Raw genomic sequence first — 57,671 nt, 5'->3', positions numbered from 1 at the left:
CGGGCTGCTCTCCTTCGGGCATGCGCTCTACTTCGCCGCGGGCAGCTACGCCACCAACATGTTCCTGCTGGAGGCGGGCCTCCCGTTCGCCGTGTCCGCACTGCTCGGCCTCTGCTTCGGGATCGCGCTCGCGCTGGTCCTGGGGTCGGTGAGCCTGCGGGTCACCGGCATCGGCTTCTCCATGGTGACGCTGGCCTTCGCCCAGGCGGGCTCGATCCTGGTCTCCCGCAACCCCGGTGGTCTCACCGGCGGCGAGGAGGGCCGGGCCGCCCCCGCGGATCTGCTGCCGTCCGGGCTCGTGGGCATCGAGCACACCGCGAACCTCTACTGGGTGGCGCTCGCCTATCTGGTCCTCACCCTCGCCGTCGTCCACTGGGCGATCGGCTCCCCCACCGGACGGGTCTGGGAGGGCATCAAGGAGAACGAACGCCGGGTGGAGGTACTGGGGTTGAAGCCGTACGGCTTCAAGCTGACGGCCTTCGTCCTGGCGGGCGCGCTGGCCGCGCTGGGCGGTCTGGTGCACCTGCTGCTCACCGGCGGCTCGACACCGCAGACAACCACCTCGGACTTCACCCTCTCGCTGCTGGTGATGGTGGTGGTGCTGGGCGGATCGGGCACCCGCTGGGGCCCGATGGTCGGCGGCATCCTCTACACCTGGGCCGATCACCGGCTCGGCGATCTGGCCGGGTCGGGCGCGGTCGCCGATCTGCCCGCGGTGCTGCGGGTGCCGCTCTCCCAGCCGCTGTTCCTGCTGGGTGTGCTGTTCGTGGCCGTGGTACACCTGCTGCCGGGCGGCCTGGCCCGGCTGCCGTCCCGGCTGGCCGCGGTACGACGCGGTCCCGCCGCCCCCGAAACGCTCCCGGCCGGGAAGGCCCGGAAGGAGAACGGACGCCCGTGATTCCGTACGAAGAGGTACAGGTCCCCGTGGCCGGGGGCGAGTTGGCGGTACTGAGGTGGCCGGCCCGTGAGCCCGACGCCCCGGTCGTCGTCGCCTTGCACGGCATCACGGCCAACGCGCTGTCCTGGGGCCCGGTGGCGAGGCTGCTGGACGGCCGCATCACCCTGATCGCCCCGGATCTGCGTGGCCGGGCCGGGAGTTCGGCCCTGCCGGGGCCGTACGGGATCGCCGCGCACACCGATGACATCGCCGCCCTGACCGAGGCCCTGGGCCTGGACCGGGTGGTGCTGGCCGGCCATTCGATGGGCGCGTTCGTGACGGCGCTGGCCGCCGTACGGCACCCGGAACGGTTCGGGCCGCTGCTGCTGGTCGACGGCGGCATCGGCTTCCCCGCCCCCACGCATCTCTCCCCGGACGAGCTGATGACCGCCGTGATCGGCCCGGCCATGGACCGGCTGTCGATGACCTTCCCCGACCGGGCCGCCTACCGCTCCTTCTGGCAGGCACACCCGGCGTTCGCGGGTGCGTGGTCGGCCGAGGTGGATGCGTACATCCAGCGCGACCTGACCGGGGACGCACCCGCCATGCACTCCACCTGCCGGATCGAGGCGGTACGCACCGACGGCATCGGCCTCTTCGACGAGGAGGTGCTGACGGCGGTACGGAAGCTGCCGGCTCCAGCGACTCTGCTGTGGGCGCAGCGGGGCCTGATGAACGAGGAGCAGGGCCTGTACGACGAGACACGCCTGGCAGCGGCCGGCCTCGGGGGTACGGAGGTGACACCGGTGCCGGTACGGGACGTCAACCACTACACGCTGCTGACGGGAGAAGCGGGCGCCGGAGAGATCGCACACCACTTGCTGACCATGTCCGGCGCCCCCGGCCCGTCCGGCGCTTGAGGACAGAGACACCGGAACGCACCCCGGGCGGCCGGACGGCCTCTACCGCTCCCGGCCGCCCGCCAACAGATGCAACCTCAAGGCGAGTTGCAGCTCCAGCGCCCGCCCGGGCTCGTTCCAGTCCCGCCCCAGCAGCACCTGCACCCGGTCCAGCCGCTGCACCACCGTGTTGACGTGCACGTGAAGTTCGTCCTTGGCGCGGATGAGACTGCCCCCGGACCCGAAATAGGCACCGAGGGTACGCACGAGATGCGTGCCGCGCTGCGCGTCGTACTCCAGCAGCGGCCCCAGTGTCGCCGTGACGAAGCCGTCGACGTCCTGGGCGTTTCCCAACACCACGCCCAGGAAGCCGAGTTCGTCGACGCACGCGCCTTCCCCCGCACGCCCGAGGACCCGCATGGCGCGCAGGCAGCGGGCTGCCTCCCCGTATGCGGAGGCCAGCTCCCGGGCGCCACGGGCCGGCCCGGTGGCGGCAACGGTGACAGGGGCCTGGATCAGCTGGCCGAGCTGGGCCGCCGCCGCGCGTGCCGCGTCACCGACAGCCGGGCCGGGGTCGTCGGCCTCTATCAACAGCACCACGTTCCCCGCGTGTTCGGCGCTCACCCCGTGGATGTCCCCGCCGAACAGATAGCGCATCGCGGCAGGGGCCAGCCGCTCCCGGGCTCCGCCCTCGGCCACCAGCAGCAGATGTGGGCGGTCGAGGTCGATGCCGAGGCGTCGGCCGCGTTCGGCGAGTCCGGCCGGGTCGCGGTCCGCGTCGGTCAGCAGGTCGGTGATCAGCTCTCCGCGGACCCGGTTCTCGGTCTCGGCGACCGTGCGCCGCAGCAGCAGAAGGAGTCCGGTGACCACCGAGGCCCGCTCGAACAGCCGCCGGTCGGAGTCGTCGAGCTGTTCACGCCGGTGCAGGACCAGACCGGCCAGGAGTTCCCGTCCGGCGAGGACCGCGCAGATCCACCGGCCGTCGCGGTGCACGGCGCGGGCACCCGTACGGGACTCCTCGGCGGTCTCGGCCAGCCACCCGGCGTCCATGCTGTCGGCGGCGAAGTCCGCACCGTCGGGCCGGACCGCCGCCAGGGGCCGCCCGCCCGGGTCGTGGATGGTGAGCGGGGAGTCCAGCAGCCCCGCGACCGCCGCGGCGACGTCCTTGACGTCGCGGCCGCGCAGGACCAGATCGGTCAGCCGGTCGTGGGACTCCTCGGCGCGCCGCATCGCCGCCGAGTGGGCCCGTACGGCCGCGTTGGCCTCGGCCAGTTCGGCGTTGGTCTCGGCCAGTTCGTCCAGCGCGGACCGGGTGTCGGCGAGTGCGCGGGCGGTGTCGATGGCGATCGCGGCATGTGCGGCGAGCGAGCACAGCAGGGCGACCTCGTCGGGGCTGAAGACGCGGGGGGCACGGTCGGCCGCGAAGAGGACGCCGATGACCTTTCCCGTGCCGCCGCGGCTGGAGCCGAGAAGCAGGGGCACGCCGAGGATGGCCACGAGCCCCTCGTCCAGCACCCCGGCGTTGATGTTGCGGGTGTGGTGGAAGCGGTCGTCGGTGCGGTAGTCGGGGGTCGCGTACGGGCTCGCGGTCTGCGCCACCAGACCGCCGAGCCCATGGCCGAGCTCCAGCCGCAGTCGCTGGAAAAGCACCGACACCGACCCGTCGGTGACCCGCATATAGGTGTCCCCCGCCTCCTCGTCGGGGAGCGTGAGATACGCCGTGTCCGTGCCGAGCAGCATCCTGGCTCGGCGGACGATCGCCTTCAGCACGTCGTCCAGGTCGCGGGATGCGGCCAGGTCGCCCGCGGTGTCGAAGAGCGCGGTGAGCTGGAGCTCCCGGCGCCGGTGCTGCCGCAGGACGCCCCTGATCCGCAGGGCGGTGGCGGTGGCCCGCTCCACCTCCGCCAGATCACCCGCGGGCACACCGGCGGCCCGCGCCTGCGAGGAGACGGCGCCCACCGCCTCGGCGGGGGCGTCGTCGACCAGCAGGTCGAGGAGGCGCCGCAGATGGGGCGCGGCGGAGGCGGACGGTTCAGACATGGGCGGCCATCGTTCGTAGGGGGCGGGGGATCAGTTGGCGGTCCAGCCGCCGTCCATGGAGAGCGAGGTGCCGGTGATGTGCCCGGTACGCGGTCCGCAGAGCCACAGCACGGCCTCGGCGACGTCGTCGGGTTCGATCAGGCGCTTGATCGCGCTGCGTTCCAGCATGACCCGGCCCACCACCTCTTCCTCGGAGATGCCGTGCGTACGGGCCTGGTCCGCGATCTGGTTCTCGACCAGGGGGGTGCGTACGTACCCGGGGCTGACGCAGTTGCTCGTCACCCCGTGTACCGCCGCTTCGAGCGCGACCACCTTACTGAGCCCCTCCAGTGCGTGCTTTGCCATCACGTAGGCCGATTTGTAGGGGCTGGCCCGCAGGCCGTGCACGGACGAGATGTTGACCACGCGCCCCCAGCCGCGTTCGTACATGCCCGGCAGGGTCCGGCGCAAGATGCGGAACGGGGCCTCCACCATGACGCGCTGGATCAGCGCGAAGCGGTCCGGTGGGAATTCGTGCACCGGGGCGACGTGCTGGAGCCCTGCGTTGTTGACCACGACGTCCACGTCGGCGGGCAGCGTGTCCACCGCGTCGGGGACGGAGAGATCGACCACCCACGCCGTCCCGCCGATCGCCTCCGCCAGGCTCTTCGCGGCGTCTGCGGCCTTGTCCACCACATGGACATGGGCGCCCGCGGCGGCCAGGGCCTGTGCGCAGGCCCGCCCGATACCGCTCGCGGCACCGGTCACCAGGGCGGTGCGCCCGGCGAGGAGCCGGTCCGCGGGCGACGGCGAGGGACCTGCGGCGGGCGGCGGAACGGTGGGCGGGGCGGCCTGCTGGGCGGGCCCGTGGTCCGGGCTCTGAGGAGTCTCCATGGTCGTCACCGTAAGGAGGCCGAAGCCCACGTCACACGGGGTCGGTGCACACACCGTCGCACGCCGGCATGGTGGCGGCGTACATGGTGCGGGTCCGGTCCCGGGCCGTCAGCGGGCCACGTCCAACGCCGCCCGCTGCTCCGTGGTCGGCTCCAGGTCCACCGCGGCCGGGCTCTCGTCCGGCTGCGCGACCGAGGAGCACGGTGCCGGGGCCCCTGCCGAGACGGGGCAGGGCGAGTCCGTCGGGTACCGCCGGCTCGTGCCCCGGTCCGAGGTCAGCCCGCCGCCTCCACCGCCCGTCGTGCCTCGGCCACCACTTCGGGATCGGTGACGAAGTGGGTGTCCTGCTCGGCCGACGCGCCCCCGGCGCCGAGCGGTATCCACTTTCCGCCGCGCCGGGGCAGCGCCCTGGCCTTGGCGGAGAGGTGGACAGCGGCGACGCCGGCTGAGGTCAGGGCCGGGATGTCGGTGGGGCGCACGCCGCCGCCGGCCATCACCTGCACCCCGGGTGCGGCGGCGGCCATCGCGGCGATCACCGCCAGCCCCTCGGCCGCGGCGGGAGCGCCGCCCGAGGTGAGGACCCGGGTGAGACCGAGTGAAGGCAGCAGTGCGGCGGTGGCCACCGGGTCGGCGGACTGGTCGATGGCGCGGTGCAGGGTGATGTCCACCGGGCGGCCCGGGGCGCGGGCCGCTTCGGCGAGCCGGGCGACCGCCACGGTGTCCAGGGCGCCGTCGGCGGTCAGCGCGCCGATCACCACGCCGGAGGCACCGGAGGCGATGACGGACCGCACCTCGGCGGCCATGAGCGCGATCTCCTCCTCGTCATGCACGAAGTCGCCGGGCCGGCACCTGACCAGCACCTGCACCGGCAACCCCTCCCCGGCGACCGCCTCCACCAGGGCTGCCGACGGGGTCAGGCCGCCCAGCTCCAGGGCGGCGCAGAGCTCGACCCGGTCGGCGCCGTTCTCCCGGGCGGTCCGGGCGCCGGCCGGTGAGGTGACGGCGATCTCCAGGGCGGTACGTGCGGTCACTCGTCGTCCCCGGTCAGCGGCTGGTCGGAGGCGGAGATGATGCGGGCCGACAGATCCGGGTCGGCCATCTCGCGGTCGAAGGGGAACATCGGGCGGCGGATGCGGTGGTGGCCAAGCCGTACCAGGTCCTGGTCCACACCGCCGGGCGTGAGCGCCATCTTCCACCCGACCGACATGTCGAAGAGCTCGGGCTCCAGGTAGCCGATCTTCACGATCACGATGTCGGCGCGGCGCGGGTCGAGGTCCAGGTCGGTGAAGTCGTGCTCGTGGTGGTAGGGCTTGCGGAGCTTGGTGAGGATCGCGTACACGCTGCCGACCCGGACGACAACCTCGGTCTCGGCGTCGCGGTCGCCGTGCCGGATGGCGTGCACCGTGCCGGTCAGGGTGACCGGGCCCGCGTGCCGGTCGTCCACCTCGGCGCCGGCGGTGACCGTGACGGTGGCGCCGACACCCGCGGCGACGGCGGCCTCGACCGCGGCCGGTCCCGGCACCGAGGCGTAGATGACGGTCGGACCGTCGTCCTTCTGGAACTCCGGGCGGGCCAGCAGCCGGGTCAGGCCCCAGGTCATGTCGCCGGCGCCCCCGGCGGTCGGGTTGTCCCCGGTGTCGCTGATGAAGTACGGGCGCCGGTCGGAGTCCAGGGCCTCGTCCAGGATGCCGTCGAAGGTGCCGGTCGGGGCGACGAAGTCGAAGTCGTCGCGGGCCTTCCAGAAGCCCTGGGCCAGGCGCTCGGCACCGGCCGAGACGGCGGCCCGGTCGGTGCCGGTGACCACGACCACGGCGCGGTTGCGCGGTTCGTCGGCCCAGGCGTAGCCGACCCATATCGCGGCGTCGATCACGCCGTCCATGGCCTCGACCTCGTCCACGGCCGCGTACACGCTCCTGGCCGGCTCGATCCGGGTGGAGGTCTGCTCGCCGGCCAGCAGCACCGGCACCGGCACCCAGGCCTTGACCGGGCGGGGCGCGCCGGAGGCCAGCAGGTCCACCAGGTTGCGGACGGCCCGCTCCTTGGTCTCCATGTGGTCCTCGTGCGGGGCCATCCGGTAGCAGGTGATCAGGTCGCTGCCGTGGGCGAGTTCGCGGGAGACGTTGCCGTGCAGGTCCATCGAGGTGGAGATGATCACGTCGGGGCCGACGGTGGCGCGGATGCGCTCCAGCAGCACCGCCTCGGCGTCGTCGATGCCCTCCACGGTCATCGCGCCGTGGATGTCGTACCAGAGGCCGTCCGGCCGGGGCAGCGCGGCGAGCCGTTCGATCAGCTCGTCGGTCAGCTCGGCCCAGGCGGCGGCGGTGACGGTGCCGCCCGGCAGCGACTTGCCGACCAGGGCGCCGTGCCAGTCGGCCGCCTCGCGCAGTTCCTCACCGGGGGCCAGGAAGGGGTAGCGGCCCAGCACCTCGGCGCCGCGCGAGGGGTGGAAGGCGGCGGCCCGGGTGCGGGCGGGAGAGAAGGTGGACGACTCGATGCCGAGTCCGGCGATGGCTATGACCGGGCGGGCTGCGGCGGTGCGGGATTGCGACATGGCTCCTCGTAGGGGTGGGGCGTCAGACGTGACGGGGCGCGGGGGCGCGGAATTGGTCGGCGGCGCCGGCCTCGCTCAGGGCGCGGGCCAGGGAGCGCTGCAGGGCGAACTGCCCGGCGCCGACCAGTCCGGCGTCGGCGCCGAGGCTGGCCCGCTCGATGGCGAGGTGTTCGGTGACGAGCGGGTGGCAGCTCTCGTAGAGCTGGCTGCGCACGGCGGCGACGAACGGTTCCAGGGTGGAGAGGATGCCGCCGAGGTAGACGGCGTCCGGATTGAAGAAGTTGACGTTGGCGGCGAGCACTTGGCCGAGGTAGTCGCCGGCCCTGCGGACCGCGCGGGTGGCCTCCGGGTCGGCGTCCATGGCCAGCCGGGCCACGTCCTCGGGGCTGCTGACGTCGGCCCCGCGCTCGCGCAGGATGCGGACCAGGGCGGCGCCGGACGCCACGGTTTCCAGGCAGCCGGTGTTGCCGCAGGAGCAGGGGATGTCGGCGCCGGCGTCGATCCGCATGTGGGTGATGTCGCCGGCCGCGCCGGTGGCGCCCCGGTAGAGGCGTCCGTCGACGATGACGCCGGCGCCGATCGCCGAGCCGATCTTCACCATGATCGTCTGCCGGCGCTGGGCGGGCCGTACGGTGTGCTCGCCGACCGCCATGCAGTTGGCGTCGTTGTCCACGGCGGCCGGGACGCCGAAGCGTTCCTCCAGCCAGGCGGTGACCGGGAAACGGTTCCAGCCCGGCATCCGCGACGGCAGGACGACCGACCCCGACGCGATGTCCACCGGCCCGGGCAGCGAGAGCCCGACCCCGCGCAGCCGGCCACGTCCACGCTGCTCGGCCAGCGCCTCCAGGGTCTCGGCGAGCCGGGGCAGAGCCGCCTCGGGGCCGTCGGCGATCACGAAGGGGACGGTCGAGACATCGGTCAGACCGCCGCCGGGCAGCACCACACCGATCCGGGCGTGCCGGCCGCCGAGATCGGCGGCGACCGCGAACTCGTCGTTGCTTCCCGGTCTCAGCACTTTGCGGGGGCGCCCGCCGGTGGAGGACTGGGTGCCCTCCTCGGCGATCAGCCCGCGCTCCACCAGATGGGCCACGGTGAGAGAGATGGTGGAGGCTGCGGCCCCCAGCAGTCCGGCGAGTTCGGCGCGTGACGAGGCCTGGCCCGATGCGACGAGTTCCAGGACCCGCGCGGCGAGGGCCGGCGTGCCCTTTGCGGCCCTGCGGTCCCATGCACTTATTTCAGTCATGTACGAAGTAACTTCCGCAACTGTGGGTGTGGCGAAGACAATACGCCCGCGCCCGGCACGGGGGAACAGCTTCGCGAAGGAAGTAGGTCCGACCTGAAACCCATTCAATCCACCCAAATACCCCCAACGGAGAGAGGCGATCGAGGCGAGAGGGCTTTTTTCGGAGGCGTAGTAACTTACTTTTTACTAATTCTTGTTTGTTTCTTCGGTGTGTCCGGCGTTAGCTGTCGTGAACGCAGTGCCGGTCCCGGGCATACGGGTCCTTTCACTCTGAGGAGAGTCATGTTCCTTGCTCACACGGCGAACAGCCGCCGCTGGGCCCTTGTCGCGGGCGCCGCTGTCACCGCGGGTGCTCTGCTGACCGGTTGTTCCGGGGGCGGCACCTCGTCGTCCGCCTCCGGCTCGTCGGACACCATCAACTACGCGCTGCCGGCCAACTTCACGCCGAACTGGATCCTCCCGGTCGGCACCGCCGCGCACCTGAACACCAACAACTCCTCCATATCCCAGTCCCTCTGGGAGCCGCTGATCGCGTACGACGGCTCCACCGGCAAGGTCGGCTGGAACAAGGACAACTCGCTCGCCACCGCCGCCGACTTCGCCAAGGACAGCAAGAGCGTCACGATCACGCTCGGCGACCGGCACTGGAGCGACGGCAAGCAGATCACCTCCCGCGACGTGGAGTTCTGGTTCAACCTGGTCAAGGCCAACAAGGCCGACTGGGCCAGCTACAGCCCGGGCAAGGCGCCGGACAACTGGACCTCGCTGAAGGTCGTCGACGACACGCACTTCACCATCACCTTCGACCAGGCGTACAACCAGCAGTGGATGCTCGCCAACGAGTTGAGCATGATCCGCCCGATGCCGCAGCACGTCTGGGACAAGACCAGCGACTCGGGCACGGTGTCGGACCTCGACCGCACCGCCGCGGGTGCCAAGAAGGTCTGGACGTACCTGAACGACGCCGCCAAGAAGATCTCCGGTTACGCCACCGACCCGCTCTGGAAGACGGTCAGCGGCCCGTACACCATCAAGTCGTTCTCCACGGCCGGCAAGGTCCAGCTGACGGCCAACGCCAAGTACGACGGCGGCGGCAAGGCCAACATCAAGACCGTGAACCTGCTGCCGTTCACCACCACGGACGCCGAGGAGAACGCGCTGCGGGCAGGCACGGTCGACTACGGCTACATCAACGCCACCAACCTCAGCCAGGAGTCGTCCTTCACCGCCAAGGGCTACACGGTGAAGCCGTGGTCCGGCTGGGCCATCACGTACATGCCCTACAACTTCAACAACCCCGCCATGGGCGCGGTGTTCAAGCAGCTCTACGCCCGCCAGGCGATCCAGATGTCGGTGGATCAGACCACCCTCTCCAAGGTCGTCTTCAACGGCACCGCGGTCTCCACCTACGGCCCGATCCCGCAGGGCCAGAGCTCGTCCTTCGTCTCGTCGGAGCAGAAGAACAACCCGTACCCGTTCTCCACCGCCAAGGCGAAGCAGCTGCTGACCGGCCACGGCTGGACCGAGCAGAACGGCACCATGGTGTGCACCACGCCGGGCACCGGCGACAACCAGTGCGGCGCCGGCGTGGACAAGGGCACCAAGTTCCGGATGCAGGTGCTCTCGCAGTCCGGTTCGACCGTGACCGACAACATGATGAGCGCCCTGCAGTCGTCGTTCGCCAAGACAGGCATCGACTTCACCATCAAGACCGCCCCGGTCAACTCGGTCCTCTCGCAGGCCGGCCAGTGCAAGGCCGACCAGCCCGGCTGCAAGTGGCAGCTGTCGTTCTTCGGCACCGCGGGCAGCTGGTACTTCCCCGCCTACCCGAGCGGTGACTCGCTCTTCGCCACCGGCGGCGGCTCCAACTTCGGCAGCTACTCCAACCCCGCCGTGGACAAGCTGATCACCCAGACCACCACCTCCTCCTCCGACGAGGCGGTGCAGAAGTACAGCGCGGCCCTGGCCAAGGACCTCCCGGTCGTCTGGCTGCCGGAGCCGGACTACCAGGTCTCCGTGGTCAAGAAGGGCCTGGACGGCTTCGCCCAGGACTCGCTCGCCAACTTCCACCCCGCCATGTGGAAGTGGACGACCAAGTGAGCCCGGCCGGTGACCCCGCGTACCACTGAGCCGAAGCGACCGGAAAACACATGAGCACTTCCTCGTACCTGATCAGGCGGGTCCTCCAAGCCGTCGTGGTGATCGTCATCGTGACGATCGTGGTCTTCGGTCTGCTGCACGCCCTGCCCGGGGGTCCCGCTCGCGGGATCCTCGGTCCGCAGGCCACAGCGCAGCAGATCGCGTCCTTCAACCACGAGCAGGGCCTCGACAAGCCACTTCCCGTGCAGTACTTCTACTACCTGAACCAGCTGCTGCACGGCGACCTCGGAACCTCGTACACCCTCAATGAGCCGGTCTCCCAGCTCATCACCGAGCGGCTGGCCAAGACCCTGCTCCTCACCGCCCTGTCGGCGTTTCTCGGCCTCGCGCTGGCCATCCCGCTGGGCATGTGGCAGGCCGTCCGGCGCAACAAGCCGGTCGACTACGTCATCACCACGCTGAGCTTCATCGCCTACTCCACGCCCGTGTACTTCCTCGGGCTGATCCTGGTGCTGGTGTTCAGCCAGGTGCTGCCGTGGTTCCCGTCCCAGGCCCCGCAGGGGGACACGCTCGCCCAGGTGTTCTCCGAACCGCAGGCGCTGGTGCTGCCGGTCGTCGCCGGTGCCGCCTCGATGATCGCGGTGTTCAGCCGCTACATGCGGGCGGCCACCCTGGAGAACCTCTCCGAGGACTACGTCAGGACGGCGCGGGCCGGCGGTTCCCGCTCCCGCGCCATCCTGTGGCGGCATGTGTTCCGCAACTCGCTGACGCCGGTGGTCGCCATGCTGGGCTACTACGTGCCGGTGCTGTTCGGCGGCGCCCTGGTGGTGGAGCAGCTCTTCAACTACCCCGGTATGGGGCTGCTCTTCTGGACCGCCGCGCAGTCCTCCGACTACCCGGTGCTGCTGGGCTGCGTGCTGGTCATCGCGGCCGCCACGGTGGTCGGCACGCTGCTCGCCGACATCGTCCAGCGGATCATCGACCCCCGAGTGAAGGCAGGCCGGGCATGAGCGCCGTCATCCAGCCGGGCCAGGCGCCCGGCACGGCCACCGCCGCCGCCACGGCGTCCGGCGCCCGGCTCGCCGTCCGGCGCTTCCTGCGCAACCGGCTCGCCGTGGTCGGGCTCGGCGTCGTGGTCCTCTTCTTCCTGCTCTGCTTCGCCGGTCCGCTGGTGTACTCCACCGACCAGACCCACACGATGCTCCAGCAGGTCAACCTCGCCCCCAGCGGCTCGCACTGGCTCGGCACCGACGCGGTCGGCCACGACGAGCTGGGCCGGCTGATGTACGGCGGCAAGGTGTCGCTGATCGTCGGTCTCGCCGCAGGCATCCTGGCCACCGTGATCGGCACCCTGTGGGGCGCCGTCGCCGGCTACGCGGGCGGCTGGGTCGACGCGGTCATGATGCGGATCGTGGACGCGGGGATCGCCATCCCGGCGCTCTTCATCCTGCTGGTGGTCTCCGCCATCACCACCCCGGGCCTGACCGGACTGATCGTCCTCCTGGGCTTCGTCTCCTGGCTGGTGCCGTCCCGGCTGATCAGGGCCGAGACGCTCTCCCTGAAGAACCGCGACTACGTCCTGACCCTGCGGGCCATCGGGGGGACGCACGCCCGGGCGATCACCCGGCACATCCTGCCGAACTCGGTCTCGACCATCATCGTCGCGGCCACCTTCCAGATCGCCGACGCCATCCTGCTGGTCGCCTACGTCTCCTACCTGGGCCTGGGCGTCCAGCCGCCGGCCACCGACTGGGGCGGCATGCTCTCGGCCGGTCTCACCGCCGCCTACTCCGGCTACTGGTGGCTCATCCTGCCGCCGGGCCTGGCCATCATCCTGGTGGTGTGGGCGTTCAACGCGATCGGGGACGGACTCCGCGACGCATTCGACGTGAGGGGACGCGGATGACCGCCACCCAGGGCTCCGCCGCCCCGCAGGCCGGGCCGATTCTCGAACTCGACGACCTCGGTGTCGTCTTCACCACCGAGACCGGCGAGGTGCCGGCCGTCCGGGGTGTCTCCCTGCACGTCCGCCCCGGCGAGACGCTCGCCCTGGTCGGCGAGTCGGGTTCCGGCAAGTCCACCATCGCGCTGGCCGCGATGGGCCTGCTGGCCGGCAACGCCCGTGCCACCGGCAGCGCCACCATCGCCGGCCACCAGGTGGTCGGTGCCCGCGAGACCGACCTGGCGGCGCTGCGCGGCCGGACCGTCTCCATGGTGTTCCAGGAGCCGGCCACCGCGCTCGACCCGCTGACCCGGATCGGCAGGCAGATCGCCGAGGTGATCCGCAACCACCGCAAGGTGTCCGCCAAGGAGGCCGCCGCCGAAGCCGTCGAACTCCTCCGCAAGGTCGGCATCCCGGAGCCGGAGAGGCGGGCCACCGCCTACCCCTTCCAGCTCTCCGGCGGACAGCGCCAGCGGGTGGTCATCGCCATGGCCATCGCCAACGAACCGGCCCTGCTGATCGCCGACGAGCCGACCACCGCGCTGGACGTCACGGTGCAGGCCGAGATCCTCGACCTGCTGCGCCGGCTCGCCGTCGAGACCGGCACCGGCGTCCTGCTGGTCACCCACAACATGGGCGTGGTCGCGGACTTCGCCGACCGGGTCGCCGTGATGTACCACGGCGAGATCGTGGAGACCGGACCGGTCGAGGACGTACTGCTGCGCCCGTCCCACGAGTACACCGAGCGGCTGCTGGCCGCGGTGCCCCGGCTGTCGGTCGCCGAGGAAGGCCGGCCGGCCGCGCCGGCCGCCGCCGCCCGCCCGGACACCGACCCGGTGGTCGAACTCCGCGACATCACCGTGGTGTTCGGCCGCGGCAAGGGCGCCGTGCGCGCCCTGGACGGGGTCTCGCTCGCCGTACACGCCGGGGAGACCCTGGGCCTGGTGGGCGAGTCGGGCTCCGGCAAGTCGACCGCGTCCCGGGTCGCGCTCGGTCTGATCCCGCCGAGTTCCGGCACCGTCTCGCTGTTCGGCACCGACCTGGGCCGTACCCGGTCCCGGGCCCGCCGGGCGCTGCGGGCCGGTATCGGTGTGGTCCTCCAGGACCCGGTGGCTTCGCTGGACGCCCGGATGACGGTCGGCGAATGCGTCGCCGAGCCGCTCAGGGTGCACCGCCGCGAGCTCTCCGCCAAGGACCGCCGGAGCAAGGTCGCCGACGTCCTCGACCGGGTCCGGCTGCCGCGTGAACTCGCCCGGCGCGCACCCCGGGAGCTGTCCGGCGGTCAGCGCCAGCGGGTCAGCCTGGCCCGCGCCCTGGTCCTGGAGCCCCGGCTGCTGGTCGCCGACGAGCCCACCAGCGCGCTCGACGTGAGCGTGCAGGAGGCGGTGCTCGAAGTGATCTCCGAGCTCCAGCACGAGCTGGGCTTCGCCTGTCTCTTCGTCTCCCACGACCTGGCCGTCGTACAGCACTTCGCGCAGCGCGTCGTGGTGATGCGGGCCGGCCGGATCGAGGAGCAGGGCCCCACCGGGGCAACCCTGCTGCACCCGGAGACCGACTACACCCGCCGGTTGCTGGCCGCCGTGCCGGTGCCCGACCCGGTGATCCAGCGCGGCCGCAGAGCCGAACGTCTGGCCACCCTCGCAGCCGGCCGGACGGAGGCGCAGGTATGAGCTTTTGTGACCGTACGCTCTTCGCCGGAGTGGACATCGGCGGCACCACGACCCAGGTGGTGGTCTGCGCCGAGGACCTGACCGTACTGGACCGCGCGGAGGTGGCGACCCCGGCGGCCGACGGCGGCCGGGCCATGATCGGCGCGGCCCTCGCCGCGCTGGCCCCGCTGCTGGAACGCACCCCCGGCCGGCTCGCCGGTTGCGGGGTCGGCGCGGCCGGTGTGGTGGACTCCGCCACCGGCCGCATCCTGGTGGCCAGCGACTCCTTCACCGGCTGGGCCGGCTTCGCGGTGACGGACGCCGTCGAGGAGGCGCTGGGCGTCCCGGCGTTCCTGGACAACGACGTCAACGCCTTCCTCTACGGGGAGGTGTCCGGCGGCGCCGTGCGCGGCGAGTCGGACGTCCTCGGGATGACGCTGGGCACCGGGGTCGGCGGCGCGCTGTGGACCGGCGGCGCGCTGTTCGCCGGGCCGCACGGCGCGGCCGGCGAGATCGGGCACATCCCCGGCTTCGGTGATCTGCTCTGCTCGTGCGGCGGCCGGGGCCATCTGGAGACCCTGGCCTCCGGCCGTTCCATCGGCGCCCGTTACGCGGACCGCACCGGCCGGCGGCTGACCGCCCGCGAGGTCGCACAGGCCGCCGGCCACGGTGACCAGGACGCCCTCGCGGTGTACCGGGCCGCCGGTGCCGGGATCGCCCGGGCGATCGTGATGACAGCGGGCGTCGTGGACATCACCACGGTGGTGGTCGGCGGCGGGGTCAGCCACGCCTGGCCCCTGCTGAACCCCCTCATCCTGGCGTCGCTGGCCGCCGACCCGCCGGTCAGCGGCCACCCTGTCCGGCTGGTCAGGGCCGCCCTGGGGGCCGACGCCGTACCGGTCGGCGCCGCGGCACGGGTGCGACAGGAACTCGCGACGGGGGTCGAGGTCTGAGGAGGCCGGTCGCGGGTCCAGCGTCTACGCTCCGATGGCGGACAGCCCACGCGTACGGGCCTGCGGCATGGAGCGGGCGGAGCCGGTGACGCCCCGCACGATGCCGTAGCGCGCCTCGTTCAGGCAGGTGAGTGGGGCGGCCGACGCGGCGCGCGAGCGGGAGCCGGACCGAGTCGGACAACCGGACGCGGTCCAAGAGAGCACACTCGCCTCGCGGCGGGTCTTCGGGTCCGTGCCGATCGTGCGGTAGCGCATACCTGCTTCCCTCCCGACAGCCCTTCTCGGGTGCGGGCGTTGCCGGCCGGGAGCACGCATCTTCGAGCGCACTCGATGTCAGCGCCCGCTCCCCGCCGGTGCTCGCGGCGCAAGGGCGGCGCCGCACACAGCGGGGCCCGAGGGATGTCAGCCCGCCCCATGGGCCGGGGCGGCCCGGACTCGTAGGTTCCGGCAACAGTCCGCACGCCCGCACGTTCCGAACAGGGAGGCCCCCGTGCGCCCATCGATCCTGCGACGCCTGCTCCGGCGCGTCGCGTCCACGGCTGTCCTCGCCCTCGTCGCGGCGACGCTGAGCACCGTGGGCGCCGCCCGGCCCGCCGCTGCCGCCGGCGGCCTGCAGCAGGTCACCGGCTTCGGCACGAACCCCGGCAACCTGCAGATGTACGAGTACGCCCCCGCCGATCTGCCCGCGGGCGCACCCCTGGTGATCGCCCTGCACGGCTGTACGCAGACGGCCAACGACTACTACACCAACTCGGGCTGGCCGAAATACGCCGACCTGTGGAAGTTCGCCGTGGTCTTCCCGCAGACCACGTCCGCCAACAACTCGCTCTCCTGCTTCGGCTGGTTCGATCCGGCCGAGGACACCAGGGGCAAGGGCGAGGCCGCCTCCATCGTGCAGATGGTGGAGCACGCGAAGCAGCGTCACGGCTCGGACGGCCGCCGCGTGTACGTCACCGGCCTCTCGGCGGGCGGCGGCATGACCGCCGACCTGCTGGCCGCGTACCCGGACGTGTTCGCGGGCGGCTCCGTGGCCTCGGGTCTGCCCGCCCAGTGCGCGACGAGCCAGGCGGCCGCGTCCGGCTGCCAGACGGGCCCGCAGAAGCTGACGCCCGCGCAGTGGGGCGACAAGGTACGCGGCTCCTACCCGGGCTACTCGGGCCCCTGGCCCCGCGTGGCGATCTGGCAGGGCACGTCCGACTTCACGGTGTACCCCGCCAACGCCACGGCCCTGCGCGACCAGTGGACGGATGTCTGGGGCATCGGCCAGACCCCGTCGTCCACGGACGCCCTCCCCGGCAACACGACCCGCAGCACATACAACGACGCCTCCGGGAAGCCCGCCGTCCAGACGTACTCGGTCTCCGGCATGGGCCACGGCCTGGCGGTGAACCCCGGCTCGGGCACCGACCAGTGCGGGAGCACGGCGGCGTACTTCCTGAACGCCATCTGCTCGACGTACTACACGGGCGTCTTCTGGGGCCTGGACCGGGGCACACCCGGTGGCGGCGGCCAACTCCCCGCCCCGTCCGGCCTGCAGGTCACAGGCGTCACGGCAAACAGCGCCTCACTGTCCTGGAACACGGTCCCGGACGCAGCCTCGTACGCGCTCTACCGCAACGGCACAAAGGTCGCCTCCCCCACCTCCACGACGTACACGGACTCGGGCCTCACCGCCGGAACCGCCACGCCAACGGCTCGAACGAGAACATGGGCCTGTACAACGTCTTCGTCACGCACACGCTGAAGGAGTCACCGGCGGGGTACTTCGTGATCGCCGACACGGGGTGTACGGCGCAGCTCAAGTCCTGAAAAGAGACCGCGACTGTGTGGCGGCATCGTTGGCCTCAGCGTCGTGTCCGAGGCTTCCTCGGTCGCGCGTTTCTACGATGAACTCGCTTCACGTCCCCGGCCTCATCGACCACCAGCACCGCATCCTCGTCGCGCAGGTGCTCCAGTACGTACTCACGCCCGTCGTCGCGCACGGCGTCGGCATCCCACCTGGCCCGGCCGAGCAGGTGCTGCATGCCGTCCGGGGTGGCCTCCCCGGCCCACTCGGCGATGCTCCAGCAATTCTTGTGCGGCAGGTCCGACAGCGGGCCCAGCACCAAGCCCCGCACCCGGCGCCGGGGTTCGACCCGCGAACCGGCCCGCTATCCGGGGCCTCAGGACCTCGAAGCCCTCCTGCCAGCGGGCAGGGTCTACACTGTCCCTCTCGGCCGCCGCGGGTTCTTCTGTCTTCACACACCGATGGTCACAGATGGCCGCAGTTGACAGTCGTGGGTGCACCCCTGGATAGGCTCCCGTGCCCATGAGCGCCATACAACTCTGGAGACGAGTACGCCGGGCAGACAAGCCGGTCGCTGTCATCGTCGGCGTGGGGAACCTGCTGCTCTGTGGCGTGCTCTTCTTGATGATGATCGGCGGGGTACTGAACTTCGAGGCCGCTACCCGGGAGCAGGAGACCGCCGCTCAGACTCTCGCGGGCCAGATCTTTGGGTGCTGGCTCGCGGGCGGGCTGATGCTGTTCTCCGTGCTGGGAATGACGCGGGCCTTGTTCAGCCACCTGGCCACGATGCTATGTATGCCCGCCGTGCTGATCCTGATCTTGACACTCTTGTGGTGACGTGCAGCACGCGATCCAGCAGGCACTGAAGGCCCCGAGCTACGCCGGCGCCCGGCTTCGGACAGGCGACTCTGAGTGCCGGAGCGGCCAACTGCGCCAATCGGCTGACTGGGGCGCCCAGTCACATCACCAGCAAGATCACGATCTACGGCTGGAGTATTAGTACTCCAGCCGGACTTCTTCATTCGTGCTGGTCAACGGCTTGGGCGTGGGGAGTGTAGCGGGTTGGAATCGGGGGTGGGGCTGTCTTTGCCGGGTGGTCCCACGAAGGTGTGACCGCGCCGTGTGTAGTGGCAGCGGCGGGCGCGTGCTTGGTGGCGGCGACGCCAGTGGGACCACGTCATCGCGTGGTCGCGGTCCGGAGCGCGGCGGTGGGGTCCAACTGCCAGCAGACGTCGAATCTCGGCCGGTGTGAGGTCCACGAGGTCGGGTGTGTCCCGCTCACTGCCCCCTTTTCGGGACGGCCACGACGGTGATGTCGACCTGATTGTGTCAGCTGGTCAGGGCCGGGCCGGTGCCTATGAGACAGCCGTCGATGAGGTGGGGGGCGGTATTGGGCTTTCTTGAGGCTGCGCTTCACGGCGGTGGCGAGTTGGTCGAGGTTGGCGGCGGCGAGGTTGCCGATGGTCCGCTTCACCAGTGACCAGATGCCCTCTTGCGGGTTGAGGTCAGGTGCGTAAGAGGGGAAGTGGAAGACGGTGCCTCGTCCTCGCAGACGATCCAGGCTCCGCGGACCGCCGCCGTGCCTTTACCTGCGGCCACACCTGCCTCTTCCACAACTCCACCGCGCTGTCGTCACGTTCGATCGCCCGCCGGGCCGGCTGCTGCCAGGACCAAACCATGACGCCTCAACAGCCGCCATGTCCCCTCCACCGTGTAGCTGACGTGGAACAACCGCCCGATCAACGTCTTCACCCGCGCCAGCGTCCACCCCTGGTCCGCCCATCGTGAGCCAGCGGACCACGCTCCAACTCCCGCTCACGCTTCGCTATTTGGGCTACAGAAAGCCTCGGACGCCCTGTCGAACCCTTCGACCGGACACCCTCCTCACCCCGCTCCCGCCACTGACGGCGGCAGCGCTCCACCGACCGCTCCCCGGCGCGGCGAACCGCAAGGGCCGCTGCCCTCGCCGCGGGCGAGGGCAGCGCTGCGGGGCCTCACGACCCCTTTCCGCATGCCAGCTGATCATTCACCCACTGCCGGCTGACGATTTTCCCTTTCGACGTCAGATACTCCCCTGCTTTCAGGGGACGTGGCGACTGAGCTGACAGATCAATCCAGTCGCCTCTGGCAGAATTCGACTTACCGTCACGTGACGATTCCTTGACCCCGACATAGAAGCCCTCGGGAAGTGCCCCTGCGAGAGGCTTTCCTTCCTGGCGAAAACTGTCTGACGTCCCCACGGTGAAGACGCCCCGCTTCACCTCTTCGGAAGCGGCCCCCCTGGCCTCCCACAACTTCTCGGAACTGCTCGTATCCCCGCGCTTGACACGGATGGTGATTTCAGCTCCGGAAACCTCATCCATCGGGCAGAGAGGGGAGGCGATCACCACGTTCCCCCGATCATCCAGCCGGTACCCGAACCGCACGGAACTCGGACCCGGGCCTACGCAAGAAGTAAGGGCGACGGCAAGGGCCACCGCGGCAATCCATACTCTCCCCCGGACTCTACTCAGCACGAAGAGTACCCGCCCTTACCCAGATCGGCCGCGATCTCATACCTGTTGTGACAGGGATCGAGTCCAGCCATGAAGTACTTCGGTACGAAAGCGAGCCCGGCCCGATCCCACTGCTTCGTGTGGACCCTCTCATGCTCCAGTCGCTCCGGGACGACATACTCGTCATCCCATCCCGTGACATAGGTCCCGCCCACGTTCGTTCCCCCTCGGCCGTACATGGGCAGAGCCGTCTGGCAGACAGTCAGACCCTGATCCTTGAAGCATTCGGCTCCCCCGAGCATCGCAGCGGTTTCGTACGCAGCACCAGTGACCCGACTCTGCAGCTTGTTGAATTTCCCCATGACACCCTTCAAGGCTGGCTGAGACATGCTCCATGCTGCCCCGTAGTTGCCTTTGAGGATGCTGCCGAGGATCCCGTCCCTCCTGCGCTGCTCGGCTTCTGCCCTGGCCTTGGCCTGCGCCCGGTACTTCGCCGCCTCCTTCTTTCGCTGCTCCGCATAGGAATCGTTGATCAGATACCCGGAAGGGTTGGCCCGGTACGCCGCGTAGCGTTTCTGGGATTCCTTGTCCTTCATCGGGGTCTGGTTCCAGACCCACTTGCTGCCCTTCTTGGTGTAGCCGGCGTTCATTCCGCGGTCCCGTGCCCAGGCGTCGTCGTTGTACGAGGCACCGCCGGCCGGGCCGTCGGGGCGGAGGCCGTCGGGGTCGGACTTGGTGAGGGGGTTGTTGTGGGCGTAGCTGTACGCGTTCATCTGCGCCGGGTCGTTGACGTCGATGACGGGGTCGGTGGAGAGGAAGCGGCCGAGGGTGGGGTCGTATTCGCGGGCGCCGAGGTGGGTGAGACCGGTGGGGTCGTTGGTGCCGCCGACGAAGCCTCGGGTTCCGAAGGCTGCCGACTGGGTGGTGCGGAGCTGTCCGAAGGGGAGTTGCTTGCGGCGGGTAAGGGCGAGAGTTCCGACCGTGATGGCGGTCATCGCGGTGCCCTGGTGGTCGCTGATGAGGTACGAGGTGGTCGCGCCGGTGCGGACGGCCACGGTTTCGCCGTTGTGCGTGTAGTAACGGGTACCGGTCTTGGTGCCGTTGGCGGAGACGGTGAGCTCGTTGCCCTGGGGCAGCGTGAGGGTGCTGGAGCCGTCGGCGTTCTTGGCGATGAGCCGGTTGCCGTCGGCGTCGTAGACGTAGCTGCTGGTCTTGCCGGCCTCGGTGAGGGTCGCGAGGTGGCCCTCGGCGTCCCACTTCAGGTCCTGGACATTTGAGCCGGTGGTGCGCTTGGTGGTGTTGCCGTTGTTGTCGTACTCGAAGGTGGTGGTGCGGCCGTTGTCGGGGCCGCCGGTGACCTTGGTCTGCTGAACCGCGTGCGGGCGCTTGGCACCGGGAGCGGGCTGGGTGTATTCGGTGGTGACGTCCGCACCGGCAGTGGCGGTGGCGTGGTCGGTCTGGCTGGTGCGGTTGCCGAGCTTGTCGTAGCCGTAGCTCTGCCAGTACGCGTCGGGGCCTCCGACCGCCGCCGCGGCCGGACCGGTGGGGGCGCAGTCGGCCTTTGCTGTCCAGGCCTCGGTGAGCCGACCCAGCAGGTCGGTGGCGAAGCACTGGGTGTCCACGGACTTCTGGGCGTCCTGACCGCTGGCGGTGGTGACTCCGGTGACGTTGCCGGCCGGGTCGTACGCATAGGTGGTGTCGTCCACGCGTTGCGGCGCCAGGTCACGGTCGGCGGTCTGCTGCACCAGGCGGCCGGTGTGCTCGTCGTACACCAGGGACTTGTAGGCCTTCTTGCCGAGGGTAGCGCCGTATTCCAGACGGGAAGGGCGGTTGAACACGTCGTACAGGGTGTTGCCGACCAGGGCCCCGTTCTGTCCGCTGGTACGGAAGGGCTGGTCATCACTGTTGTAGTTGGTGATGACCCGTTCCGAGGGAACGTTGCCGACGGCAGGGTTGAGCGTCCAGAGCAGGGCGCCCGTCTCGGCCTTGTAGCCGTACGTCCAGGTGTACGTGCCAGCAGTGCTGCCGGCCTGCGACGGAACAGTGACCGTGGTGGAGGTCGGCTGGTAGCGGTCGTTGAACTCGTCGGTCGCCGTGATGTAGGCGGCACCGTCGACATAGCGCGTACTGCTGGTCAACTGCCCCTTGGCGAGGGTGTCGTAGTTCCAGGAGGCAAGCACGGTGTCAGCCTGCTTTACCTTCGTTTTGCGTCCGAGCTCGTCGTACTCCGTGGTCAGAGCGGTCTCACTGGCGTCGGTAACGGTGGTCGCCCTGCCGAGCTTGTCGTATTCGGTGCGGGTGATCCCGGCGTCGGGGTCGTCGACGACCGTCTTCTGACCGCGGCTGTCGAACGTGTAGCGCCAGGTGTTGCCGTCCGGATCGGTGACGGTGGTGGGCTCGTCGTATTTGCCGTAGCCGTACGTGGTGCTCTGCGACGTGGTGCGTGCTGCGTCCGTGTACTGGAGCAGTTCGGTGGTCCGCCCGCGGGCGTCGGTCACGGTGGTGGTGGCCGTGCCCCCCTTCGGCGGAACGACCGTGGTGCGGTCGCCTCCGTACACCGTGGTGGTGCGCCACTGTTCGTCACCGAACTTGACGGACAGCGCGTCGGTGACCCGGCCGGTCCCGTCGTAGATGTTCTGGGTCGCGGTGGGGACGGTGTTGACGGCGGCGGTTGCCAGCTTGGCCTCGGGCAGGCCGTCGGCGTAGTAGGCGGCGTACGACTGCCAGGCCCAGCCACGGGTGTCGTACATGGTTTCCGTCATGATCCGGTTCTGGGTACCGGTGGCCGGGGCCTGCGTCTGGCGCTCGCGCAGGAGCCTGTCGTACAGGCTGTAGGTGGTGCGGTAGTCGCCGTTCTGCTTCAGCGTCTTGGTGGTGACGGCGTTGTCGGCCGTCTTGGAGATGGTGTAGCTGTATTCGGCCGACGGCTTGCCCGCATGGTCCGCCATGGCCCAGCCGGGCTGCCATACCTTGAGCAGTCTGCCGAGTCCGTCGTACACGGCGTCGGTGCGCTTGTTGTTCGGGTCGACCTCGGCGATGGCCACTCCGCGCGCCGGCTCATAGGTCGTGGTGGTGACGTGGCCACGCGGATTGGTGACAGTGACCGACGTCGGGGCCTCGACGGTGGTCGGTACGTAGTCGGTCTTCGTCGTCTTCAGGAGTGCGTCGGTCGAGGTCTTCTCACGGCCGTGCTGGTCATAGGTGTGGGCGGCAGTGGTGAGGTAGCCGGTGCCCTTGTCGTCCTGCTCGTCCAGCCGGGTCACATCACCCTTGACCGGCGCGGCGGTCAGACTGGTCGCGTTGTCGTAGTAGTGACGTTCGGCCGAGACCAGGTCGTCGGGAAGCTTCGGGGCTGTACCGCAAGGCTTGGCCACGGTCCTGGATTCGGCGACCAGATTGAGGATGTTCTTGGCCGCACTGCGGGCGTAAGTGGTGGTGGTGCACTCCTCGTCGCCGCTCTTGGCCGTGTCGCCGAGATCGGACTCGGTCAGGACCTGGCCGACCTCGTCGAAGGTCCGCTCGACCCTGGTGGTCCGCCAGCCCGATCCGACAGCGGTCCTGAGCTGTTCGCTCTTTCCGCCGGTGGCATACGCCTTGCGGTCGGGCAGGTTCTCCGGCCGCTTCTCGGTGGCCGTTGCGGCGGACAGCCAGGGTTCGTAACTGGTGGTGGACTCCAGCTTCCCGCCGTCACCGTTGTACACCGCCAGTTCGCGGGTCATGCCGGCGAAGGGTTCCTTGTCGGTGACCGAGACACCTTCCTGGTCCTTGACCGAGGCGCCGTCAATGCCGCGGAAGTAGCGGAATTCCTGCAGGGTGCGCTTCTCGGGTGCGGCTCCGGTGCGTACCTGCACGCGGCCGTATCCCTTGCGGTCGCTGTAGGTGAGGTGCTTGGCGTTGGTGAACTCGTCGTCCTTGGACTTGGCCCAGGCCATACCGTCCAGGTAGGAGTAATCCGTCTGCTTGGCGACGGCGCCCTTGGTGTTCGGGTTCTCCAGGATCTGTGTGACCACATAGGAGTGGAACCAGTCGAGGTAGGGCTCGTACTCCGCGCCCGGAGCGTCCGGCGGCGACCATTTCACCGGGTAGCAGCGCCGGGTGTTGGACTCCGGGGCGGGCACGCTGCCGGCCTTGCAGTCCGTCTCCGAGTAGGTGATGCCGAGGGATCCGCCGCTCTCGGTGTCTATGCCGTAGACGCGGTAGCGCCACAAGGGGGGTACGGGGTCGGGCTTGCCGCCGGTGGTGGCGCCCTCGACCCGGTTGGGGAGGGTGAGGCCCTTGAAGTTCACGGCCGGGAGGGTGACGTCGCCGGTTCCGGTGTGGCCGGTGCGGGTGACGGAGGTCAGCCACAGGGCTGGGTCACTGCCGTCGCCGGTGGGAGGGAAGGAGTGGTCCAGCTTCCAGGTGTCGACCGGTTTGTACGTCCCGCCGGTCAGGACCGATGTGGCGATGGTCGTCAGCCGCTTGCGGCTCCAGAAGGACGGGGAGTAGCGGCCCTTGCATTCTGTGCCCGAAGCGCAGTAACGGTCGAACGGTACGTCCGGCCAGTTCTTCGCATGCGCTTTGTCGAAGGTGCCGCAGTCGCTCAGGCATCGTTCGGAGTGGGTGAAGTCGACCTTGGCCGCCGCCTTGGCCGAGTACATGGTGTTGGAGCGCAGCCCGTACTCGATGCGTTTGAGATATCCGCCCCGGTCGTAGGGGGTGGCGGTGGAAGCGCCGGTCGTGGGATTCACGTTCAGGCCGTAGTAGTTGGGCTCCTTGTCCCAGTAGTAGACCATCGCGTCGTCGTGCGTGTCGATGACCACATCGAGGTTCCAGCGCCACGCCTGCTGGCACCAGGAGTCCTTGAAGGCCGCGGCGTGACAGGGCTCGTCGGTCTGGTTGCCGAAGACCGGCACAGTCCAGGCGGAGTTGGTCTCGTCCTTGCCTGCGGCCCAGCCGTCGGGCCTGTTGTACCCGAAGTAGTAGCGGGTGCCGTCCGGGGTGGTCACCCGCCAGTACTCACCATCGTCGTCGCCGTTGGCGAGGGCGGTGTTCTTGAGCTTGGCGATCTTTGTGCCGTCGTCGCTCTCCAGGTGCCATTCACCCGAAGTCGAGTCCTTGACCAGAGTGTTGGACTGCCCGCCGAGGTTGATGACCGCATTGTCCGTCTTCCAGCACAGGTCACCGACCTTGGCGGTCGTGTTGCTGTTGGCGGTGTCGTCGCTGCACGAGATGTACTGGCGCTCGATGTATCCCGGCTCCATCGACCAGCCGTCGCCGATGCTGTTCGCCTGGTTGTTCGTAGCGGCGGTGCGTCCGTCGACCGACTGAGAGGAGTATCCGAGTTTCAGGTCGGGGGCCGTCCCTCCGGGGACCTTGGGGACGTCGATCGGATAGTTCCAGGAGAAGGCGCCGTTCGAGCCGCCGGCGGCCCATGAGGCGGACGGTGCGAGGGAAGTCGCGCTGAAACTCCCCGAGGGGCCCGAATCCGCAGCGGTGGCCGCCAGCAGCACGGTGCCCTCGGCGACGGCCGGCGTCGAAGCGAGGCCGACCGGAGTGTCGCCCGGGTCGGCGCTCCGGAGCGACGCAGCCGCGGCAGGCAGGGAGACCTCGGCAGTAAGGGAGCCCGCCTTGGTGTCATTGCCCGTGGGCAATGCGCTGCCAGTTTTGCAGTCCTTATTACTCGGGGTGGTGAGGGCGCAGACCGGAAGTGTGCGCAAGGTCAGGCGGGAGGCCCAGTCACCGCCGTAGGCGTGGCGGAAGCCGGAGTAGTCGAGTTCCACGTTCACGGAGCCCGAGGCGCCGGCTGTCGGACGGACGGCGAGCAGGACCCCGTCGACACCAGCCTTCTCGGTCGTCCCACGGTCGAGCACCTGGACCTGAACCCGGTCCGGTCCCGCCACACGAGGGGCGGCCTTGAGGCCCTGGACCTTCTTGGCACGGTCGGTTGCGCCCCTGCTGTTGGCGCTTTCCGGACGGCCGACGCGGACGGGCAGAGCGCCTACCTTGCCGGAGCCCGCGTCGGGGACGGCCGACGTCACGGTGCCGGGTTGAGGCCAGCTGACCCGTGGTTCCTTCCAGGGGTGCTTGATCGTCTGATCCGGCTTGGAGGCGGATCGTTTCTCCACAAGCGAGGTCTGAACGGGATCCGGCTTCTTGAGATTCAGCAGACTCAGCTCCGCAGCGGCCACGACGGGACCGGCAAGCAAACCTGCGAACAGAAACACGGCCAGGGGCACAGCGATCAGCCGCACCCGCCGCCCTATGCGTCCAGCACGGACGCGCCCACCCCACACCATGTCCCGAGCTCCCCACCAGTGGACAGAAAGATCCAAGTCAGACACGGAAGGTAACAGAGCCTTCACATCCTCCACATGCGAAATTGACGGTTCATTTGCAGTTTCAAGCCAAAAATGAATACAAATTGGAGTCAATGCATCCACGATCACGAAAGTTGTCATGATTTAGGTAGATGAAATTGAGTCAACTTTCCGGCAATTTCAGCGGTGTCGTCGACGCAACACCGGATTCACGTTCCTCACGATTCCCGCACGATCTAAGGTGCGTCACGATCAGACCGGGAGGGGATTCCCCATATGGGACATTATGAAAAAATAGGACGAAGGGCAGCGAATGGCGCTGTTGCTTCGACGGTGCTCGCGCTCACGATTGCTCTTTCCCTTCCGCAACATGTGCAGACCGCCACGGCCGCACCAAGCGAAGGTCCGCCCAGCAGCGGTCCGATCTCGGAGTCGTTCGAAGCGGAAGAAAACGCTCTCGCTGAGGCGGCCGACACCGGGGAGCGAGTGGAGGTCCTGTCTCAGCGCACCGAGACGTCGCAGGTCTTCGCGAACCCTTCCGGGACATTCACTCGGGACAGTTACGCAATGCCCCAGTGGACCCGGCAGGGCCACAAGCTGGTCGACATCGATACCGGTCTTGCATTCGAAGCGGGTGGACGAATAAGAACGAAGGCCACCACAGTCGGGGTGAGCTTCTCGGGCGGCGGTAACGGCCCATTGGTCACGGTGGTGCGTGACGGCCGGAGCCTGTCCCTGAACTGGCCCACGGAATTGCCAAAACCGACGGTTTCCGAGGACACAGCCACCTACCCCGAGGTGCTGCCCGGGGTGGACCTGAAGCTCAAGGCCAACAATTCCGGCTTCAGTCAGCTATTGGTCGTCAAGTCCGCCGAAGCGGCCGCCAATCCGGAGCTCAAGTCGATCGGGCTGAGAATAGCCGCCGACGGACTGGACGTCACGACCGATGGTGACGGCAACCTGACTGCCGTCAATCCCGCCGACCAGAAGGTGTTCGTCGCCCCCGCGCCACGCATGTGGGACAGCAGTACGGCCACGCCTCCGGCTGCAGCCCGCTCGGCCACACCGCCCGACGGGGGGCCGGCGTCGAACGGCGAGTTCGAGCCCGGTCATGGCGCCCTCGAATCGGTCATACCCATCCGAGTCGCCGACGATCAGATGACGTTGTCGCCGGACCAGTCTCTACTCGTGGGCGAAGAGACGAAGTACCCCGTGTACATCGATCCGGCCGTCACCGGAGCGCGTGAGGCATGGACAATCGCCTACCAGAAGACACCGACCACCGGATACTTCAATGGAGCGGGGTGGGACGGAGCGACGACACCTACCGCACGCGTGGGATATGAGAATGTGACCAACGGACTGGCGCGCTCCATGTTCCGCATGGACACCGATAATCTCTGGAACACGAAGAAGCAGGTCATCAAGTCGACGTTCAGGGCCAAAAACTCCTGGTCGTGGTCGTGCACCAAGAAGAAGGTGGAGATCTGGCTGACCGGCTCCATCTCGACGTCCACCAACTGGAAGAGCCAGGACAATACAACGTTCTGGAAGAGGAAACTGGACGACGTGACCGACGCCAAGGGGTACGACTCGTCCTGCCCTGGTGGAAATCTCGCCTTCGATGTGACATCCGGAGTCACGGAGGCCGCAAGCAAGAAATGGCCCAACATCACGCTCGGCCTGCAGGCGACCAATGAGGCAGACGTGTACAGCTGGAAGAAGTTCGACGCCAAGTCGGCCGTGCTGTCCACCGAGTACAACACCGTGCCCAACGCCCCGACCAGCCTGGATACCAGCCCCAGTTCGGGCGGCTGCCTGACCTCTGCCCCGTTCGTCTCCATCGGCAACACGGACGTGACACTCAACGCCAAGGTCAGCGACCCCGACGGCGGCACGGTGAAGGCCCGGTTCGACCTCTGGGCCACAGGCCATCACCCCAACGATGACCCCAACGGGGTCCTGATCGTGAGCACCAAGGTCTCAACGACCTCAGGCAAGGTCGCGACTCTCAAGGTGCCCAAAGCCACACTTCAGAAGTACCTCGCCACCGGCAACGGCAACTTCTCCTGGAAGGCCCGGGCAGAGGACGCCACGGCGGAGTCCGCATGGACTCCGGCCGCCGGTCAGCCCGGCTGCCGGTTCGTCTTCGACCCGAACCGCCCGAGTACCCCGCCGACCATCACGTCGACCGACTTCCCCGACGGCTCGGACGGCTGGCCGCAGCAGACAGGAGAAGCCCGGAAGCCTGGCTCGTTCATCATCGGCAACGGTGGCGTCAACGACGTGACGTCGTACGAGTACTGGACCGACTGGGACCCCACCATCCGCTCCGTCACACCCACGGTCGACCTGGACGGAGACGGCAAGAAAGACGCCAAGATCACGCTCACTCCGCCTTCGGCGGGCTCACAGAGGCTGTACGTGCGTAGCCTCGACGCAGCCAAGAACCGGTCCGACGGCGCGTACTACCTGTTCTATGCCAACAGTCCTGGCGTGCCGGACAAGCCCGGGGACCTCAACGGCGACGGCAACGCCGACCTCTACGGTGTGCGAACCAATGGCGAACTATGGCTCTACCCAGGGCAGGGAAACGGCCGCGTGGGAACAGCCACCCCAGCAGGCAACACCGACTTCAGTGGAGCCTCCATCACCCACCGCGGCGACTGGACGGGCGACGGATACGAAGACCTGATCGCGGCACTGCCCGGGGACGAGGGCAAAACGCTGTACGCGTTCCCCAACAACGGAGTGGGTTTCGCCTGCACAAGCCGTGACGAACAAGCAGACGGGCAGTCCCGGTCCTGTCAGATCGACGCACAGGAACTCCAGGTCCTGGACGAGGCCAACAACCACTGGGCAGCAGCCGATCAGATCCTCGCCATCGGGGATGTCGACGGGCCGCTCGACACCGACGGCGACGGCACCATCGACATACCCGGCTACCCGGACCTCCTGGTCAAGGAAGGCAACCTGCTCTGGCTCTACTTCGGCTCCGATTCCTTCTACCTCGACCAGAGCCGGGCCCCTGTCCTGATCAGCGACGGATCATGGTCCACCTACGACCTTGTCGCACCAGGAGACCGCACCGGGAACGGCCATGTCGACCTGATCGCACGCCACAAGACCAACGGCGAACTGCGCCTCTACGAGGGCAAGGGGAACTCCGGCGAAGGGCTCGGCTCCGGCCCGGCGTCCGTCGCCATCGGGTCCGGCTGGACCCGCGCCAACCGTCCGCTGGTCACGGCGGTCCCCGATGCCGACGGCGATGCCAAGGTTGACATCTGGGCAACCGGAGGCGACGGACAGCTCTACTTCTACCCGAACATCTCGGGCAGCGGAGTCGCCGTGGGCACTTCGGGATGGCAGAACTTCCAGGCACTGAGCTGATCCCAGGAGTACGTGGACGAGGTGGCCCGTACCGGTTTCGTTCCGGTACGGGCCACTCACGTGAGAGGTGGATGCGGCGCGCCCGTACCGGACCGCGCGGGCCCCGTCCCGTTTCGCCCGCATCGCCCGAGGCGTCCGGGGTACTGTGCCGGGCTCGGCACCCGTCAGGTGGTGGGCGGGAGAGCAGGACCTCTACTCCTCCGGCGGGAAGACGGCCTCCCCCGAGTCGATCAGTGTGATCGTGATCGCCTCGACCGGGCATCCCTCGGCCGCGGCGAGGACCTTCTCGTTGGCGTCGGTCTCCGGGGTCGCCGGATGGGACTGCCGCGCGGAATCCAGCGCGAATCCGTCCGGGGCGTGGTTCACGCACATCCCGGAGCCGATGCAGACCCCGCGGTCGACCTCCACGGCCCAGCGGTCCCCCATCACGCACCGCCCTGGTAGCCGGCCGGCAGGTGGATCATCTTGTGCTCGAAGTACTCGGCGTATCCCTCGGGCCCGAACTCCCGCCCCAGGCCGGAGTTCTTGTAGCCGCCGAACGGGCCGAGCATGTCGAGGCTGAAGGTGTTCACGCTGTACGTGCCCGTCCTGACCCGGCGGGCGATGTCGATGCCGCGTTCGGTGTCGGCGGTCCAGACGCTGCCGCTGAGACCGTAGTCGGAGTCGTTGGCGATCCGTACGGCCTCGGCCTCGTCGCTGTACGGCAGGAGGCAGATGACGGGGCCGAAGATCTCCTCGCGGGCGATACGCATGGAGTTGTCGACGTCGCCGAAGAGGGTCGGCTCGACGTACCAGCCCCGTTCCTGGGACGCCGGACGACCGCCGCCGGTGAGGATCTTGGCGCCCTCGTCCTGGCCGATCCGGATGTAGTCGAGCGAGCGCCGCTGCTGGCGCTGCGCGACGAGGGGGCCGAGTTCGGTGGCGGGGTCGAGCGGGTCGCCGACCTTCAGCGCACCCGCCGCGGCGGCGAACGCCTCGGCCATCTCGTCGTAGCGGGAGCGCGGGACGAGGATGCGGGTCTGGGCAACACACGCCTGTCCGTTGATCATCCAGGCGAAGGGGACGATGCCGGCGACGGCCGCGTCCAGATCGGCGTCGGGGAGGATCACGGCGGCGGACTTCCCGCCCAGCTCCAGCGTGACCCGGGTGAGGTTGCGGGAGGCGACCTCCATCACCCGGCGCCCCGCGGCCACGGACCCGGTGAACGACACCTTGTCGACGCCCGGATGCCCGACCAGGTACTCGCTGACCTCACGGTCGGCCGGAAGGATCGAGAGCACCCCCTCCGGCAGCCCGGCCTCGGCGGCGATCTCGGCCAGGATGTAGGCGTCCAGCGGCGATTCGGGCGAGACCTTGAGCACGGCGGAGCAGCCGGCCAGCAGCGCGGGCGCGAGCTTGGCGGCCGCGGTGAACTGCGGAACGTTCCACGGCACCACGGCCGCGACCACCCCGACCGGCTCCCGGCGCACCAACAGCGGCCCGAGCACCCCGTCCCGCCGCTCCTCGTACGGGAAGGTACGGGCGACGGTGATCGCCGCGTCCCACACCATCATCGCGGCCAGCGCCTGGACCATGATGCTGGACGTGTACGGGGTGCCGTTCTCCGAGCTGATGACCCGGGCGATCTCCTCGTACCGCACGGCGAACGCGTCCTTGATCCGGGTGATCACCTCGATCCGCTCGTCGAGGGACGCCCGCGGCCAGGGCCCCTCGTCGAAGGCCCGCCGGGCGGCGGCGACGGCCCGGTCCACGTCCGCCTCACAGGCGTGCGGCACCCGGCCGATGACCTGTTCGGTGTGCGGGGAGATGACCTCGATGACATCCCGGCCCAGCGGATCGACCAACTCCCCGCCGATGAACAGTTTTCCGTGTTCGACAAGCTCGGTCATGGCTGCTGCCTCCCGCGGCCCGGCGCGTTACCCGACTCGTTGTCTGACTCCGTGTCAGAACTGATACCAGTTCCAGTTCCAGGAGTCCACGGCTGCGACAGCACCCGCCCGGATCACCGGCGGACCGGCCCGCGTCACCTCCGGCGCGCAGCACGTACCGCGCCTGACAGATGGTCGACCGGGGCTACTACTGGAACAAGTTCTCGTTACAGTGGGCGCTACGCACCACAGCTGCACGTCGCCGAGAGAGATGGGGACCCATGACACAGGTGACCGACCACGGCGGGGGCGTACACAGCATCAAGGTCCCCATCCCTGACAACCCGCTCGGCCACACTCTTGTGCATGTTCTCGACACCGATCGCGGGCCGGTCCTGATCGATACGGGCTGGGACGATCCGGAGGCGTGGGACACGCTCGCCGCCGGGCTCGACGCCGTCGGGGTGGGTATCGGGGACATCCACGGGGTGGTCATCACCCATCACCATCCCGACCACCACGGCCTCTCCGGGCAGGTTCGCGAGGCGTCCGGCGCCTGGATCGCCATGCACGCGGCGGACACCGCGATCGTGCGCCGGACCCGGAAGTCGGAACCAGGCACCTGGCTGAAGTACCTCGTGGCGAAGCTCACCGCGGTCGGTGCGCCCGAGGAGCATCTCGCGCCGTTGCGGGCGGCCGCGGCCAAGGGGGGCCGGATGCGCACCCTGCCCGGGCTGCGGGCCGCGCTTCCGGACCGGGAGATCGTTCCCGGTGAACTCCTCGGTCTGGCCGGCCGCAAGCTACGGGCCATCTGGACGCCGGGGCACACGCCCGGCCATGTCTGCCTGCACCTGGAGGAGGGACATCCGAGGAATCTGCCGGGCCGTGGCCGGCTCTTCTCCGGCGACCACCTGCTGCCGGGCATCAGCCCGCACATCGGGCTGTACGAGGACCCGGACGACGCGACGGTGACCGACCCTCTCGGGGACTACCTCGACTCCCTGGAGCGCATCGGCAGGCTCGGGGTCGCCGAAGTGCTGCCCGCCCACCAGTACGCGTTCGCGGACGCGGCAGGGCGTGTGCGGGAACTTCTGGACCATCACGAGGAGCGGCTGACCGGGCTGCTCGGGCTGCTGGCCACACCGCTGACACCGTGGGAGCTGGCCGAGCGGATGGAGTGGAACCGGCCCTGGGAACAGATCCCGAACGGCTCCCGGAACATCGCCGTCTCGGAGGCCGAGGCTCATCTGCGGCGGCTGGTGAAGCTCGGGCGTGCGGAGGCCGTGACGGGGAGCGAGCCCGTGACGTACGTCGCAGTGTGAAGGCGGCCCACGCTCCAGCGGGCCGGAGGGCGGGCGGTGGCGCTCCTCCCGGCCCGGAACCGCTCCGACCGCGCCCGGTACAGTGGGCGAGTCGTCATCATGCCCGTTCAGGGGGAAGCCGGTGCAAATCCGGCACTGACCACGCAGCCGTGAACCGTCATAGGAGACGGTGAGTCGGAATGCCCTGTCCGCGGTCGTGACCGGCTCGCACCACCGGAACCCCGGTGGTCGGCACCGTCGAGGTATACGGAGCCGGAGCCTGGTGCCTGAGCGTGCCTGTGCCCGGTTCCCCCGCAGGAGAGGCCCCGCCCGCCATGACCGTACGCCGCAGCGCAGCAACGCTCGCCGCCACCGCCACCGTGCTCTGTGCGGCCGCTGCCCCGGTCGCGGTCGCAGCGCCGTCCCCGTCGCCCTCGCCGTCCGCCGCACTGCCTTCCGGGCTGTACGGGACGAAGGACCCCACGTACGACGGTGTCTGGCGGCAGTCGCTGGCCTTCCTCGCCCAGCGGGTCGAGGGGGTCACGCCCGCCACGAAGTCGGTGGACTGGCTGATCGCGCAGCAGTGCGGCAACGGCGCCTACGCCGCGTACCGGCCCGACGTCTCCCAGCCGTGCACGGAGAAGACCGTGCTGGACACCAATGCCACCGCGGCCGCCGTCCAGGCGCTCGTCGAGGTGGGCGGGCACCGGGACATCGTGAACAACTCGGTGCGCTGGCTGAAGTCCGTACAGAACGAGGACGGCGGCTGGGGCTACACCGCCGGCGCGCCCAGTGACGCCAACTCCACCTCCCTGGTGATCGGCGCCCTTGCCCGGCAGGGGCAGCAACTCGGCGACATCACGACCCCCGGCGGCAAGACCCCCTACGACCCGCTGCTCAAGCTCGCGATCCCGTGCGGTGGCAAGGACGGCGGCGCCTTCGCCTACCAGCCCGACAAGGCCGGGAAGCTCGCCGCCAACGCGGACGCCACCGCGGCCGCCGTGCTCGGCACGATGGGCAAGGCCCTGGCCGTCGGGAACAACGCCGCGGTCAAGGCGCCCAGCTGCCACCCGGGGTCCGGTCTCACGCCCGAGCAGGCCGCGCAGAACGGCGCCCACTTCCTCGCGGACGCCCTCGCGACCAGCGGTCATCTCAGCCTGGCGCCGATGCCCGGCGCCACCGACTCCACCCCGCAGCCCGACTTCGGCAACACCGCGGACGCGGTCGTCGCACTGTCGGCCGCGGGCCACCAGGACAAGGCTGCCAAGGCCGTGGCCTGGCTGAAGAAGAACTCCGGGGCCTGGGCCGAGCAGAACGGTCCCGCCGCCTACGCTCAGCTCGCCCTCGCCGCGCACGCGACCGGCGACGACGCCCGCGACTTCGGCGGCGTCGACCTGATCGGCAAGCTGAACGCGACCGGTCCCGCCCCCGCGGCCATCACGACGCCCGACCCGTCCGCCGACACCGGGTACGTGGCCACGGAGAAGGACCAGGTCCACAGCGGGGACGACGTGATCGGCGGCGTGTGGTGGTACGTCGGCATCGGCCTCGTCGTCGGTGCGGGCGCCGGCTTCCTGATCAGCGGCCGCCGGAAGAACCAGCAGCTGTGAGGCGGGCGGGAAGGGCCGCCGCTCTCCTGGTGGTCCTGGGCGCCGTCCTGGCCGTGCTCGGCGCGGGGACGGCTCAGGCGGCCGGGTACCGGTACTGGTCGTTCTGGGAGGGCTCCGGCACCGGCTGGACGTACGCCACCCAGGGCCCGTCCCTGGTCCGGCCGGACGACGGCGCGGTGCAGGGTTTCCGGTTCTCGGTGAGCGAGGACTCCCAGGACTCGGCGAGGCCGCGCCGTTCCCCCGGTTTCGCGAAGATCTGCGCGGACACCCCGGCCGAGGACGGCACCAAGCGGGTCGCGCTGGTCATCGACCCGGGCACGGCGGCGGACGCCCCGGCCGGCGAGACTCCGCCCGCGCTGCGCACCGCGTGCGCACAAGTCGCCCCGGACGCGAGCACCGCGGAGGCGCTCGCCTCGGTGGCCAAGCCGCTGCGCTACAGCAGCGACGCGCTGCTCTGTGCCATATCCGGCTATCCGGCCTCGGGCTGCGGCGAACAGGTCTCGGGCAACGGTCACGAGGCGCCTGCCGCGTCCGCATCCGCGTCCCCGGCCGATTCCGCCGCCGGCTCGGGGGACTCCGGCGGCTCCGGTGGCGGACCGTCCGCCGGGGTGCTGGTCGGGGTCGGCGCCGTTCTTCTCCTCGGCATCGCCGCAGTCGTGCAGGCCCGCCGCCGCCGCGGATGACCGCCTCGACCACCGGCCCGGTCCGGCTGCGCCGCCCGCTGCGCGCCCCCGGGGCGACCCGGAGCAACGCCCTGCCCGCCGGGGCCTGGTGGCTGTGGGCGCTCGGCCTCGCCACCGCCGCGTCCCGGACCACCAATCCTCTGCTGCTCGGCCTGTTGGTGGGGGTGGCGGGCTATGTGGTCGCGGCGCGCCGTACGGATGCGCCGTGGGCCCGTTCGTACGGGGCGTTCATCAGGATCGGACTGTTCGTCGTCGGTGTGCGGCTGGTCTTCTCCGTCTTTCTCGGTTCGCCGATCCCCGGTACGCATCCGGTGTTCACACTCCCCGAGGTGCCACTGCCCGACTGGGCGAAGGGCGTCAGGATCGGTGGACGGGTCACCGCCGAACAGCTGGTCTTCGCGCTGTACGACGGGGCGAAACTGGCCACCCTGCTGATCTGCGTCGGTGCGGCGAACTCGCTCGCCAACCCGGCCCGACTGCTGAAGTCGCTGCCGGGTGCGCTGTACGAGGCGGGGGTCGCCGTCGTCGTCGCGATGACGTTCGCGCCGAACATGGTCGCCGATGTGGCCCGGCTGCGCACCGCACGGCGACTGCGGGGCCGCCCGACCGGCGGCATCAAGGCGGTCCTGCAGATCGGACTGCCGGTCCTGGAAGGCGCGTTGGAGCGGTCGGTCGCGGTGGCGGCCTCGATGGACGCGCGCGGATACGGGCGCACCGCACAGGTCCCGCCCGCCGTCCGGCACACCACGAACGTCCTCACGCTCGGCGGGCTGCTCGGGGTGTGCGCGGGTACGTACGGTCTGCTGGCCGCGCAGGGTGCGGTGTACGGCCTGCCGCTGCTGATCGCCGGGCTCGTCGCCGCGATGGCCGGACTGCGACTCGGCGGGGCCCGCTCGGTCCGTACCCGCTACCGGCCCGACCGGTGGGGCGCGCGGGCCTGGCTGGTGGCGGGTTCGGGGGTCACGGTGGCCGTGGCGATGATCTGGGCGGGCGGTGTCGACGGGGAGGCGCTGCGCCCCGGGGTCGTACCGCTGGTCGCACCGGTGCTTCCGTTGTGGCCCGCGGCGGCGGTGCTGATCGGGCTGCTGCCCGCGGTGGTGGCGCCGGTGCCGCCCCCGGTGGGCGCCCCGAACTCCAAGGAGAGCCAGTGATCCGGTTCGAGCACGTCTCGGTGCAGTACGAGGGGACGGAGCGCCCCACCCTCTCCGGGGTCGATCTGACCATTCCCGAGGGCGAGTTGGTACTGCTCGTCGGTCCGTCCGGGGTCGGCAAGTCGACACTGCTGGGCGCCGTGTCCGGTCTCGTACCGCACTTCACCGGCGGCACGCTGAGCGGCCGGGTCACGGTCGACGGCCGCGACACGCGTACTCACAAACCACGCGAACTGGCCGATCTGGTCGGCACGGTGGGCCAGGACCCGCTCTCCCACTTCGTCACCGACACGGTCGAGGACGAGCTGGCGTACGGGATGGAGTCGCTGGGCCTCGCCCCCGATGTGATGCGGCGGCGGGTCGAGGAGACCCTCGATCTGCTGGGCCTGGCCGGGCTGCGCGACCGGCCGATCGCCACGCTCTCCGGCGGGCAGCAGCAGCGGGTCGCGATCGGCTCGGTCCTCACCCCGCACCCGAAGGTCCTGGTTCTCGACGAGCCCACGTCCGCGCTGGACCCGGCGGCGGCCGAGGAGGTCCTCGCCGTGCTGCAGCGGCTGGTGCACGACCTGGGTACGACGGTCCTGATGGCGGAGCACCGGCTGGAGCGGGTGGTGCAGTACGCGGACCAGGTCGTCCTGCTGCCGTCGCCGGGCGCCGCACCGGTCATGGGCGCGCCCGCGGACATCATGGCCGTCTCCCCGGTCCACCCGCCGGTGGTCGCGCTGGGCCGGCTGGCGGGGTGGGAGCCGCTGCCGCTCTCGGTCCGCGACGCCCGGCGCCGGGCGGCGGGTCTTCGCGAGCGGCTGGCGCAGGCACGGCCGCCCGCCCCGTCGTCCGCGCCGTCCCACGCAACCGTGGTGGCCCCGCCGCCCACCGCCCCCGCGCGGCGCGGCGCCCTCGCCCGGCTGCTGGGCCGCGGCGCACAGACCACCACCGCCGCTTCCGGGCCCGTCGCCGATGCCACGGCCCGGGTCGAGCGTCTCGGTGTACGGCGTGGGCGCGTCGAGGCGCTGCGCCGGGTGACGCTCACCGTCGCCGCCGGCGAGACCGTCGCCCTGATGGGCCGTAACGGCGCGGGCAAGTCCACCCTGCTGGCCGCGCTCGTCGGCATGGTCGAGCCCACCACGGGCACCGTCCTCGTCGGCGGCCGGACCCCGCACCGTACGCCGCCGCGCGAGATGGTGCGCCGGGTCGGCCTCGTACCGCAGGAACCACGCGATCTGCTGTACGCGGACACGGTCGCCGCCGAGTGCGCCGCGGCCGACGCCGACGCGGGCGCCGCAGCGGGCAGCTGTCGGGCCCTGGTCTCCGAGCTGCTGCCCGGTGTGCCGGACGACACACACCCCCGCGATCTCTCCGAGGGGCAGCGCCTCGCGCTCGCCCTGGCCGTCGTGCTCACCGCGAGGCCCCCGCTGCTGCTCCTGGACGAGCCGACCCGCGGGCTGGACTACGCGGCGAAGGCCCGACTGGTAGGGGTGCTGCGTGGTCTCGCGGCCGAGGGGCATGCGATCGTCCTGGCCACGCACGATGTGGAGCTCGCCGCCGAGCTGGCGCACCGGGTGGTGATACTCGCCGACGGGGAGACCGTCGCGGACGGGGAGACCCGGCAGGTGGTGGTCTCCTCCCCGGCGTTCGCGCCGCAGACCGCGAAGATCCTCGCCCCGCAGGAGTGGCTGACCGTGACGCAGGTGCGCGGCGCGCTGGGAGCCACGTCATGAGCGGGCGCGGGACCCGGCCGGTACGTCTCGGACCGCGTGCGATCGCCGCGCTCGTCCTCATCAGTGCGATCGGTGTGGTCGCGTTCGGCTGGCCGCTGCTGGCCGGTGCGGACTCCGGTCTGGCGCACTCCCAGGACGCGCCGTGGCTGTTCGCCGCGCTGCTGCCGCTGCTGGTCGGCGTGGTCGTCGCGATGATCGCGGACTCCGGTCTCGACGCGAAGGCGGTGGCGATGCTGGGGGTGCTGGCCGCGGTCGGTGCCGCGCTGCGTCCGCTGGGCGCGGGCACGGCGGGGCTGGAACCGATGTTCTTCCTGATGGTGCTGAGCGGCCGGGTGCTCGGGCCCGGCTTCGGCTTCGTGCTCGGCTCGGTGACGATGTTCGCGTCCGCGCTGCTCACCGGTGGGGTGGGGCCGTGGATGCCGTTCCAGATGCTGTCGATGGGCTGGTTCGCGATGGGCGCGGGCCTGCTGCCGGGCCCGGACCGGCTGCGCGGGCGGGCCGAGCTGCTGATGCTCGCGGCGTACGGCTTCGTGGCGTCGTTCGCGTACGGCACGGTGATGAACCTGTACGGCTGGACGATCGTGCCCGGACTCGGTTCGGGGATCTCCTTCCAGCCGGGTGACCCGCTGCCGGAGAACCTGGTCCGCTTCCTCGCGTACTGCACGGCCACGTCGCTCGGCTGGGACCTGGGCCGGGCCGTGCTCACCCTGGTGCTGACCCTCACCATCGGCGCGACGCTGCTGAAGGCGCTGCGCCGGGCCACCCGCCGCGCCGCCTTCGAGGCCCAGGTCACATTCGACGCCCCCGGCAAGTGAGGCCTCCCACAGGGCCTGGCCCCTCCACGACCCGGGGTAGTAGCCGCACCCACTCGGTGCGAACTACCCCATATGCCCCCTGACCTGCTACGACACCTTTGAGGCAATTCAGCTGGTTCGAGACCTCCGCCTCCGGGTGCGAAGCGGGCTCGTATCGGGGGGCATTGCCACGGCTGAACGGCGCCGCTAACACTGGAGCCCGTCGCCGAGCACCGCCTGGTCCACCGAAACGGACCGCGGTCGGACGAGACCGTTCCACCCGCACCACCGCACGATCCGGATCGGCCCGCGACTCCCCCGTACCCGACGTTAGGACTCCTGTGTCGTTCGCCCGTAACATCCTGGCCCTGCCCCGCACCGCCCGCCGCAAGTCCGCCGTCGCCGGCACCGCCGTACTTCTCGGCACCACCGGCCTGGCCCTCGGCGTCACCCCGGCCATGGCCGCACCGGCCACCGCGCCGACCGCCGTCGCGGCAGGCGCGCAGGACGCGGCGAGGTCGATGATCGGCAACGCCGCACAGTTCCAGTGCTTCAGCAACATCGTCCATCACGAGAGCGGCTGGAATCCCAGCGCGACCAACGCCTCGTCCGGCGCCTACGGCCTCGTCCAGGCCCTGCCCGGCTCGAAGATGGCCTCCGCCGGCTCCGACTGGAAGACCAACGCCAAGACCCAGATCAAGTGGGGCATGGACTACATGAACTCCCGCTACGGCAGCCCGTGCGGCGCCTGGTCGTTCTGGCAGGCCAACCACTGGTACTGAGCCGACACTCCCTGAGCTCGCACGAAGGCCCCGACCGCCGGTCGGGGCCTTCGCCACGCCCTGACGCGGGTCAACACTTGGCAAACGATCTACTTCATATAACTTGGCCAGCTTAATAACCCGTTGGTCCATTTAGGCGCATTTTGCTTGGGTGTCCGTTCCCGTCAGCCGCCGAAGCGTTGTCACGTACGTGGAACCTCGAGATTTCTGGGATCGAAACACCGTACTGGCGGAAGCATTCTGCGCCAGCGACGAACGCATGCGTCTGGCGCAGGCGCTGCTGGACGAGGCGCAGGCGGAGCGGAGCCGAACGCTTGCGGCTTTCGCCGTCACAGTCGGCGACGACGGCTCGATCGCAGACATGATGGGCCTCAACGAACGCGAAGTGCGATTAGCGCGACGCACGGTGGGCCGCGGTGACGCCCGGTCCCTTGCCCAGGAACTCCTGAGCCAGCCCCCGCAAGCGACGAGGGAAGCACCGGCCGAACCCGCACCCGAGATCCCCGTGCCTCACCCGCACGAAGAGGTGATCGTTCCGCCGCTGGACACGCCACCGCCGGCCCCGGCCCCGCCCCCTCCTCCTTTGCCGCCCGTCGAGATGGAGAACACGGTCGTCTGGTCGCCCAGCATGGATTCCGTGCTGCTGTGGAGCTGGGAGTCCGGCCTCGACGTGCAGACGGTCGCCGCCGAACTCGGTCTGGACGTACGGGCGCTGCTGATGCGCGTTCAGGAGCTCGCCAACGACGGACTGCTCACGCTCGCGACCCCGGTCGCCGAGGTGAGCCGGTCCGGGCGGCACCGCCGACAGCACGAAGACGGATACGCCGCACTGTTCGCCCCCACCACCACCTTCCCCACCCACGTGCCGTACTGAGCGGGCACACCCGTCCGTCGCCCCGGTGGCATGGCACCAGCCGGTCTCCCGGCCGGGGCCATGCCACCGGGGCGCACGGTTCAGCGCCGTGCGGCGACCGTGTCGAACCAGCGCACGATCTGCGGCCCCGACTTCATGTACGTGGCGTTGTGGCCGGCAGAACCCTGGTCGGTCACCGGAGCCTCGACGCCGTGTGCGGCCAGATCGGCGGCACAGTTACGGGCGTTGGCGATCGGCACATCGGTGTCGCCGGACGAGGAGTAGAGGTGCACGGGAACGCCCGGCTTCCAGGCGCAGTTGCCGTCCTGGGCGCGCACCGCGGCCAGCAGGGCGCCGGTGGGGTGCTGGACCTGCCGGTAGTAGTCGTCGGTGAGCAGCTCCTTCAGCGTCGCGGGCAGCGCCGGGATGATCTGCTCCTCGGTGTGGTTGGTGTCGAAGAGGTCGTCGACGATTCCCGCGTACGGCTCCCGGAACACTTCGGAGGGGTCCTTGTAGAGCGGGTGGAGCCTGTTCTGCGCGGTGAGGAAGTAGGTCATGTAGAAAATGCCGCTGGTGTCGTTGACGCTGCCGTCGAACAGGCCGGGTGTCTCGGCGTGCTCGATGTCGTACGGCCCGGAGACGGGGGCGAGGGCCCGGAGCCTGAAGTGCCGGTCGACGCCGCTGTCGAGGGCCTTGCCCAGGGCCATCGCGACCTGGCCGCCCTGGGAGAAGCCACTGGCGTACACATCGCCGGTGAGCGGGCGGTCCAGGCGCAGCGCGGCGGTGCGGGTGGCCCGCAGCATGTCCACGGAGGCCGTGACGGAGGACTTGGTGTCCATGTACGGGTGACGGCCCGGCCCCTTGCCGAGGCCCAGGTAGTCGGGGGCGGCGACGGCACGGCCCGCCGAGGCGTGGAGGTAGGGAGCGAAGCGGCCGAAGTCCTCGCCGACGGAGGGCGCGTAGTCGCGGTGGGCCATCGTGCCGTGGGTGTCGGAGACCAGGTCCAGACGGTGCGGGCCGCCCTTGGGGAGGGCGAGGAGGCCGGTGGCGATGGTGGGTGCGCCCTGCGGGGTGATGGTGCGGTAAGTGAGGCGGTAGGCCCGCAGGCCGTGGCGGACGGTGTCGGTGTCCATCCCTCCCGAGGCGAGGAAGCGGGCGACGTCGGCACGACCGAGGTCGGCCACAGGGGTGATGTCCAGGAGGGTCCCTCTGCCGTGCGCCGCGGCTGAGTGGGGCGACTCGGGTGCGCCGGTGGACTGTTGGGCCACGGCCGGTGCGGTGCCGAGTGCGGCGAGGACCAATACGGTGGCGGCCGCCAGACCGCGGCGGGCGGCGCGGTTTCGTGTGTTCCAAGTTGTGCGGTTCATAAGGCTGTTGTCGTCCATGACCACGAAGCTATGCGGCCGCGCGCGGCGCCGGTAGCGGCGTGGGCCCCCGGCCGGAGGTGCATCTGGCAACACCTCCGGCCGGGGGGCTTCCTCCCCAGTGCCGCGTTGGACCGACCGGCACATGGGGGGGTGGGAGAAGGAGCGGGGCCGGGTGCGTGCAGCTGCAACGCGGAGGAGGGAGGCAACGCGAAGGGGGTCCCCCTTGCCTTTCGGGCCATGGGGGAGTTGTTGACCGACGACAACGCCGCAGGTGTGCGTGCCCAGCCCCGCGACGCCGCCCCCCATGTGCCGGTCGGTCTTACAGCCGCTGGATGATCGTGCCCGTCGCCAGCGCTCCGCCCGCGCACATCGCGATCAGTGCGAACTCCTTGTCCCGGCGCTCCAGTTCATGCAGGGCCGTGGTGATCAGCCGGGCCCCGGTGGCGCCCACCGGGTGGCCGAGCGCAATGGCTCCGCCGTTGACGTTGACCTTTTCGAGGTCCTGCTCGAAGACCTGGGCCCAGCTCAGCACCACCGATGCGAAAGCCTCGTTGATCTCTACGATGTCGATGTCCTTGAGCGACATCCCGGCCTTGCCGAGCACCGCCCGGGTCGCGTCGATCGGTCCGTCGAGGTGGAAGTGCGGGTCGGCGCCGACCAGTGCCTGCGCGACGATCCGGGCGCGCGGCTTGAGCTTGAGCGCGCGCGCCATCCGCTTGGACGCCCACATGATCGCGCAGGCGCCGTCGGATATCTGCGAGGAGTTGCCCGCGGTGTGGATGGCGGTGGGCATGACCGGCTTGAGCCGTCCGAGCCCCTCCATCGTGGTGTCCCGCAGCCCCTCGTCCCGGTCGACCAGCCGCCACATGCCCTGCCCGGCCGCCTGCTCCTCCTCGGTGGTCGGCACCTGGACCGCGTATGTCTCCCGTTTGAACCGTTCCTCGGCCCAGGCGACGGCGGCCCGCTCCTGCGAGATCAGCCCGAGCGAGTCGACGTTCTCCCGGGTGAGTCCGCGATTGCGGGCGATGCGCTCGGCCGCCTCGAACTGGTTGGGCAGGTCGACGTTCCACTCGTCGGGCCAGGGCTTGCCCGGTCCGTGCTTGGAGCCGCTGCCCAGCGGCACCCGCGACATGGCCTCGACACCGCAGCTGATGCCGATGTCGATCACTCCGGCCGCGACCATGTTGGCGACCATGTGGGAGGCCTGCTGCGAGGAGCCGCACTGACAGTCCACGGTGGTGGCGGCGGTCTCGTACGGAAGGCCCACGGTGAGCCAGGCGTTGCGTGCCGGGTTCATGGACTGCTCGCCGGCGTGGGTGACCGTACCGCCGACGATCTGTTCGACGCAGTCGGCGTGGATGCCGGTGCGGCCGAGGAGTTCTCGGTAGGTCTCGCCCAGCAGATAGGCGGGGTGCAGATTGGCGAGCGCGCCTCCGCGCTTGCCGATGGGGGTGCGTACGGCTTCGACGATGACGGGTTCCGCGGCCATGAGCTCGTCCTCTCCTCGCGCTTCCGCAGGGGCGTCCCGGCGCCCGCGGAGGGGAACTAGTACGCGTTCTAGTTCTGTAGGCAGTCTTGTGGGGCTTACCCCCGGTACGCAAGGGTCTTGCACGCACCTTGCGCCCGCTTCATACCTGCCTCACCCACTCTTCACGCAACAGATCGGGCCACCCCTCTTGCCAGTTGTAGAACTCGTTACTACCTTTCGGGCAACTTCTGATGGGTCGTCAGGCATCGTTCGGGCGACTCTCGGCCCGACCTGGAGTTGCCGATGCCCTGCCCCCATCTGCCCGAAGGGTTCGACTTCACCGATCCCGATCTGCTCCAAGCCCGCATTCCGCACCCGGAGTTCGCACAGATGCGGCAGACCGCACCGGTCTGGTGGTGCACCCAGCCGGCCGGTATCTCCGGCTTCGACGACGAGGGCTACTGGGTCGTCACCCGGCACGCGGACGTCAAGTACGTCTCCACCCATCCCGAGTTGTTCTCCTCGAACACCAACACCGCGGTCATCCGGTTCAACGAGTCGATCAGCCGCGACCAGATCGAGGTCCAGAAGCTGATCATGCTGAACATGGACCCGCCCGAGCACACCCGGGTCCGGCAGATCGTCCAGCGGGGGTTCACGCCCCGGGCGATACGCTCCCTGGAGCAGGCCCTTCGCAGCCGCGCCCGCCAGATCGTCGAGACCGCTCTCGCCGCCGCAGGCGACGACGGTTCGTTCGACTTCGTCACCGACATCGCCGTCGAACTGCCGCTCCAGGCCATCGCGGAGCTCATCGGCGTACCGCAGGAGGACCGGTCCAGGATCTTCGACTGGTCCAACAAGATGGCCGCGTACGACGATCCCGAGTACGCGATCACCGAGGAGGTCGGCACCGAGGCGGCCATGGAGATCGTCTCGTACTCGATGAATCTGGCGGCCGCCCGCAAGGCGTGCCCGGCCAAGGACATCGTCTCCCAGCTGGTCGCCGCGGAGGGTGAAGGGAACCTCTCCTCCGACGAGTTCGGCTTCTTCGTGATCCTGCTCGCCGTCGCCGGGAACGAGACCACCCGCAACGCCATCAGCCACGGCATGCACGCCTTCCTCACCCACCCCGACGAGTGGGAGCTCTACAAGCGCGAGCGGCCGGAGACGACCGCCGAGGAGATCGTCCGCTGGGCCACCCCTGTGGTCTCCTTCCAGCGGACGGCCACCCAGGACGTCGAGCTGGGCGGGCAGCAGATCAAGAAGGGTGACAGGGTCGGGCTGTTCTACTCCTCGGCCAATAACGACCCCGAGGTCTTCGAGAACCCGGAGGCCTTCGACATCTCCCGCGATCCCAACCCCCACCTCGGCTTCGGCGGCGGCGGTCCGCACTTCTGCCTCGGCAAGTCCCTTGCCGTGATGGAGATCAACCTGATCTTCAACGCGATCGCGGACGTGCTGCCGGACCTGCGGCTGGTCGGCGACCCGCGGCGGCTGCGCTCGGCATGGCTCAACGGGATCAAGCAGCTTCAGGTCAGCACCGCCGCGAGCACCGCGGGCGTCGGTACCGCCGGGAGCTGACCGCTTCCGGAAGCTTCGGACGGCGGGGGCCTCCCCCTCACGCCCCGGCCCCCGCCGTCCGTACCGGCAAACCCCGCACCCCCGTCCGAACCCCCGCGCAAGACGCGCACAACAGCGCGAGGATCATGGCGGGCATGCACGCCCTGCTCTCCGCCTTCGCCCCCATCTGGACGCTCACAGCCATCGGTTACGCGGTCGGCCGCAGCGGTCTCCTCGGCGAACAGGCGGAAGCCGTGCTCGGCCGGTTCGTCTTCCATGTGGCCATGCCCGCCGCCCTGTTCACCATGGTTTCCGGGGCACGGCCGGCCGCCTTCGCCAACTCCTCGATGGTGGCCTTCGCGGCGGGTACGGCGCTGGTCTGCGGCCTCGGCTTCGTGGCGGCCGGCCGGCTCTTCGGCCGCGGCACGGCCGACCGGGCGATCGGCAGCATGGCGTCCGGCTACGTCAACTCCGCGAATCTCGGCATTCCGGTGGCGGTCCAGGTGCTCGGCGACGCGTCGTTCGTCGCCCAGATCATCCTGTTCCAGGTGCTGTTGGTCTCCCCGGTGATCCTGACGCTGCTGGACACGGGCACGGGGACGGGCTCCGGAAAGGGCGTCGTGGTCAGGCGGATGCTGACCATGCCGGTCCGCAATCCCATCATCATGGCCTCGTTGCTGGGTGTCGTCGTCTCCGCACTCGGACTGCGGCTGCCGCACGCCCTCGCCCACTCCTTCGACCTGCTCGGCGCCGCCGCCGTGCCGACGGCCCTGATCACGCTGGGCCTGTCCCTGAACGGCCGTCCGGTGGCCGACGGTCCGACGGAGCACACGGGGCCTGCCCGGTCCACGGTGCGTGCGAAGCGTGCGGAGGTCGTTGTGACGGTCGCCCTCAAGACGCTGGTCCAGCCCCTCATCGCTTTCGTCGTCGGCGGCCCGCTGTTGCATCTGCCGGACCACCAGTTGATGGCCGTCGTGCTCTGTTCCGCGCTGCCGACCGCTCAGAACGCCTTCATCTACGCCCAGCAGTACGGCCTGGACACCCGCGTGGCCCGCGACTCCGTGGTGGCCTCGACGGTGGTGTCCATGGCCACGCTGTCCTTCGCCACCTGGGCGCTCGGGACGACCGGCCCCTGAGAGCCTGTCGGGTGACCTCCGATCGGATAGCGGACGCGGTCTGGTGCGTGCGATTCCAAGGCGGAGGAGGGAACCGACGCGAAGGGGGTCCCCCCATGCCTTCAGCTATGGGGGAGTCGGTGACTGACGACAACGCCGGAAGCGTGCGTGCCAGGGCCTGGCCGCCCGGTCGGAAGTCACCCGACAGGCTCTGAGCCGTTCGAGTGGCGGACCGGGACCGATGGGCGGATCCTTGTCACGCGGCGATCCATGCCGACGGGGTGCCGTGCCACTAGTGCTGCTTACTGCTCACCGCGTCGTCGGTCGTCCTCTGAACCGGCACCGACACCGGCACCGCGATCCCGTCCTGCGGCTTCGCCGCCGCAGGCACGGCCGGCAGCTGCAGCCTCCGCGGCCCCGACAGTACGTAGGTCAGCCCGAAGCCGAGCGCGACGACGGCCGCGCCGCCCACCGCGTCCAGCACCCAGTGATTGGCCGTGGCCACGATCGCGGAGACCGTGAACAGCGGGTGCAGCAGCCCCAGCGCCTTCATCCACATCTTCGGGGCCAGCATGACGATGACCACACCGCACCAGAGCGACCAGCCGAAGTGCAGCGAGGGCATCGCCGCGTACTGGTTGGTCATCGAGGTCAGCGTTCCGTAGTCCGGCTTCGCGAAGTCCTGCACACCATGGACCGTGTCTATGAAGCCGAGTCCGGGCATCAGCCGCGGCGGGGCCAGCGGGTAGAGCCAGAAGCCGGCCAGCGCGAGGATCGTGGCGAAGCCTATGGAGCTGCGGACCCAGCGGTAGTCCGCGGGGCGTCGTACGTACAGCACACCGAGGATCGCCAGCGGCACGATGAAGTGGAACGTCGAGTAGTAGTAGTCGAAGAAGTCCCTCAGCCAGGCGACCTGGACGACCGCGTGGTTGGCCCAGTGCTCGATGTCGATGTGCAGCCACTGTTCGAGGGAGTGGATCTGCCGGCCGTGGTGTTCGGCGGTGGCACGGCCGGCCGTCGCCGCGAGCCTGACATGTGCGTAGGCGGAGTACACGACCCTGATCAGGAGCAGTTCCAGCAGCAGATTGGGCCGGCTGAGCACCCGCCGCCAGAACGGCAGCAGGGGGATGCGGCTCCAGCGGGCCGCGACCGGGGCCGCGTAGTCCGTGGGGATCGGCTGTTGCCAGTACGGCGAGGTGCGCGGCAGGAACGGTGCAACGCAGGCCGCGCCGAGCGCCGCGATCAGCAGCACGTTGTCGCGTATGGGGAAGACCACCGCCATGTTCGGCAGCAGCATCTTCCCCGGCAGTGTGAGCACGAGCACCACGACCGCCGGCCACACCAGCCGGTCCGAGGCCCGCTTGCCGACCCGGCCGACCACGGCAAGCAGCACCCACAGCAGCTGGTGCTGCCAGGCGGTGGGTGAGACGGCGACGGCGACGCAGCCGGTCACGGCGACGGCGAGCAGCAGCTGCCCGTCGAGCGCGTACCGTACGGCGCGGCGCAGTCCGAGGTAGCAGACGGCGGCCGCCAGCACCACGAACAGCGCGATCTCGAGCGGCCCCTCCAGGCCGAATCGGAGCAGCGCGCCGTGCAGGGACTGGTTGGCCAGGCTGTCCGCGTTGTCGCCGAGCCCGGCGCCCGCGACATGGTGTACCCAGTAGGTCCACGAGTCGTGCGGCATCGCGGCCCAGGCAAGCGCGGTGCAGGCGGCGAACGCGGTGGTGCCGGTCACCGCCGCCTGCCGGCGGCCGGTGAACCAGAGCAGGACCGCGAAGAGCAGCACGGTCGGCTGGAGCGCGGCCGCGAGCCCGATCAGGAGGCCCGAGGCGCGTTCCCCGCGGACCGCGAAACAGGCCAGCAGCACCAGCAGCACCGGCAGGATGCTTGTCTGCCCCAGGTTGAGTGCGTTTCGGACCGGCAGGGAGAGCATCAGCAGGCTGATCGCGACGGGGGCGGCCAGCAGTGAGGTGCGGCGGGTGACCGGGCCCGGCAGCGCGCGGGCGGCGATGATGCCGAGGGCGGCGACAAGCAGCAGCGAACCGAAGGTCCAGGCGACGCCCAGGCTCTGTTCGGCGGTCCGGGTCAGTGGCTTCAGCACCAGCCCGGCGAACGGGGTGCCGGTGAACCGGTCGCTGTCGTACAGCGAGCCCGTCACATGCAGGACGCCGTTCTCACCGATCCAGGTCTCCAGATCGGTGAGCCGTTCGCCCGGCGGTTGCCGTAGCACCACCGCCATCTGCCGTACGGCCAGTGCGGCCACAACCAGCCAGAGCAGAGCCCGGGTGGCCCCGGTCCTCGCCCCCGTCGCCGCATTTCCGCGCACACTGTGCTCCGCATTCGCCACGCTGCGCCGACCCTCCCGCTGTTTCCGTGCCCGTCCCTCGGCCTGGGCATGCTGTGAAACCTTCGCATTGCGCTATGAGGTAGACACAATCAACCCCCTCTTCGCCTGACTGTCATCATCCTTTTTTTCCGAAAGAACGACCGAAGGACCTGTTGGGCCGTGGCCTCGGCGCCGGAACCGGACCGGTGGTTCCCACGTCCTCTCCCGTGTTCGTCGATCGCGGAGGGGGAAGACGGGACATGCGGTACGCAGGGGGGATGCGGAGTGCGCGGGGTGAGGTGCGCGCGTGGGTGATGCGTGCGCTGTCCCTGCTGCTGATGCTGGTGTCGCTGCAGCTGGGATCGCTGATCAGCCCGGCGTACGCCTGTGGCTGCGGGGCGATGGTCCCGAGCAGGGCGACCCAGGTCTCGGTCGACCGGGAGACGTCGGTGGTGGACTGGGACGGCCGTACCGAGCAGATCGTCATGCGGCTCACGGTCCGCGGGGACGCCCCCGAGGCTGCCTGGATCATGCCGGTGCCGCACCGGGCGACCGTGGAGCTCAATGATCCGTCGCTCTTCTCCGAGCTCGCCGCCCTCACCGCGCCGGTGCAGGCGACCAGGCACTACTTCTGGCCGCGCTCCGGCGACTGGCCGTTCGCCGGTTCGGGCGACAGCGGGGACGGAGCCGGGGCCCCTCCGAGCGCCGCGCCGCCGGTCGAGGTGGTGGGCCGGGAACGGCTCGGCCCGTTCGATGTGGCGCGGCTGGCCGCGACCGACCCCGAGGCGCTGCAGAAATGGCTGAAGGACAACGGCTTCGAGCTGCCCGACCGGCTGGCGACGGCGCTGAAACCCTATGTCGACCAGAAGTGGGAGTACGTCGCGATCCGCCTCGCTCCCCGGGACAGGAACAGTCCCCTCGGCGGCGACCTCGATCCGCTGCGGCTGCGCTTCGCCAGCGACCGGCTGGTCTACCCGATGCGGCTGTCGAAGCTCGCCTCGACGCCGCAGCAGCTGGGCCTGTACGTCCTGGCGGCGCACCGGATGGAGCCGCGCGACGCGATCGGCGGCAATGCGCCGCAGGTGACGTACGCGGGCCGGATCGACCCCCGGTCGGTACGGGACGACATCGGGGCGCTGGGGGCGGTGACGGGCGGGAAGCCGGTGTTCGTCACCGCGATCGAGCAGTCGTTCCCGCATCCGGAGCGGATCGACGGCGATCACGAACTGCGCGCGGCCGAGGCCGACACCCCGTACCGGACCATGGTGTACACGGACAGGCTGCTGACCGTGGGCGGTGTCCCCGTCTGGGTTCTGTCGCTGCTCGGGGCCGTATTGCCGGCGGCCGCGGTGGTGCTGCTGCTGGTGCTGCGGGTCCGACGGCACCGGCCGGTGGTGCCCCCGCCGCCGGTCATGGTTCCGCCGCCGCTGGGGTGAGCGCCGGAGCCGCTTGCCGTAATCCGAACGCTTGCGTGCGGAGTGAAGCGCCGGCTCCACCGATCCGTTCGTTCCTCCCTGCCGAGCCGGCCAATCCGTTCGCTCCTCTGTCGTGATCAAGTCAGAATGACCGGCATGACCTGGACCGTGGCCCCCGAACCCTTCGACTCCCCCGACGCCGCGCTGCTGCGTCGCGACTATTACGACGAGGTCGCCAGCCGCTACTGGGGGCGGCCCGCGACCGCCGGGGAGATCGACGAGGGGCTCACCGACGACGGCGCCGACCGGCTCGCTGCGCCCACCGGCCAATTCGTCGTCGGCCGGTTCGAGGGGAAGCCGGCAGCCTGCGCCGGGCTGCTGGTGGTGGACACGGACATCGCGGAGCTGACCCGGGTGTTCGTACGCCCCGAACACCGCGGTACGGGCGGCGGCGGGCTGCTCCTGGCGGCCGTCGAGAGCGCGGCGCGCGCCTTCGGCGTACGCACCGTCAGGCTCGACACCCGCAATGACCTGGTCGAGGCACGGGGGCTGTACGCCAAGCACGGCTATCGGGAGGTTCCGGCGTTCCACCGGCGGCAGTACGCCGAGCACTGGTTCGCCAAGGAGCTGTAAGGGGTGCAGGAGGTGTCCGAGAAGCGGCTCACCCGGGTCGGGCCGCGTGGTCCCGCCTCGGCTCGGGCCTGCACGGCCGCTCCTTGCTCGACCCGTTCGTCTCGGCGGTCAGCTCCGCCACGAGTCTGACCAGGTCCGTCGGCCGTTCCGGCCCCCACCAGTCGCCCAGCAGCTCGGCCATCGATTCCTCACGGGCCTCCGCGAGCTTCACCACCACTTCCGCGCCGGCCTCGGTGAGCACCAGCTGTACGCCTTCGCGCCGGACCAGTCCGCGCTCCTCCAGCTGACGCGCCGCCTCGGTGACCACCCGTAGCGGCACCGGGGCGACCTCGGCGAGCATGGCCGGTTCGACCGTGCCGTGCCGGGCTATGCGCAGTAGCATCCAGCTCGCCGCGGGCAGCAGGTCGTACCCCGCCCTCTTGGTGATCTCCTCGTAGATCTTGCGGCGCCCCGCGCGGGTGGCGAGCACCGAGAGGGCCCGGGCGCATTCGTCGTACGAGGACCGCTCGACCGGGTTCGACGCCAGGGTCTCGGTGGGCTCCGGCGCGGTCACCGAGCCGCGCAGCTTGTCCTCCTTGAGGAACCACGCGAAGACGAAGGCGACCAGGACGACGGGTGCCGCGTACACGAACACATCGGTGATCGAGGTCGAGTACGCGTGGAGCACCGAGGGCTGCAGTCCGGGTGGCAGCCGGCCGATGGCGCGCGGGTCGGCGGCCAGCCCGTCGGCACTGACCCCCGGGGGCAGGGAGCGGCCGGCGAGCGCGGCGCCCAGTTTGTCGGTGAGCCGGTTCGTGAAGATCGTGCCGAAGACGGCGACACCGAACGAGGCGCCGATGGAGCGGAAGAAGGTGGCTCCGGACGTGGCGACGCCGAGATCCTCGTACGTGACGGCGTTCTGCACGACCAGCACCAGGACCTGCATCACCAGGCCGAGCCCGGCACCGAAGACGAAGAAGTAGATGCTCATCTCCAGGGTGCTGCTGGTTTCCGTGAGCCGGTGCAGGAGCTGCAGTCCGATCGCGGTGATGCCGGTGCCCGCGATCGGGAAGACCTTCCAGCGGCCGGTGCGGCTGACGATCTGCCCGGAGACGGTCGAGGTGAGGAGCAGACCGAGCACCATCGGGAGCATGTGCACACCGGACATCGTCGGCGTGATGCCGTGCACCACCTGCAGGAAGGTCGGCAGATAGGTCATCGCGCCGAACATCGCGAAGCCCACCACGAAGCTGATGACGGCGACGAGGGTGAAGGTCCTGATCCGGAACAGCTTCAGCGGAATAACGGGCTCCGCGGCGCGGCGCTCCGCGTACACGAAGGCGATCAGCAGCAGCACGCTCAGGACGGCGAGACCGATGATCTGCGCCGAGCCCCAGGCCCAGGTGGTGCCGCCGAGCGAGGCGACGAGGACCAGACAGGTGGCGACGGAGGCGATGAGGAAGGTGCCGAGGTAGTCGATGGTGTGCTGCGTACGGCGGACCGGGATGTACAGCACGGCGGCGATCACGAGGAGCGCGACGACGCCGATCGGCAGGTTGATGTAGAAGACCCAGCGCCAGCTGAGGTGCTGGGTGAAGAAGCCGCCGAGGAGCGGCCCGAGGACGCTGGTCGCGCCGAAGACCGCTCCGAACAGGCCCTGGTACTTGCCTCGTTCGCGCGGCGCGACAATATCCCCGACGATCGCCATCGAGAGCACGATGAGGCCGCCTCCGCCGAGGCCCTGAAGGGCCCGGAAGCCGATGAGCTGCGGCATGTTCTGGGCGACGCCGCAGAGCGCCGAGCCGATGAGGAAGATGACGATGGCGGTCTGGAAGAGCTTCTTGCGCCCGTACTGGTCGCCGAGCTTGCCCCAGAGCGGCGTCGCGGCGGTCGACGCCAGCAGATAGGCCGTGACAACCCAGGAGAGATGTTCCAGACCGCCGAGGTCGCTGACGATGGTCGGCAGCGCGGTGGAGACGATGGTCTGGTCGAGCGCGGCCAGAAGCATGCCGAAAAGAAGCGCACCGATGGCCACCATGACCGACCGCGTGGAGCGGTCCTCGCCGGGGGCCGGGGCCGGGGCCGGGGGGCTCAGATGCTGGGCCATGGAACATCTCCTCGGATCCGCTACATCCCCATCCTGGCCGTTCCGCACGGTTATGGCCTGCCGAGCGGGACCGGGCCGGGACCTGCGGAGACGGGCCCTGGGTGGGTGTCGCGGCGGGATTCATACCGGGTACCGCATTTCGGTACGGCATTGGGCATCCCGGCAGCGGGCTGCATAATCGCAGGCAGTTCAAGGGGAGGGGCCCACAATGACCGGACATATGTGCCCGGAGTGCGGTATGGACCGCAGACCGGACGAGAGACAGAGACCTGGTGGAAGACCGGACGGGGGGCCGGACTGGGGGCCGGGCGGAAGACCCGGGGCCGGTCCCGGCTGCGCGTGCGGGGAGCGGGCAGCACAGCGGGCCGCCGAACAGCAGCGGGCCGCCGAACAGCACCGGGCCGAGCGGTCGGCGGCCGACTTGGCGGAGATCGCGGCAGCGGAGGATTTCGATCCGCTGCGTATCCGGCCGTACGTGACGCTGGGGGGCGACGAGACACCGGCCGCAGACGACGAGCGGCACCACCGACCGGCGGGGGACGCGGCCACAACGATGCCGCTCTTTCTCGGCCCGGCGACGGCAGGTCCGCTGCCGGACGCCGCCGAGCCGGCCGAAGCCCCCGGCACCACGGCCCTCGCACCGCATCTCGCACCGGGCTTCGCACCCGCCGACGATCCCGTTCAGCCGCGCCGCCGGCGGCCCTTCGCGGCAATCGCCGTAGGAGCGGCCGTGGCCGCGGTGGTGGGCACGGCGGCGTTCGCGGGCGGACTGTTCGACGGAGACGGCAACGGGGACGCCGACGGAGAACAGCCCCTGCCGAGCACGGTGGCGAGCGCCCCGGCGGAGGAGACGGCATCAGCCTCCGCATCGTCCGCACCCTCCGGACCGGCTTCCACGTCACCGTCCGCGTCCGTGTCCTCCTCCACGTCCCCCTCGGCGAGCACCTCGCCGTCGCCCTCCGCATCCGCCGCCTCACGGCCGGCCACCGCCTCGCCCTCCGCGTCCACGCCGCACGCGAGCGGTCCGGCCCCGTCCGCACCCCCCGCTCCTCTGGCCGGTCCCACGCTGCGCCTCGGCGACCAGGGGCCCGCGGTGGCCGAGCTGCAACGCCGGCTGGAGGAGATCTGGCTGTTCCACGGGCGGGACGACGGCGACTTCACGGGCCAGGTCGAGCACGCCGTAAGCGTCTACCAGTCTTACAAGTCCATCGAGGGCGACCCGTCGGGGGTGTACGGCCCCAACACGCGCCGCGCCCTGGAGGCGGAGACGACGGGCCGGGGACGCTCCTGACCACCCGGCCCGACGGCCCCGCCCGGGACCGAATTGGCTTTCCCGGACGGGTTTTTGTATCGTGATGGAACAAAGTAGCCTCCGCCCGCCACTCCCTGACCGGCGGGCGAGGCTGCTTGTTCTCTTTCCTGCGTCATCGCCATCGCACGGCAGTTGGAGGGCGGGTACGACTCGCCACAGTGGACCGAGCGGAAGCTGTCGGCGATCTCGGCACTGCGCCGCGCGTCTCGGGGTGTCGTCGACGAACTCGGCCAGGCCGTCAGCCTTGAGGTGTTCGACGTGACGGCCGAGGCGTACAGCGTCGGCCACACGCCGGAGTCGCCGAGATCGGCGCACGACCCGCGCGGAACCGCGGTCTACGGTGCGACCATGTTTGTTCTGCCCGATGGATTGCCTCCCGGCCGGTTCCTGTCTCGTGGTCCCATACGCGTGTGGGCCAGGCGGACCCGTCCAGACCTTCCGGTGGATGCGCGTGCCGCCGCCGCGGTTCCCAGGCGTTCACGGTGGGGGCAGGTGGGCGGGCGTGACGGCGAACTCTTCCTGCAAGCCCCGGCACCCGTCGACGCCCGCATGCTCGGCTACCACAACGAGAGCATCGCCGCTCAAGCCGCCGGCCCCTGGAGCCGCTACGCCTCTGGCGACCACACACGGTGAGCGAATACACCCTCTACCCAAGGAATACACGCCAGGCAGTTACGAGACTTCACCAGTTCTGGACCCGGATGTTCACCGACGAGTCGTCCAGCACCTGCAGTAACCGGGCTGTCGCGATCACCAGCGGCAGGACCATCGCACTGCCGGCATGCGCCAGTTCCCTGATGCCGGGGATTCGGTGTATCGCGGGCGTATCGAAAATCGCATACGCCACCGCAACAGTCTTCCGTCTTCAGTGGAGGCACGGGGATCACATGGGTGGGTGATCGGTTGCCGATAGCGGTCGCCGGTAGACCTGCACCGGTCGATTTGTCGATCAGGAAAGGACCGTGATCATGGACTCGGATTCCGTACGTGGTATCAATCGGCGGCGGCTGCTCGGGTGGGGCGGGTTGGCGGCCGCCGGCGTGGTGGCGGCCGGCGCGCCGCTGGTGCGCGCCCGACCCGGCCACGCCGACCCGGCCCCAACCGACTCCGACATCCCACCGGCCACCCGTCCCGGCGGAGCCTACGACCAGTACGTGGCGAAGCTGGCCGCCGAGGGGAAGTTCTCCGGCGTGGTGCTGTTGTCGCACCGGGGCCAGACGGTGCTGTCCCGCAGCTACGGCATGGCCAACAGGGAGAAGGGGATTCGCAATCACGAAGGCATCGCGTTCAGCCTCAGCTCGGCGGGCAAGCCGTTCGGCGCGGTGGCCATCTTGCAGCTGGCACAGCAGGGCGAGCTGAGCCTGTCGGACACGGTGGGCACCCACCTGAAGGGCTACGCCAAGGACATCGCCGAGCAGGTGACCATCCACCACCTGCTCTCCGGCACCTCCGGGCTGAACACCCCGGATGAGGGCGTGCAACGCATCTTCCAGAGCCGGGAGGATGTGCACGAGTACTACGAGCAATGGGTCCGGCAGTCCAAGCTGGTGGCTGCCCCCGGCAGTCGCACCAGCCACTCCGGCGCCGATGTCGGCATCCCCGCGTTGATCGTGGAGGCCGTGAGCGGCAAGACGTACTGGGACTACGTGCAGGAGAACATCTTCGGGCGCTGCGGCATGACCGGCTCGGCGTTCTACACCAGGCCGCAGTGGCTCACCGACGAGCACATCGCGCACCCGTACATGACGCTGGCCGACGGCAGCCAGGTGGACGCGGCCCGCAATCTGGACAAGGGCAGCCCGTACCCGGACGTACTCGGCAAGAACCCGGGCCGCAGCTTCATCGATGCCCCCGGGGACGGCGGCTTCGCCACCGCGCCGGATCTGGTCCGGTTCGCGCGCGCGCTGGGCGACGGCACGGTGCTGGACCGGCCCTGGGCCGAGTTGCTCACCGGGGCCAAGATCCCCCACAGCGGTTCGTCGTTCGGGGCCTACGACATGCCGGTCCATATCGTCAACGGCCAGTGGGTGTTCGGGCGCGGCGGTGGCAACCCCGGTGTCAGCGCCAACTGGAACATCTACCCGTACACCGGCTGGGTCGGCGTAGTCCTCGGCAACTGCGACGGCCTGCCGCTGCAGGAGATCACCGGGCGGGAGATGCAGGCCATCACCGGGGCTTCGCCCGGCGACGGGGGTGGTGGCTGAAACGGTCCGGCGGCAGACACGGAGAGAAGGGATCTCCTCCAGCCCGGTGTGCCCGGCACGCGCAGGGCGCCATCGGCGGGCGCTGACACCGCCCGTTGACCCTGAGGAACTCCAACGGACAACGGTCACATCTGTTGGGTCATCGAAGAAATCGCTCTGACCTGCGGGGAGATTTCGCGGTCGGACGGAAGCGGAGGTAGCGTGATCATCAAGGGGTGGCACGGCTGGTTCGGTACGTTCACTGGCGTGGCCCTCATCACAGTGGCCGTGCTGCCGTTGGCCGCGCTGGCGGTGTGGGCTCTGGCAGGTCGTCGACGTGTCACCGGCACCAGGTCGGCGTGGGCGTGGCGCACGTCGCTGGCCGAGGTCGGCATCGTCTACGGGACGGTGCCGTGGGTATGGGTGATCATGTTGCCGGGCGGCCGGGCCGGCGCCGTTCCCTCTCGGGTGAGCCTGGTCCCGCTGCGGGACCTGCTCACGATCCTCGCAGGCGATCCGGTGACGGCGATGGCCCAGGTCATCGGCAACATGCTGGTGTTCGCGGCGCTGGGGTTCTTCGCCCCGCTGCGGTTCGCGGCGCTGGCGTCGGTACCGCGGATCCTGGCGCTCGCGGCGAGCTGCTCGGTCCTGGTCGAGACCGCGCAGTACGTCCTGCGGCTGGACCGGGTGTCCTCTGTGGACGACGTACTGCTCAACACCGCCGGCGCCGGGCTGGCCGCGCTGGCGTCGCGCCGCTGGTGGCGCGCTACAGCCAGAGCGTCGTCCGTCGGCCAACGACAGCAATGCCCACGACCACCAAGCCATCGAGGTGATCCGGTCCAATCGGCCGCTGGCCGGGCAGATCGACCTGCTCGCGATTCCGGATTGAGAGGGCGGTATGTGACGTGATGTCGTATCTGTCGTCACTGGAACGTGTGGGACCGCAGCATCCGCGCTGACCAGAGGGCCCGGCCGTGCTGGAGTGTCCCCCGTGAGCGACCGCCGGCCCTACAAGAGCGACTTGTCCGACGAGCGCTGGGCCCTGATCGAGCCCGTGATCACCGCTTGGAAGGCTCGGCACCGCTCGGTCAGCGGCCACCAGGGCAACTACGACATGCGGGAGATCATCAACGCCCTGCTGTACCAGTCCCGCACCGGTTGCCAGTGGGACTACCTCCCCCACGACCTGCCGCCCGCCGGCGCAGTGAAGTACTACTTCTACAAGTGGCGCGACGACGGCACCGACCAGACCATCCACGACCTGCTGCGCTGGCAGGTGCGGGAGAAGAGGGGCCGGTTAGCCGACCCCAGCCTGGTGGTGCTCGACACCCAGAGCCTGCATGCCGCCGCCGGAGTCCCGGCCGACACCACGGGGCGGGATGCGAATAAGAAGGTGCCGGGGCGCAAGCGGGGACTGGCTGTTGACGTGCTGGGCCTGGTGATCGCGGTGGTGGTGCTGGCCGCCTCCGTCCACGACAACGCCGTCGGTACCGCGCTGCTGAACAGGGTGGTTGCCAGCACCCAGCCGGGCGCCGTGAAGAAAGCGCTGGTGGACCAGGGGTTCAAAAACACCGTCCAGGACCACGGGGCGAAGGCGGGCATCGAGGTCGAAGTAGTGAAGCGCAACCCCGGCGACACCAGGTTCGTGCCGCAGCCCAGGAGATGGGTGGTGGAGCAGACGAACGGGGTCTTGATGCTGCACCGGAGGCTGGTGCGCGACTACGAGTATCGGCCCGCCTCGGCCGAGTCGAGGGTGTACTGGGCCATAAGCGACCGGATGTTGAGGATGCTGACCGGGTCATCCGCCCCCACATGGCGCGGCGCATGACCGGCGGGGAGCTGACCTTGGGGGCGGTGACGCCCCCTCAGTCCAGGGCGGGCCGCACGGCGGGGGTGAGCAGGGCGGTCAGCTGGGAGATCTCGTCGAGGGCTTCGAGGCCGAGGACGGCGTTCTCGATGGTGGCCTGGCGGCCCGGGGAGACCACGGAGTGAGTCAGGCTGCGGTATTTGTCGACGATCTCCGCGTTGGTCAGGAGGCGGTCGCCGGTGCCGCGGGGGTGCCGGACGACCGCTTCGCAGACCCCGCCGTCTTTCAGGGTCAGACGCAACCGTGTAGTGAGCCTTTCATCGACCGGGAGCCGGTCGTACGTCTGTTCGTGGCGTGTTTCCGTGCGGTCGATCAGGTTCCACACGTCGTCGCGGTTGATCCGCTTCTCGGCGAACTGGTCGATGAGCACGTCCCCGTCGATGAGCTCCACCGCCACCGTGTAGGCCACGTTCATCTGGGCGCCAATCGGCTCGAGCGGCCGGACCGCCCGCCATCCTCCGTGTCCATAGGCGGCTTCCGGC

42 protein-coding genes, 3 pseudogenes and 1 riboswitch (1 of these 46 running past the window's edge) are annotated in these 57,671 nt (G+C 69.9%); of the genes and pseudogenes, 27 read left to right on the top strand and 18 right to left on the bottom strand.

Features of this window, described 5'->3' with window-relative positions:
• A protein-coding gene (locus ACIPEK_RS25180; protein ID WP_402000057.1) for a branched-chain amino acid ABC transporter permease crosses the window boundary here: on the top strand, window positions 1–898 show its 3' portion. It extends 260 nt beyond the left edge of the window; the window shows 898 of its 1,158 coding nt (coding positions 261–1,158); its start codon lies off the left edge, out of view; its stop codon occupies window positions 896–898.
• The gene (locus ACIPEK_RS25175) at window positions 895–1,797 is read left to right on the top strand and encodes an alpha/beta fold hydrolase (RefSeq protein WP_402000054.1); all 903 of its coding nucleotides are present in this window, start codon (window positions 895–897) and stop codon (window positions 1,795–1,797) included. Before ACIPEK_RS25180 ends, ACIPEK_RS25175 begins: the two co-directional genes overlap by 4 nt.
• Window positions 1,798–1,839: 42 nt before the next feature.
• Here the strand turns inward: ACIPEK_RS25175 and ACIPEK_RS25170 are convergent, their stop codons facing one another.
• From ACIPEK_RS25170 to ACIPEK_RS25150, 5 genes are all read right to left on the bottom strand, one after another.
• Window positions 1,840–3,816 carry a helix-turn-helix domain-containing protein gene (locus ACIPEK_RS25170; RefSeq protein ID WP_402000051.1) on the bottom strand — a complete coding sequence of 659 codons (1,977 nt, stop codon included), beginning with the start codon at window positions 3,814–3,816 and terminating at the stop codon, window positions 1,840–1,842.
• A gap of 30 nt (window positions 3,817–3,846) precedes the next feature.
• Window positions 3,847–4,689: a 3-hydroxybutyrate dehydrogenase gene (locus ACIPEK_RS25165; protein ID WP_402000048.1), complete on the bottom strand. Its 843-nt coding sequence runs from the start codon at window positions 4,687–4,689 to the stop codon at window positions 3,847–3,849.
• 275 nt (window positions 4,690–4,964) lie between these two features.
• Window positions 4,965–5,720 carry a copper homeostasis protein CutC gene (locus tag ACIPEK_RS25160; RefSeq protein WP_402000045.1) on the bottom strand — a complete coding sequence of 252 codons (756 nt, stop codon included), beginning with the start codon at window positions 5,718–5,720 and terminating at the stop codon, window positions 4,965–4,967.
• Window positions 5,717–7,240 (bottom strand): M81 family metallopeptidase, encoded by a 1,524-nt coding sequence (locus ACIPEK_RS25155; RefSeq protein ID WP_402000042.1) that lies wholly within the window; start codon window positions 7,238–7,240, stop codon window positions 5,717–5,719. Before ACIPEK_RS25155 ends, ACIPEK_RS25160 begins: the two co-directional genes overlap by 4 nt.
• 22 nt (window positions 7,241–7,262) lie before the next feature.
• Window positions 7,263–8,483, bottom strand: coding sequence for an ROK family protein (locus ACIPEK_RS25150; RefSeq protein WP_402000040.1), 1,221 nt, complete (start codon window positions 8,481–8,483; stop codon window positions 7,263–7,265).
• A 282-nt stretch (window positions 8,484–8,765) separates the two neighbouring features.
• Between ACIPEK_RS25150 and ACIPEK_RS25145 the strand changes: the two genes are divergently transcribed.
• Genes ACIPEK_RS25145 through ACIPEK_RS25125 form a run of 5 tightly spaced genes read left to right on the top strand, consistent with a single transcriptional unit; the run spans window position 8,766 to window position 15,127 of the window.
• Window positions 8,766–10,583 (top strand): peptide ABC transporter substrate-binding protein, encoded by a 1,818-nt coding sequence (locus ACIPEK_RS25145; protein ID WP_402000037.1) that lies wholly within the window; start codon window positions 8,766–8,768, stop codon window positions 10,581–10,583.
• 50 nt (window positions 10,584–10,633) lie between these two features.
• Entirely contained in the window at window positions 10,634–11,593 is a 960-nt protein-coding gene (locus tag ACIPEK_RS25140) for an ABC transporter permease (RefSeq protein WP_402000034.1), read from the top strand.
• Window positions 11,590–12,489 (top strand): ABC transporter permease, encoded by a 900-nt coding sequence (locus tag ACIPEK_RS25135; RefSeq protein ID WP_266745898.1) that lies wholly within the window; start codon window positions 11,590–11,592, stop codon window positions 12,487–12,489. Before ACIPEK_RS25140 ends, ACIPEK_RS25135 begins: the two co-directional genes overlap by 4 nt.
• Window positions 12,486–14,195: a dipeptide ABC transporter ATP-binding protein gene (locus tag ACIPEK_RS25130; protein ID WP_402000031.1), complete on the top strand. Its 1,710-nt coding sequence runs from the start codon at window positions 12,486–12,488 to the stop codon at window positions 14,193–14,195. Before ACIPEK_RS25135 ends, ACIPEK_RS25130 begins: the two co-directional genes overlap by 4 nt.
• Window positions 14,192–15,127 (top strand): ROK family protein, encoded by a 936-nt coding sequence (locus ACIPEK_RS25125; protein ID WP_402000028.1) that lies wholly within the window; start codon window positions 14,192–14,194, stop codon window positions 15,125–15,127. The genes ACIPEK_RS25130 and ACIPEK_RS25125 overlap by 4 nt, the downstream gene beginning before the upstream one ends.
• Window positions 15,128–15,151: 24 nt before the next feature.
• Here the strand turns inward: ACIPEK_RS25125 and ACIPEK_RS25120 are convergent, their stop codons facing one another.
• Window positions 15,152–15,382 (bottom strand): hypothetical protein, encoded by a 231-nt coding sequence (locus ACIPEK_RS25120; protein ID WP_402000025.1) that lies wholly within the window; start codon window positions 15,380–15,382, stop codon window positions 15,152–15,154.
• 235 nt (window positions 15,383–15,617) lie between these two features.
• Between ACIPEK_RS25120 and ACIPEK_RS25115 the strand changes: the two are divergent.
• A pseudogene (locus ACIPEK_RS25115) lies at window positions 15,618–16,936 on the top strand (PHB depolymerase family esterase).
• Between the two features lie 83 nt (window positions 16,937–17,019).
• Here the strand turns inward: ACIPEK_RS25115 and ACIPEK_RS25110 are convergent.
• A pseudogene (locus ACIPEK_RS25110) lies at window positions 17,020–17,437 on the bottom strand (transposase); the annotation flags it as partial.
• Here ACIPEK_RS25110 and ACIPEK_RS25105 point away from each other — a divergent pair.
• Window positions 17,436–17,750 carry a hypothetical protein gene (locus ACIPEK_RS25105; RefSeq protein WP_402000022.1) on the top strand — a complete coding sequence of 105 codons (315 nt, stop codon included), beginning with the start codon at window positions 17,436–17,438 and terminating at the stop codon, window positions 17,748–17,750. The pseudogene ACIPEK_RS25110 and the gene ACIPEK_RS25105 sit on opposite strands and share 2 nt — an antisense overlap.
• 795 nt (window positions 17,751–18,545) lie before the next feature.
• Here ACIPEK_RS25105 and ACIPEK_RS25100 read toward each other — a convergent pair.
• The 3 genes from ACIPEK_RS25100 to ACIPEK_RS25090 form a co-directional block, all read right to left on the bottom strand.
• The gene (locus ACIPEK_RS25100; protein ID WP_351253412.1) at window positions 18,546–18,665 is read right to left on the bottom strand and encodes a winged helix-turn-helix domain-containing protein; all 120 of its coding nucleotides are present in this window, start codon (window positions 18,663–18,665) and stop codon (window positions 18,546–18,548) included.
• 242 nt (window positions 18,666–18,907) lie between these two features.
• A complete protein-coding gene (locus ACIPEK_RS25095; RefSeq protein WP_402000019.1) occupies window positions 18,908–19,303 on the bottom strand; it encodes a hypothetical protein in 396 nt (131 codons plus the stop codon).
• A gap of 119 nt (window positions 19,304–19,422) precedes the next feature.
• Window positions 19,423–25,614, bottom strand: a complete 6,192-nt coding sequence (locus tag ACIPEK_RS25090) for an RHS repeat domain-containing protein (RefSeq protein ID WP_402000016.1) — start codon at window positions 25,612–25,614, stop codon at window positions 19,423–19,425.
• A gap of 660 nt (window positions 25,615–26,274) precedes the next feature.
• Between ACIPEK_RS25090 and ACIPEK_RS25085 the strand changes: the two genes are divergently transcribed.
• Window positions 26,275–29,097 (top strand): FG-GAP-like repeat-containing protein, encoded by a 2,823-nt coding sequence (locus ACIPEK_RS25085; protein ID WP_402000013.1) that lies wholly within the window; start codon window positions 26,275–26,277, stop codon window positions 29,095–29,097.
• A 192-nt stretch (window positions 29,098–29,289) separates the two neighbouring features.
• Here ACIPEK_RS25085 and ACIPEK_RS25080 read toward each other — a convergent pair whose 3' ends face one another.
• Window positions 29,290–29,523, bottom strand: coding sequence for a ferredoxin (locus ACIPEK_RS25080; protein ID WP_402000010.1), 234 nt, complete (start codon window positions 29,521–29,523; stop codon window positions 29,290–29,292).
• Window positions 29,523–30,986, bottom strand: a complete 1,464-nt coding sequence (locus tag ACIPEK_RS25075) for an aldehyde dehydrogenase (RefSeq protein WP_402000007.1) — start codon at window positions 30,984–30,986, stop codon at window positions 29,523–29,525. Before ACIPEK_RS25075 ends, ACIPEK_RS25080 begins: the two co-directional genes overlap by 1 nt.
• A 260-nt stretch (window positions 30,987–31,246) precedes the next feature.
• On the opposite strand from ACIPEK_RS25075, the gene ACIPEK_RS25070 reads away from it, so the two are divergent.
• The 8 genes from ACIPEK_RS25070 to ACIPEK_RS25035 all read left to right on the top strand — a co-directional run bounded on the left by ACIPEK_RS25070 (window position 31,247) and on the right by ACIPEK_RS25035 (window position 39,878).
• Window positions 31,247–32,287 (top strand): MBL fold metallo-hydrolase, encoded by a 1,041-nt coding sequence (locus tag ACIPEK_RS25070; protein ID WP_402000004.1) that lies wholly within the window; start codon window positions 31,247–31,249, stop codon window positions 32,285–32,287.
• 71 nt (window positions 32,288–32,358) lie between these two features.
• Window positions 32,359–32,494: riboswitch (cobalamin riboswitch) on the top strand.
• 107 nt (window positions 32,495–32,601) lie between these two features.
• Window positions 32,602–33,876 carry a prenyltransferase/squalene oxidase repeat-containing protein gene (locus ACIPEK_RS25065; protein ID WP_402000001.1) on the top strand — a complete coding sequence of 425 codons (1,275 nt, stop codon included), beginning with the start codon at window positions 32,602–32,604 and terminating at the stop codon, window positions 33,874–33,876.
• Complete coding sequence (locus tag ACIPEK_RS25060) at window positions 33,873–34,559, top strand: SCO2322 family protein (RefSeq protein WP_401999998.1); 687 nt, start codon at window positions 33,873–33,875, stop codon at window positions 34,557–34,559. Before ACIPEK_RS25065 ends, ACIPEK_RS25060 begins: the two co-directional genes overlap by 4 nt.
• On the top strand, window positions 34,556–35,710 hold the full coding sequence (locus tag ACIPEK_RS25055) for an energy-coupling factor transporter transmembrane protein EcfT (protein WP_401999995.1): 1,155 nt from the start codon (window positions 34,556–34,558) through the stop codon (window positions 35,708–35,710). Before ACIPEK_RS25060 ends, ACIPEK_RS25055 begins: the two co-directional genes overlap by 4 nt.
• Window positions 35,707–37,428 (top strand): ABC transporter ATP-binding protein, encoded by a 1,722-nt coding sequence (locus ACIPEK_RS25050; RefSeq protein ID WP_401999992.1) that lies wholly within the window; start codon window positions 35,707–35,709, stop codon window positions 37,426–37,428. Before ACIPEK_RS25055 ends, ACIPEK_RS25050 begins: the two co-directional genes overlap by 4 nt.
• On the top strand, window positions 37,425–38,243 hold the full coding sequence (locus ACIPEK_RS25045; RefSeq protein WP_401999989.1) for an ECF transporter S component: 819 nt from the start codon (window positions 37,425–37,427) through the stop codon (window positions 38,241–38,243). Before ACIPEK_RS25050 ends, ACIPEK_RS25045 begins: the two co-directional genes overlap by 4 nt.
• A 320-nt stretch (window positions 38,244–38,563) precedes the next feature.
• A complete protein-coding gene (locus ACIPEK_RS25040; protein ID WP_401999986.1) occupies window positions 38,564–39,004 on the top strand; it encodes a transglycosylase SLT domain-containing protein in 441 nt (146 codons plus the stop codon).
• 259 nt (window positions 39,005–39,263) lie between these two features.
• Window positions 39,264–39,878: a hypothetical protein gene (locus tag ACIPEK_RS25035; RefSeq protein WP_383069629.1), complete on the top strand. Its 615-nt coding sequence runs from the start codon at window positions 39,264–39,266 to the stop codon at window positions 39,876–39,878.
• A gap of 80 nt (window positions 39,879–39,958) precedes the next feature.
• Here ACIPEK_RS25035 and ACIPEK_RS25030 read toward each other — a convergent pair whose 3' ends face one another.
• Window positions 39,959–41,242 carry an alpha/beta hydrolase gene (locus tag ACIPEK_RS25030; RefSeq protein WP_401999982.1) on the bottom strand — a complete coding sequence of 428 codons (1,284 nt, stop codon included), beginning with the start codon at window positions 41,240–41,242 and terminating at the stop codon, window positions 39,959–39,961.
• Between the two features lie 301 nt (window positions 41,243–41,543).
• Window positions 41,544–42,713, bottom strand: coding sequence for a steroid 3-ketoacyl-CoA thiolase (locus ACIPEK_RS25025; protein WP_401999979.1), 1,170 nt, complete (start codon window positions 42,711–42,713; stop codon window positions 41,544–41,546).
• A 282-nt stretch (window positions 42,714–42,995) separates the two neighbouring features.
• Here ACIPEK_RS25025 and ACIPEK_RS25020 point away from each other — a divergent pair, with 282 nt between their 5' ends.
• Both ACIPEK_RS25020 and ACIPEK_RS25015 read left to right on the top strand, forming a co-directional pair.
• Window positions 42,996–44,273, top strand: coding sequence for a cytochrome P450 (locus tag ACIPEK_RS25020; RefSeq protein ID WP_401999976.1), 1,278 nt, complete (start codon window positions 42,996–42,998; stop codon window positions 44,271–44,273).
• Between the two features lie 134 nt (window positions 44,274–44,407).
• Window positions 44,408–45,388 carry an AEC family transporter gene (locus tag ACIPEK_RS25015; protein WP_401999973.1) on the top strand — a complete coding sequence of 327 codons (981 nt, stop codon included), beginning with the start codon at window positions 44,408–44,410 and terminating at the stop codon, window positions 45,386–45,388.
• A 271-nt stretch (window positions 45,389–45,659) separates the two neighbouring features.
• Here ACIPEK_RS25015 and ACIPEK_RS25010 read toward each other — a convergent pair whose 3' ends face one another.
• Complete coding sequence (locus ACIPEK_RS25010) at window positions 45,660–47,645, bottom strand: bifunctional glycosyltransferase 87/phosphatase PAP2 family protein (protein WP_402000329.1); 1,986 nt, start codon at window positions 47,643–47,645, stop codon at window positions 45,660–45,662.
• A 326-nt stretch (window positions 47,646–47,971) separates the two neighbouring features.
• Between ACIPEK_RS25010 and ACIPEK_RS25005 the strand changes: the two genes are divergently transcribed.
• Complete coding sequence (locus ACIPEK_RS25005) at window positions 47,972–49,129, top strand: DUF2330 domain-containing protein (RefSeq protein ID WP_401999970.1); 1,158 nt, start codon at window positions 47,972–47,974, stop codon at window positions 49,127–49,129.
• Window positions 49,130–49,264: 135 nt separating this feature from the next.
• Window positions 49,265–49,741, top strand: a complete 477-nt coding sequence (locus ACIPEK_RS25000) for a GNAT family N-acetyltransferase (RefSeq protein WP_401999967.1) — start codon at window positions 49,265–49,267, stop codon at window positions 49,739–49,741.
• A 28-nt stretch (window positions 49,742–49,769) separates the two neighbouring features.
• Here the strand turns inward: ACIPEK_RS25000 and ACIPEK_RS24995 are convergent, their stop codons facing one another.
• The gene (locus ACIPEK_RS24995) at window positions 49,770–51,827 is read right to left on the bottom strand and encodes an MFS transporter (RefSeq protein ID WP_401999964.1); all 2,058 of its coding nucleotides are present in this window, start codon (window positions 51,825–51,827) and stop codon (window positions 49,770–49,772) included.
• 208 nt (window positions 51,828–52,035) lie between these two features.
• Between ACIPEK_RS24995 and ACIPEK_RS24990 the strand changes: the two genes are divergently transcribed.
• Both ACIPEK_RS24990 and ACIPEK_RS24985 read left to right on the top strand, forming a co-directional pair.
• The gene (locus ACIPEK_RS24990) at window positions 52,036–53,118 is read left to right on the top strand and encodes a peptidoglycan-binding protein (RefSeq protein WP_401999961.1); all 1,083 of its coding nucleotides are present in this window, start codon (window positions 52,036–52,038) and stop codon (window positions 53,116–53,118) included.
• Window positions 53,119–53,271: 153 nt separating this feature from the next.
• Window positions 53,272–53,772, top strand: a complete 501-nt coding sequence (locus ACIPEK_RS24985; protein ID WP_401999958.1) for a hypothetical protein — start codon at window positions 53,272–53,274, stop codon at window positions 53,770–53,772.
• 49 nt (window positions 53,773–53,821) lie between these two features.
• On the opposite strand, the gene ACIPEK_RS24980 is transcribed toward ACIPEK_RS24985, so the two are convergent.
• Entirely contained in the window at window positions 53,822–53,986 is a 165-nt protein-coding gene (locus tag ACIPEK_RS24980) for a hypothetical protein (protein WP_401999955.1), read from the bottom strand.
• A gap of 121 nt (window positions 53,987–54,107) precedes the next feature.
• Here ACIPEK_RS24980 and ACIPEK_RS24975 point away from each other — a divergent pair, with 121 nt between their 5' ends.
• The 3 genes from ACIPEK_RS24975 (at window position 54,108) to ACIPEK_RS24965 (ending at window position 57,150) form a co-directional block, all read left to right on the top strand.
• Window positions 54,108–55,343, top strand: a complete 1,236-nt coding sequence (locus ACIPEK_RS24975) for a serine hydrolase domain-containing protein (RefSeq protein ID WP_401999952.1) — start codon at window positions 54,108–54,110, stop codon at window positions 55,341–55,343.
• A 201-nt stretch (window positions 55,344–55,544) separates the two neighbouring features.
• Complete coding sequence (locus ACIPEK_RS24970; protein WP_401999949.1) at window positions 55,545–56,231, top strand: VanZ family protein; 687 nt, start codon at window positions 55,545–55,547, stop codon at window positions 56,229–56,231.
• Window positions 56,232–56,313: 82 nt separating this feature from the next.
• Window positions 56,314–57,150 (top strand): IS5 family transposase, encoded by an 837-nt coding sequence (locus tag ACIPEK_RS24965; protein WP_401999946.1) that lies wholly within the window; start codon window positions 56,314–56,316, stop codon window positions 57,148–57,150.
• 37 nt (window positions 57,151–57,187) lie between these two features.
• Here ACIPEK_RS24965 and ACIPEK_RS24960 read toward each other — a convergent pair.
• A pseudogene (locus ACIPEK_RS24960) lies at window positions 57,188–57,671 on the bottom strand (MmgE/PrpD family protein); the annotation flags it as partial.

This window comes from Streptomyces sp. NPDC088246 (genome assembly GCF_044741025.1).
GTDB lineage: Bacteria > Actinomycetota > Actinomycetes > Streptomycetales > Streptomycetaceae > Streptomyces.
This window is presented reverse-complemented; position numbering and strand designations above follow the sequence as displayed.

What these genes read in the sequence shown, in the direction of transcription:
- ACIPEK_RS25170 (WP_402000051.1), bottom strand. Translation starts at nt 3,816, where the DNA reads ATGTCTGAACCGTCCGCCTCCGCCGCGCCCCATCTGCGGCGCCTCCTC.
- ACIPEK_RS25165 (WP_402000048.1), bottom strand. Translation starts at nt 4,689, where the DNA reads ATGGAGACTCCTCAGAGCCCGGACCACGGGCCCGCCCAGCAGGCCGCC.
- ACIPEK_RS25155 (WP_402000042.1), bottom strand. Translation starts at nt 7,240, where the DNA reads ATGTCGCAATCCCGCACCGCCGCAGCCCGCCCGGTCATAGCCATCGCC.
- ACIPEK_RS25150 (WP_402000040.1), bottom strand. Translation starts at nt 8,483, where the DNA reads ATGACTGAAATAAGTGCATGGGACCGCAGGGCCGCAAAGGGCACGCCG.
- ACIPEK_RS25145 (WP_402000037.1), top strand. Translation starts at nt 8,766, where the DNA reads ATGTTCCTTGCTCACACGGCGAACAGCCGCCGCTGGGCCCTTGTCGCG.
- ACIPEK_RS25140 (WP_402000034.1), top strand. Translation starts at nt 10,634, where the DNA reads ATGAGCACTTCCTCGTACCTGATCAGGCGGGTCCTCCAAGCCGTCGTG.
- ACIPEK_RS25135 (WP_266745898.1), top strand. Translation starts at nt 11,590, where the DNA reads ATGAGCGCCGTCATCCAGCCGGGCCAGGCGCCCGGCACGGCCACCGCC.
- ACIPEK_RS25130 (WP_402000031.1), top strand. Translation starts at nt 12,486, where the DNA reads ATGACCGCCACCCAGGGCTCCGCCGCCCCGCAGGCCGGGCCGATTCTC.
- ACIPEK_RS25125 (WP_402000028.1), top strand. Translation starts at nt 14,192, where the DNA reads ATGAGCTTTTGTGACCGTACGCTCTTCGCCGGAGTGGACATCGGCGGC.
- ACIPEK_RS25120 (WP_402000025.1), bottom strand. Translation starts at nt 15,382, where the DNA reads ATGCGCTACCGCACGATCGGCACGGACCCGAAGACCCGCCGCGAGGCG.
- ACIPEK_RS25105 (WP_402000022.1), top strand. Translation starts at nt 17,436, where the DNA reads ATGAGCGCCATACAACTCTGGAGACGAGTACGCCGGGCAGACAAGCCG.
- ACIPEK_RS25085 (WP_402000013.1), top strand. Translation starts at nt 26,275, where the DNA reads ATGCCCCAGTGGACCCGGCAGGGCCACAAGCTGGTCGACATCGATACC.
- ACIPEK_RS25080 (WP_402000010.1), bottom strand. Translation starts at nt 29,523, where the DNA reads ATGGGGGACCGCTGGGCCGTGGAGGTCGACCGCGGGGTCTGCATCGGC.
- ACIPEK_RS25075 (WP_402000007.1), bottom strand. Translation starts at nt 30,986, where the DNA reads ATGACCGAGCTTGTCGAACACGGAAAACTGTTCATCGGCGGGGAGTTG.
- ACIPEK_RS25070 (WP_402000004.1), top strand. Translation starts at nt 31,247, where the DNA reads ATGACACAGGTGACCGACCACGGCGGGGGCGTACACAGCATCAAGGTC.
- ACIPEK_RS25065 (WP_402000001.1), top strand. Translation starts at nt 32,602, where the DNA reads ATGACCGTACGCCGCAGCGCAGCAACGCTCGCCGCCACCGCCACCGTG.
- ACIPEK_RS25055 (WP_401999995.1), top strand. Translation starts at nt 34,556, where the DNA reads ATGACCGCCTCGACCACCGGCCCGGTCCGGCTGCGCCGCCCGCTGCGC.
- ACIPEK_RS25045 (WP_401999989.1), top strand. Translation starts at nt 37,425, where the DNA reads ATGAGCGGGCGCGGGACCCGGCCGGTACGTCTCGGACCGCGTGCGATC.
- ACIPEK_RS25035 (WP_383069629.1), top strand. Translation starts at nt 39,264, where the DNA reads ATGCGTCTGGCGCAGGCGCTGCTGGACGAGGCGCAGGCGGAGCGGAGC.
- ACIPEK_RS25030 (WP_401999982.1), bottom strand. Translation starts at nt 41,242, where the DNA reads ATGGACGACAACAGCCTTATGAACCGCACAACTTGGAACACACGAAAC.
- ACIPEK_RS25025 (WP_401999979.1), bottom strand. Translation starts at nt 42,713, where the DNA reads ATGGCCGCGGAACCCGTCATCGTCGAAGCCGTACGCACCCCCATCGGC.
- ACIPEK_RS25020 (WP_401999976.1), top strand. Translation starts at nt 42,996, where the DNA reads ATGCCCTGCCCCCATCTGCCCGAAGGGTTCGACTTCACCGATCCCGAT.
- ACIPEK_RS25015 (WP_401999973.1), top strand. Translation starts at nt 44,408, where the DNA reads ATGCACGCCCTGCTCTCCGCCTTCGCCCCCATCTGGACGCTCACAGCC.
- ACIPEK_RS25005 (WP_401999970.1), top strand. Translation starts at nt 47,972, where the DNA reads ATGCGGAGTGCGCGGGGTGAGGTGCGCGCGTGGGTGATGCGTGCGCTG.
- ACIPEK_RS25000 (WP_401999967.1), top strand. Translation starts at nt 49,265, where the DNA reads ATGACCTGGACCGTGGCCCCCGAACCCTTCGACTCCCCCGACGCCGCG.
- ACIPEK_RS24995 (WP_401999964.1), bottom strand. Translation starts at nt 51,827, where the DNA reads ATGGCCCAGCATCTGAGCCCCCCGGCCCCGGCCCCGGCCCCCGGCGAG.
- ACIPEK_RS24990 (WP_401999961.1), top strand. Translation starts at nt 52,036, where the DNA reads ATGACCGGACATATGTGCCCGGAGTGCGGTATGGACCGCAGACCGGAC.
- ACIPEK_RS24975 (WP_401999952.1), top strand. Translation starts at nt 54,108, where the DNA reads ATGGACTCGGATTCCGTACGTGGTATCAATCGGCGGCGGCTGCTCGGG.